Raw genomic sequence first — 44653 nt, 5'->3', positions numbered from 1 at the left:
TCGACTTGCATGTGTAAGGCATCCCGCTAGCGTTCAATCTGAGCCAGGATCAAACTCTTCAGTTTAATCTCTGTATTTGTTTCGTATTCTTGGTCCGAATAAATCCGAACCAGGTCATACGTCGCTACTCAAAGGAAGTGAGGTATGTTCTTAAACTTGACGTCTAAGGTACTTCACTTCTAGTGAGCACTTGATTTCATTGTGCTTGTGACCGAAGTCACGATGCACTCGCATCAAGCGCCCACACTTATCGGTTGTTTAATTGTTAAAGAGCGGTACTGCTAAATTCTTTACTGCTACTTGCTGAACCCGCCAGCGTCGCTGCGGCTTTTGCCTTGCGTCGCTTGCTGTTTTCAACAGCAGAGAAGCGAGATTATGAAGGAGTTTTTATCGCTTGTCAAGTCAGCTTCGTTTCGCCTTTCGGCTCACTCAACCGCCTTGCCTGCAACCCCTTCAGGTCTGCCTCTCTTTAGCAGCTATCGAAATATCAGGGTAAACCCTAAGTTTTCGGCAACTGCCAAGCCTGAAACTATAACACAACTTTTGCAGATTATGCAACCGGCTTTTGCCTAATTTGCATCCTATCTTGCAACCCGCCGCTTTTGCTTTCGCACTAGCTTTGGCCCTGAATTCAGGGGCTGGTTACTGCTCAGGTGGCTAGCAACTTGATTCGGGTAAACCCTAAATCTTCATCACCAGCCAAGCCCAAGACTATAGCACGATTTTTGCAGATTGTGCAACTGGCTTTTGCCTAATTTGCCGCAATCCTTGCAATAACCGCTTAGAGCTCATTTCTGAGTCCTCGCGGCAGGCTTGGCTTGTTTCCCCTTCTGGAGACCCCTGCTTGGCCTGTTGCGCTTGCCTTGTCTTCGCGGTTCAAACTGTCTGAACTGCGAAGGAGCGAGACTATAGCACAAGTTTTTGCGCTGTCATGTCCGTGCAGCAAATATTTCTACTGAACTGTACTGCCGCCAAACGGGGAGACGCCCCTCTATATATATAGAGGCCCCCAACGTGGCACTTCTCCCTATATAGAGAGCCCCTCAACCTGGCACTTCTCTCTATATATATAGAGAGGCGAATTTGGCTCTGGACCGCCGCCCATCGACAATGGCGCCTACCAGCGCATGTAGTCTGCATCCCGCAGGCGGCTAAGCTCGCGATGAAGGGTGGTTTCGTTCACCAGCCAGTCCGGTACCCCGATGTCTTGCATGATATGCGGGTCCATATCGGCGGCCTGGTTACGCATGCGTGTCTTCAGCCGCCATTGCCGGACCGCAGCAATCAGCTTGCCCAGCAGCCCACCCATAGCGCGCGTCTTATGCGGGGCATCCGCCGTCACCGCCACCGAAGCGGGGGCAGCGAACGGCGCAGGCACTTGTTGGGAGGGTTTGGCAGCAGACTCAAAGAGAGAGGAAGAGGCAATGCAAGGTTGGGCGGACATAATCGGCTCCTTGGTTTCCGACGTTTTGGTTAGCGTAATCGCCCAATACCCGGGTGAAAATCGAATTGTTTTTGGGCTATTGGTCAGCTAAGCTAACCGAATCGATTTTTCCCCTGAAAGCCCGCCATGCGCTTGCCTCTGAATACCCTGCCCGCCTTCCGAGCCGTTGCCGAATTGCAAAATTTGCGCGCCGCAGCCGATCGGCTCCACCTGACACACAGTGCCGTGAGCCAGCAGATCAAAGGTCTTGAGGAGCAATTGGGCTTCCCTTTGTTTGAACGCAGCGGGCGCGGGATTGTGCTGAATAGCGCGGGCGCCGCGCTGTTGTGCAGTGTGCAAAGCGCCCTATCGTTGCTGGACGAAGGGGTCATGGCCGCAGCCGCGGCGGCCACCGGCAGCGAACAGCGCCTGCGCGTGTCGGTCCTGCCCTCTTTTGCGCAACGCTGGCTCTTGCCGCGCATGAGCCGGTGGCGCTTGCGGAATCCTGGCGTATCGCTGGAGATTGAAACGTCGCAGCAAGTCGTGGACTTGGTGCGCGATGGTTTTCATGCGGCGCTTCGGTTTGGACGCGGCCCGTGGGCGGGCACCGAATCCGAGCCGCTATTTGATATGCCGTTACCCCTGATTGCGCTGGCCTCGCCGGAAACGGCGGCCGCGCTGGAGGACAACTCGCCCCAAACGCTCGCGCGTCAGCCCTTGCTGGGGGAACGCGAGATGTGGCAGCACTGGTTCAACGCGGCGGGTGTGCGCACGCCGGTCACGCCGGTGGCGACCTTCAACGATGCGGGGATGATGCTGCAAGCCGCCGAACAGGGGCTGGGCATCACGCTGGGGCGCGAACTCCTTGCCGCGGACGCGCTATGCGCAGGCAGATTGGTGCGGATATCGCCGATGAGCGTGCATTACGAACAGGCGCAAACCTATCACCTGGTCTACCCGCCCAGCCTGCGCGACTGGGCGCCGCTGGTGGCGCTCAAGCAATGGCTGCACGAAGAGCTGGAATTGTCCCGCTGCGCGCTTGTCACGACGCAGCCGGAATCCGACGCCTAGACGGCTCCTGGCGGACGCCGAGACGGCGGCGGCAAAAACGTGCGGGTTCAGGCCGCCTTGCGTGCCGTGGGCTTCGCGGGCTGCATGGAATCCGTTTCGTTGAAACGCTGATGCCAGGAAAATGCCTCTTCCAGCAGATGGGGCGTTTGGCCGCCGCGCTGGCAGGCGCGGTCGAAATAGTCTTGCAGCGCCGCGCGATAAGACGGATGCACGCAGTTCTGGATGATGGCGCGGGCGCGTTCGCGCGGCGCCAAGCCACGCAGGTCGGCCAAGCCGCATTCGGTGACCAGCACGTCCACATCGTGCTCGGTGTGATCCACGTGGGACACCATGGGCACCACGCTGGAGATGTCGCCGTTTTTGGCCATGGATTTCGACACGAAGATCGCCAGATGCGCATTGCGCGCAAAGTCGCCCGACCCGCCGATGCCATTCATCATGTGCGTGCCGCCCACGTGCGTGGAATTCACGTTGCCGTAAATATCGAATTCCAACGCCGTGTTGATGGCGATGATGCCCAGACGGCGCACAAGCTCGGGCGCATTGCTGATTTCCTGCGGCCGCAGCACGATGCGTTCGCGGTAGTGCTCCATGTTGGCCAGGATCTTGTCATAAACAGGTTTGGACACCGTGATCGACGAGGCCGACGCGAACGCGAGCTTGCCCTGGTCCAGCAATTCAATCGCGCTGTCTTGCAGCACTTCGGAGTACATCGTCAGGTTATCGAAGTCCGAAGACTCAAAACCATGCAGCACCGCGTTGGCGATCGTGCCGATGCCCGCCTGCAACGGCAGCAGCGCGTTGGTCAGGCGGCCCGCGTCCACTTCGCCCCGCAGGAACGTATTGATGTGCCCGGCGATGGCGTTGGTTTCATCGTCCGGCGGCAAGGCGTTGGACGGGCTATCCGGCTCATGCGTGATGACGATGGCGGCGATCTTGCCGGGGTCCACTTCGATAAACGGCTGGCCAATACGTTGGTCCACCGACACCAAGCCAATCGGCTGGCGCGCGGGGCGGTCGGCCGGCACGTAGATATCGTGCAGGCCTTCGATGGCGGCGGGCACGCCCACGTTCAGTTCGATGATGATTTTGTCCGCCTGCTGCGCGAACGATGCCGAATTGCCGACCGACATCGTCGGCACGATGGCGCCGGTTTCGGTGATGGCGGCCGCCTCGATGATGGCGACGTTGATGCGGCCCAGATGACCCGCGCGCAATTGCTCGACCGTTTCAGACAAGTGCTGGTCAATGAAGGCGATGTCGCCCTGGTTGATCTTGCGGCGCAGCGTAGTGTCGACCTGAAACGGCATGCGGCGCGCCAGGGCATTGGCTTGCGCCAACATCTTGTCGGTGTCGTGGCCCAGCGACGCGCCCGTGATCAGCGTGATCGACAGCGGTTCGCGTTCGGCGCGGCTGGCCAGGGCCGCCGGCACAGACTTACAGTCTCCCGCGCGCGTGAAACCGCTCATGCCGACGGTCATGCCGTCCTGAACCAGCAAGGCCGCCTGCTCGGCGGATGTGATCTTGGCGTGCAGCCCAGGGTGGCGAATACGGTCCAGATGCATGATGTCTCCAAATTTAAAGGCCAACGGCTTGCGGCCGGGCGCGGCGATGCCGCCTGCGAGCCCGGACGCCGTCTGTCGCGGCGTTTCCCGATATCCCGGTGCTGGCGCATGCCCACCCCGGAATGAATTTTCGGCAGTATAGGAACGCCGGCTCAAATCTCGTAATGACTTAAAATCATTCAATCCAGTCGTTTTTTTCATTGATTGATGGTTTTGCGCGCCATGCGCCCAGGAGCCCGGAATGGATGTGCGCGCATTGCGGTACTTCGTCGAAACGGTTCGGCATGCCAGCTTTACGCAGGCGGCGAAGGCCTTGTTCGTTACGCAGTCCACCGTCAGCAAGATGATTCGCCAGCTGGAAGAAGAAGCCGGCACGCCGCTGCTGATCCGCGACGGCCACACCGCCCGCCCGACCGATACCGGGCGCGTCATGTACCAGCGCGGTTTGCAGGTGCTGGAGACCATGCGGCAGTTGTCCGAGGAATTGCGGCAGACCGCCGACTTGCATCGTGGCGCGCTGGAAGTCGGCATTCCGCCGATGATCAATCTGCTGTTCACGCCGGTGGTGAAGCGCTTTCGCGAGCTGCATCCCGGCATCCACCTGACGCTGCGCGAAGGCACGGGCCAGGCGGTTGAAGGCCTGGTGGCCAGCGGCGAACTGGAAGTCGGCGCCACGATTCTGCCCATTGCGGCCGATAGCGGCCTGACGGCGCAGGCGTTCGGCAGTTATCCGATCTGGGTCATCGGCCCGCCCGACGCGCCGTGGGCCGGGAAGACGTCCCTGCCCTTGAGCGCCCTGCGCGACACCCGGCTGCTGATTCCCACCGATGACTTCGCCATCACGCGCCGCTTGCGGCAAGCCTTTGCCGACGCCGGGTTTCAACCCAGCATCGCGGCGCAAAGCGCGCATTGGGACTTTTTGGTGGCGATGGCATCTGCCGGGCTTGGCGTGGCGCTCTTGCCCGAACCGCTGATGCAGCGCATGAAGACGCGGGGCCTAAGCACGGCCAAGCTGGCCAAGTCAGGCATGCAGTGGGAAGTGGGCCATATCTGGCTGCAATCGGGCTATTTGTCGTTTGCCGCCCGTGCGTGGTTGGACGTCTGTGATTCCGTGCTGGGCAAACCCAGGAAGGCTCTGCCCCGAGGCCTCATCGCCTGAGCCCAGTTGAATCCCTGGTAAATGTGGGTTGCCAAGGGCGCCCCCACGGCCCTGCCGCGTCGGCCTTAGCGTCGATCCGGCCCTTTTTCTGCACCCGGCGCATTGAGGCAACACGCCTCCGTACCGATACAAAAAAACAGGGGACAAAGCACTAGTTTTTGTTGCAACGGACGGGGGCCAATGGCGTTATGCTGCCGCCTCGACGCGAGTGCCTCGCCCTTAGAAAATGACCCAGATCAGCCTCCCCTTGTTCTTGCGCGCCCGCCGCATCCGCACGCCCCATTTCGCCGCAATGCTTGCGGCGTTGTTCCTGACGCTCTGTCTATTGCCGGCGTTTGCGGCGCCGCCCGCCACGCCCGCTGAAACGGAAACCGTGCTGGCTGCCGCCCGCAAGCAAATCGACGACATCCGCAAGCGCATTGCGGACGAAACCGACGACGCCACGCTGATGCAGCAACGCAGCGACGCCCTCGATATTCAATCCAAGGCGGACGCGGCCAGCGAAGCGCTGACCCCGCAACTGGCCAGCGTGACCGCCCGGCTCAGTGAATTGGGATCGCCCCCGGAAGGCGCCAAGGAAGCGCCCGATGTCGCCGCCCAGCGCATGCAGCTGGAGAAAAACAGCCGCGCGCTGGATGCGCAGATCAAACTGGCGCGCCTCTTGTCCGTGGATGCCGCGCAGACCGCCGAACAGGTGTCGGCGCAACGCCGCAAGCAATTCCAGGCGCGCCTGGGCGAACGCCGCGATTCATTCCTGTCCGGCCAGTTCTGGAAGGAGTTCCGCGAAGAGTTTCCGAGCGACCTGGAACGGCTGGAAGCCTTGGGCACCGACTTGTCCACCGCCGTTGGCCAGACGCCCAAATGGGGATGGCTGCTGCTGCTGGCCGCAGCCGCGGGCGTGATTGCGCTGCGCGTCTGGATCGGCCGGCTCATCTTGCGTCTGACCGCCACGCGGGTGCCGCCGGGACGGCTGCGCCGCTCGTTCCTGGCGGTGGCGCAAGTGGTGCTGTCAGTGGCCACGCCGGGCCTGGTCGCGCTGCTGATCCAGACTGGCCTGGACTGGAACTCCCAGCTTTCGGACAACACCTCCGCGCTGCTCGTAACGCTGGTGGCTACCGTGTGTTTTGGCGGATATGTGTCCGGGATGGGCAATGCGCTGCTGTCGACGCATCGCCCATCATGGCGCCTGCCGCCCATCAGCGACGCGGTTGCCACGCGGCTGCGCTGGCTGCCTAACTTGCTGGGCACGCTGGTGGTGATGATCTGGCTGGCGGAACGCCTGCCCGTGTTGCTGAATGCGAGCCTGACCACGACCATCACGCTGACGGGCATCGTCGCCGTGCTGATCATGGCGACGATGGGCGTCGTGTTGTCCATCAGCCGCCGCTTGCGCCGCCAGAGCATTCAAGAGAACGACGCGCCGGCGCCCTTCTGGATTTCGCTGCTGCTGGGCGCCGTCTGGACCGTGCTGATCCTGGGGCTGGCCAGCCTGCTGGCGGGCTATGTGGCCTTTGGCGCCTTCCTGGCCAAGCAAGTGTTGTGGGTGCTGATTATTCTGGCCTCCGCCTACCTGCTGTCCACGCTGATCGAAGACGGCTTCAGCACGCTGCTTGGCACGTCGCACCGCGAAGGCGAAAACGAAGGCCCCAGCCTGCGCGATCAGGCGGCCGTGCTGTTGTCCGGGGTGGGCCGTGTGGCCGTGGGCCTGCTGGCAGTCATCCTGCTGCTGGCTCCGTTTGGCGAAGGGCCGATGGATTTGATCCAGCGGTTTGATCAGTTGCGCAAAGGCCTGGCGATTGGTGAAGCGCAGATCCGCCCCGGCGCGGTATTGCAGGCGCTGATCGTGCTGGCCTTGTCGCTGCTGAGCGTGAAGATGCTCAAGCGCTGGTTGTCGAACCGCTACCTGCCCACCACCGAGCTGGACCCGGGCATGCAGTTGTCGGCCGCCACCTTGTTCGGCTATGCCGGTTTTGTTATCGCGTTTGCCTTGTCGCTGTCAGCGGCCGGCATCGGCTTGGAACGCGTGGCGTGGATTGCCAGCGCGCTGTCGGTGGGTATTGGTTTTGGCTTGCAAGCGGTGGTGCAGAACTTCGTGTCGGGCCTGATCCTGCTGGCCGAACGCCCCGTCAAAGTGGGTGACTGGGTATCGCTGGGCGGCGTCGAAGGCGACATTCTGCGCATCAACGTGCGCGCCACGGAAATCCAGATGGGCGACCGCTCGACCGTGATCGTGCCGAACTCCGAGTTCGTGACGAAGACGGTGCGCAACGTGACGCGGTCGAATCCGCTGGGCCTGGTGCAGATCAAGCTGCCGCTGCCGCTATCGACCGATGCCGAGCAAGTGCGTGAACTGATCTTGCAGGCGTTTGGCGATCACGAGGACGTGCTGGACACGCCCGCCCCCAATGTGTTCCTGGACGGCATCGAAAACGGCCATCTGATCTTCAACGCGAAGGGTTATGTGTCGTCGCCGCGCGCCGCTTATGGCGTGCGCAGCGCGTTGCTCTTCACCGTGCTCAAGCGGCTGAACGATGCGGGCCTGGAGGTATCGTCGCCGCCCACCATGTTGCTGGCTTCCGCGCCGCAGGCCGTCGGGCTTGCCCCGGGCGGGGACACCCCAAGCGGGGTTGCCCCTGGCGGGAGTGCGCCCGGCGGGGTCGCGCCGCCGGCCTCCAGCTGATCGAGGGCGTGGCTTAGCCCGGCGAATACAGGTCCGCGAACTTCTGGCGATCCAGACGCGGGTTGCGCAGGGGGGGCGACGCCAGCGCCGTGGCTTGCGCCGTCTGCACCGGATACACCTGCACCGGCGCCACCGTGACGGGCAACTGCGCTTGTGACGGCAATTGCGCTTGCGACTGCAACGGCGGCTGCACCTGGGGCTGAACCTGGGGCTGCAATTGCGACTGCAATTGCACGGGCGCGGCGGGCGCACCAGCGGCGGTCGACGTCGGCGCGGATTGCGCAACCGCCGTGGTGTCAAAGCGATGATCGGCCGTCGTCAGGGCGGGATTCGTACACAGCCCTTGCGCCACCAACGCGGCTTTGGTGCGGTCGTCGGTCTGGCACAGGATATCGATGGCCGCCGTCTCCAGACGGCGTGAACGGTCGGCGTCCTTGGTGGACGCGGCCGCCTGCATCGTGCGTTCGAAGTTGCGCCGCAGGCTGCATTTCTGGTCTTCGATCGGGATGGCGATGTTCATCCCGAACCCGACCACGGAACCGCCACCGCCGGCGGACACCATGCAGCTGTCCGACGAGAACGATCCATAAAAGCTCTGCCCGCCCACCGGCGGCACCGTCTTTACGGTGCTGGACCCGCTGTTGTTGGAGTTCAGCGTAATGCCCTGGTTGTTGCCGGCATTGGTCGAGCCTGACGACGCGGACGTCGTCGAACTGGAATTGCTGGTCTGCGCCATGGCCGTGCAAGCCGCAAGCGACAGAGAGACTGCAAGCACAATGTTCTTCATGATGTCCCCTCGCCCGGACGGCCGAAGCCGTCCGGATAATTGGGTCAGTGATTGAAACCACCGATGTGGCCCATCGAGCCCACACCGCCAATCGCCCCAAACGCGCCAATGTTTGCGGACGCGAATGTGCCCGTGGCCGACGCCTTGGTTTCCGTCTGGCCGAACGAGGCCCCGCCGTTGGCGATGCTATCGCCCACCATGATCGGCGCATTGCCCGACACGTGGCCGTAGGTTTCGCTGGTGGCGTACTGCCGCGTGCTGGTCACGACCGTGGTGCCGTCACGGTTGAACGTCCCGCCCACTTGCGCGACCCCGCCCGTTTCCCCAAACGAAGTCTGGCTGGACGAACCGTAGCCGTTGACCTGGGTAGCCACGACCGAACTGCCCGTGGAGATGGACGAGGCCGTGCCATTGATCGTGCCGGCATGGCCGGTGACAGACACGGACGGACCGCCTGGCCCACTGGCGTAGGCCGACGCGGCAAACAATGACAACGCTGCGACTGCTGCGAGCTTTTTCATTTGAGCTCCTCCTGATCCGTTTGAAGCGGATGCACAGGTGCCGGTGGCCGACCGGCGCGGACCGCTACGTCCTGGCTGCGCGCCTGACAACGACGTTGGGCGTGGGACTTTCGTATTGGTACGGAATGATTGCTCCGTCCTAGGCACGTCGATATCGGCTAAACGGGGGACCGCGTCTTTGTGGACGAGAACCACATGTAAAACATGCAGCGAAAAAGACGAACACGCGCTCGCGGCGCCATGCGTATGGCGGATGAAAGGCGCAGAGGATGCGCCCCGCGCCAACGCGCGGTTCAACTTTATGGATGGGAAGATGGCCCGCGCGCTCGGACAAGGCGGCTAGCGCACACGCCGACGGGCAAGTCGTTGATGACCTTTAGGCTTACTGTCAGCTTTGCTGTGCCGAGGCCACGCGGAAGAACTGCACAGCCTCACGCCGCGCCAGCCACAAGTCGCCCGCCACCAAGAGCAGCAGGAAACCGCATTCGGCCAGATCAAGATCGGCCAGCACGTGATAGCTGGCCAACAACACGATGCCCAATATTGCGGTCAACCAAGCGGGCCACGTTGACGGCAGCCCACGCAAGGGGCCGCGCACGCCTCGGTTCCAGCTCAACCATGCCATCAGCGGCAGGCACAGCATCGACAAGGGAATGTAGATGGCGATGGCCGACAGCACGACCACCACGCTGAACTGTGTGTGCAGCGACAAGGCCAGAAAAGCGATCACGCCAATAGCGGCATACCAGAGCAGGCGAACAGCAATAAGACGAGTCAAGGTTACGGCTCGAGGAGTCATCGGACAGGCTGGATTTGGAATTTTCAGCCATACTACTCCGGCCGGCCAGGACCACCCTGGCCCCAATTAATTGGAGACACCGTCATGATCCAGGAGATTGCCAGCATCCATGTCCGCGAAGGGCAGGAAGCGCTGTTCGAAGCAGGCGTTGCGCAGGCCAAGCCGCTGTTCTTGCGCGCGCGCGGCTGCCACGGCATGGAGCTGTATCGCAGCATTGAACAGCCGCAGCGCTACACGCTGGTCGTTGACTGGGAAACGGTGGAAAACCACATGGTGGATTTCCGTGAATCGGCCGACTTCCAGGAATGGCGCAAGCTGGTGGCGGGCTTTTTCGTAGAGCCGCCGCAAGTTCATCACGAACAGAAAGTGATCTGACGGCTACGCCTCTGCGGGCGGATCGTTGTACTTGCGCGCGCTGCCCGCAAAACGGTCCGCCGGATACTTCTGCGCGTTCTTCACCATCTTGCTCGACACCGCCGCGGCAATATCGATGCCCAACTGATCGGCCAACGCCACCAGATACATCTGCACGTCGGCGATCTCATCGGCCGCATCGGCCAGACGTTCCGGCGTCAAGGTGCGCGACTCCGCCTCGGTCAGCCATTGAAATAGCGATACCAGTTCGCCGGCTTCGCCCGACACCGCCATGGCCAAGTTCTTGGGCGAATGAAACGGCTGCCAATCGCGTTCGGCGGTGAAGGCCCGCAAAGCAAGTTTGATCTGTTCCAGGTCGGACATGAACGCTTCCCGAAAAATCAAAGCAAGCGGCGAAGGGAATCAGCCTTCGCCCGCCGCCAGGCGCGAATGGGCCGCCAGCGCCACCGCTACCGTGGTGCGCACGTCGGCTAACGCGCGGTGAGTCGGATTGGATGCGCCCACATGGCGCGCCAGAATTTCCAGCTTGTGCGACGGCAGTTCCGGCCAGGCATGGCGCGCCAAGGCCAGCGTGCAATGCGTGGGGTTGGCGAACGGCAGGCCGCTGCGGTCCGCCGCTGCGCCCAGGAACCGCCGGTCAAACGACGCGTTGTGGAAAAACACCGGCAGGTCTTCGACGAATTCAAGAAATGATGAAAACGCCTGCACCATCGGCACACCGTGGCGATCGACTTCCGCTTGGGTAATGCCGGTCAGCCGTGTGATGAAAGACGGCACGGGCGACATCGTGCGAACCACCTGGGTGTATTCCCGCGCCAACGTGCCGCACGTTTCGACGCGCACCGCCGCGAACTCCAGGATTTCACAAGTGGCCGTGGACAGGCCGGTGGTTTCCAAGTCGGCCACGATGAACGGGCCGCGCAGGGCTTGCAACGCGGATGCCAAAGCCACCGAGGCTTGGGTTCGGGCGCCCGTGCCGCGGCTGCTGGTTGCGCGCGGACGCGAGACGCCGGGCGCAAGCGTAGCCGTTACGCCGGGCGTGCGCGGACGCCGGTTGTAGAACGTCACGGCGTTACGACGCCGGGTGCAGCGGCGCAAAACGCGCCGAGCCATCCGCCAGCTTGCCGAAGAACAACGTTGCGGGCCGCACCCACAAGCCGCGCTCGTGCGGCCACAGATGTTCATACACCACCATCGATTCTTCGGTTTCGGAATGGCGGGCGGTGCCTACATACAGGTACAGGCCGCCTTTGTAATGGCGGTGCGAGGCAAGAGCCAGGGCTTCGGATTCAGTCATGGACGGGGCGCTACAAATAACGTGGCCCGGGCGGGAAGGTTCCGGCCCAGGCCTGGGATTCAGACAATACCGTCTTTATAGCGCAGTCTTCAATACCGCACGTACTCCAGCACGGGCTTGGGCGGCAGCGGCGTATTGGCCGCCGGCCTGGCGCGCACGGTGGCGGTTACCGGCTTGACGAAGCCGACATGCTGGCGCGCCGCCTGGGCATCCGCGGCCGCTTGCGTGGCCCGCAACGTCTGCGCGGCCTCGGCCGTCATCTGCGTGATGTCTTCGGTAACGTCGCCCAGCTTGGCGGACTGGGCGAGTGACACATTCACCACTTCCGCCATGATCTCCGTGACGCGGCGCGACGAGGCCACGATGTCTTCCATCGTCGCTCCTGCCGACTGCACCTGGCCCGCACCGCTTTCGATTTGCTCAACAGATGTCGTGATCAGCCCTTTGATTTCTTTGGCGGCCGCGGCGCTGTTCTGCGCCAGGCTGCGCACCTCGGCCGCCACCACGGCAAAGCCCTTGCCGTGCGTGCCTGCGCGGGCGGCTTCGACCGCCGCGTTCAGCGCCAGGATGTTCGTCTGAAAGGCGATGCCGTCCATGACGCCGATGATCTCGGAGATGCGGCGCGAGCTTTCGGTAATGGCGCCCATCGTCTGCACCACGCCCTTCACGGTCTTGCCGCCCTGCTCGGCGACCTGGCTCGCGTCCAACGCCAGCGCGTTGGCCTGGCTGGCGCGTTCGGCGTTTTCCGTCAGCCCTTGCACGGCCACCCGCAAGGTCTGCGCCGCGGTGAAGCGTTTGGTGATGTCGGTGGCGTACTTCACAACTTTGAAGGGCCGGCCCTCGGCGTCGAAGATGGGGTTGTAGCTGGCTTCGATCCAGACCTGCCTGCCGCCCTTGCCGATGCGCAGATACTGGCCCGTGTCGTATTCGCCGCTGCGCAGCTTGCGCCAGAATTCCTTGTAGGCCGCGCCGCGCGCTTCTTCCGGCCGCACGAACATACTGTGATGGCGACCTTCGACTTCCTCGGCCTGATACCCCACGGCGTTCAGGAACAGCTCATTGGCGCGGATGATCGTGCCATCGAGTTCAAACTCGATAATCGCCTGCACTTTTGAAATGGCGGCGAGCTGGCCTTCGGTATCTGCCTGCCGCTGCTGTTGTTCAGTGATGTCGGTGGCGTACTTGACCACTTTGAGCGGCCGGCCGCGCTTATCGAAAATAGGGTTATACGAGGCTTGCAGCCATACATCGCGGCCATCGCTGCGAACCCGGCGATATCGCCCCGCATCGTAGGCGCCCTGTCCCAGCTTGTGCCAGAACGCCGCGTACTCAGCGGATTCGCGTTCTTCGGGGTTGACGAACATGCAGTGATGCTGGCCCACAACCTCGTCCAGGGAATAACCCATGGTGTCCAGAAAATTCTGGTTGGCCATCAGCACGTGGCCTTGAAGATCGAATTCAATCACGGCTTGCGCCTTGTGAATCGCTTCGATCTGGCCGTAGAGTTCGGCCTTCGGCAGTTCGCGGTTTCCGCGAAATAGCCGGCTTAGAGTGATCCATTGCATGGTGGCGTCTCCTGCCAAGGATGGGACGACGTGGCTGACAAACCGCTAGCGAAATAGTCAAAACAAAACCGCTGGCGCGTCCCATGCGTAGGCAGTGCATGCCGCGCCGCATGCATAGCACCCTGCTGGTCCGTTGCCTTTGCGGTAACGGCAGGGTGGGAAAAAACATAAGCACTTCTGAATGTATCCGGTCGAAAATATTTAATCCTAAAAACCAGGCTTTCTCAACATCTTCCCGATAGCCATGTCAAAAAAATAATGATTCAGGGATTATTCAACTTGTGCTGAAAGCCCTGGCCCGCGCGGCAATCAGGGTTAATACGAAGCTACCCGGGCAATACTCGGAAAGGTGATTGAGTGGTCACATTTACACGCGGCAAATGACCCTATTATTTAACGCACTGAAAATAATTCGGGCCTTATCCTGCGGTATGTTCGCGCGCCCTCACGCTGCGTCCAGTTCCCGATACTGGCGAAAAATGCCATCGCCAAAGGCCAGCCGCCGGCTGCTGGAAAAATAGGGCTGCAACTCTGGCAACTGCGCCACGCGCGCATGTAGCGCCATCACATTCGGATAATGCGAAGCGACCGTGCCCATGCGCTTGGGAAAGGCGTAGAGCAAACCGTCAACCAGATGAAAGAGCGACAGGTCCACATACGTCCAGCGCTCGCCGCCCGCCAGCCAGGCGTTTGGCCCAGTCAGCACGCGTTCGAAATACCCCAGGAATTTCGGAATACGTTCATCGCGGAAACCTCGCGCACGCTGCGCGGCCGCCTCTTTCTGGTCTTCGTAATAGTCGTCGGCGGAAATGGGGTGATGTGTGTCATGCGCCTCGGTGACCATGTCGGCAATCGTCAATTGCAATTGATTCACCCAAAGCCGGCCTTCCAGGGAATCCGGCGCCAGCCCGTGTTTTTCACCCAGGAAGTAAAGAATGTTGGCCGTCTGGCCCAAGGTCATCTTGCCCGCCACCAGATAAGGCGGCGCAAACGGCGGATGCGCGCGTGGCGCTTGCATGTCGTCGATCAGCGACCTTTCCGATGCGCCCGGCTCGCGCGCCCGTTCGCGATACGCAATGCCGCCAGCCTCCAATGCCAGGCGCACAAATTCACCGCGCCCGGGAATACCGTCCCAATACCAAAGGTCGTAAGTCATGCCGTTCTCCTTGCGTGAGCCGAGGGCTACGCAAGAAACATACCGGCGTCGTCCTCTTGCCCGATAGCGGGTTGTTGGCCACGGGCCTGTTGATACTGCCTGGGAGATAGACCGAAGTGCGCACGAAAGTCGCGTGAAAAATGCGCGCCATCGGCAAAACCGCAATCCAGCGCAATCTGCGTGATGCTGGAAGGATTATTCAACAATAACCAGCTGCCGTATTCCAGCCGCAGTTGCCGCTGAAACGCCATGGGCGACATGCCGGTCGCCAACCGGAAGGCGCGTTCCAGTTGCCGGCGGCCCACGCCGACATAACGCGCAATGGCATCCAGCGGTGGCGGGTTGTCGATGCGCTGCTCGATGAAGTGCGCCGCCTGCCGCACGCGCAAGTCTTGAATGCCCGACAGGTCGGTGCGGAAATGCGCCTGCGGCACACGCCCCGGCCGCACGCCCTGAAGCATCATGTGCCGCATCGCCTGCTGCGCCTTGTCGCGCCCGCAATGCCGCGCCACCAGATACAAGGCCAGGTCGATCGCCGCCGTGGAGCCCGCGCACGAAATCAGGTCGCCTTCATCCACAAACAGCCGGTCGACCACGGCACGCGTCTGCGGGAAGCGTTCGCGAAACGCATCCAGCACATTCCAATGCACGCACACCGTGCGCGGCCCGATCACGTCCGCTTGCGCGAGCGCGAACGTGCCCGTGCAGATGCCCAGCAGCCGCACGCGTTGCGCGGCCGCCAGACGCAGCCAATCGCGCAGCGGTTCGGGCATGCGCCCGCTGATGTAGTCATTGCCGCCGCACACGGCAACGTAATCGAACTCGGCAGGATCGGCGGGCAGGCTATCGGCCACATCAATGGTCAGCCCCGCGCTTGAGCAACGCGGCTTGCCATCCCAGCTCATCACGCGCCACGCGGTATGGATCTGCCGGCTGCGTCCGCCGTGGTCGCCCGCCAGCCGCAACACATCCACCAAACCGGCGAACGCGGCCAGCGTGAATTGATCCATCAGCACGATGCCGACGGTCAGTGCGGGTTTCCCCCGAGGCAAGTCGTCGTCGCCATCTTCATAGGGAGACGTGGGAAAAGCGGGGGGTGCGGCGGCAGTCATGACGCAATTATTCAAGTTTTTGTCCCGTGCCTTCAAGCTCGTTTTCCCGGGGATCACCCAAGATGCAGTTATGGCAACGTCTTGGATCGTTTCGGCCACACGGACGGGCAGGACACGCCAATAAATCGACAAGGGGAATCCGACATGGCAACACCGAACCGCAGCGCACTGGGCGCCGCCTTGCTGGGCGCCGGGCTATTGCTGGCCACGCCAGCGATGGCGCAGCAGCAGAAGATCACCGTCGCCTGGTATGGCGGCAATTGGGGCGACGCCTTCCGCGCCTGCGTCGCCGACCCCTACACCAAGGCCACGGGCGTCACCGTGGTGCCGGAAGTGGGCACGTCGACCACCACGCTGGCCAAGCTGCAACAGCAGAAGAACGCGCCGACGATCGACGTCGCGTGGATGGACGGCGGCATCAGCGAACTGGCCGCGCAGGCAGGCGTGCTGGACACGCTGGAGCCCGCCGCCATTCCGAATCTGAAGAACGTGATTGAGCAGGGCGTGTACCGCAATGGCGATGCCGCCTATGCGGTCAGCACCGGCTATTACTCGCTGGGCATCACCTACAACACCAAGGAAGTGCCGCAAGCGCCGACCAGTTGGAAAGACCTGTGGAAGCCCGAGTACGCGGGCGCGGTCGCCGTGCCCTCGCCCGCGAATTCGTCTGGCGTGCCGTTCATCTTCTTCCTGGCCCGCGTCTTCGCCATCGACCCCTCCAATCTGGCGCCGCTCTACACCAAGCTGGCTTCGCTGGACACGGCCTTGTTCTTCGATAGCTCGGGCGCGGCCAGCAACGCCTATCAAAGCGGCGAAGCCATCATCGGCGCGCATTTCAACGTGGGCGCATGGGACTTGATCGACAAGGGCCTGCCCATCGGCTTTGCCGTGCCCAAGGAAGGCGCGTGGGCCACCGACGCCCGCCTGCATCTGGTCAAGGGTGCGCCCAACGCGGCCGCCGCCAAGCAATTCATCAATACGGCGTTGACGCCTGACGCCGCCGCATGCCTGGCCACGCGCTTGTATCTGGGCCCCGCCGTCAAGGACGTGCAGGTGCCCAAGGACGTGGCCCGCAAGCTGCCGTGGGGCGCGGAAGGCTCGGTCAAGAACTTGAGCCTGTTCGATTGGAACCTCATCAACAGCCGCCGCGCTGAAGTCACCGATGCGTGGAACCGCCAGGTTGCTCGCAAGCGCTAGGCCGGGGTCGAACATGTCTGCTTTGCTCACCATTGAAGGCGTGTCGATGCGCTTTGGCGCCTACCAGGCGCTGGACCATATCGACCTGGACATCCAGCAGGGGGAATTCGTGGCCCTGCTGGGGCCCAGCGGTTGCGGCAAGACCACTTTGCTGCGCTCGATTGCCGGCTTTCTGAAACCGGAATCGGGCCGCATTCTGATCGATGGCCAGGACATCAGCCGCCTGGCCGCGCACCACCGCCCGCTGAACACGGTCTTCCAGAACTACGCGCTGTTTCCCCACATGACCGTGCTGGAAAACGTGGCCTACGGCCCGCGGCGCCAAGGCGCCTCCAAAGCCGAGGCCGCGGAACGCGCGCGCGCAGCGCTGGACATGGTCGGGCTGGCGGACTTCGGCCCACGCTACCCTCGCGAAATGTCCGGCGGCCAACAGCAGCGCGTGGCGCTGGCGCGCGCCATCGTGAATCAGCCCAAGCTGCTGTTGCTGGACGAACCCTTGTCTGCGCTCGATTTGAAATTGCGCAAGCGCATGCAGCTGGAACTCAAGCATCTGCAAGCCAAGCTGGGCATCGCATTCATCTTCGTCACGCACGACCAGGAAGAAGCCATGACCATGGCCGACCGCGTGGTCGTCATGCATGCCGGCCGTATCGAGCAAGTGGGCGCAGGCACCGACATCTACCGTCAGCCCGCCACCCGCTTCGTCGCTGAATTCATCGGCGATGCGAACTTCATGGCGTTCACCGCAGCAGACAGCAACGCGTTGCGGCTGGACGCGCAGGGCCTGCGCGTGCCGCTGGCCGCCGCACCCGCCTTGTCGCGCGGCGTGGCGGTGCTGCGCCCCGAAGACCTGCGTTTGAGCGACGGCAGCGCCGACTGCCAGTTGACAGGCACCGTCACCGACGTCATCAACGTGGGCAGCCAGAGCATGATCCATGTCGACATCGGCGGCCAGACGGTCGTGGCGCGCCATGGCGGCATTGCGCCGTCGGGCTTGCGGACTGGCGCGGCCGTCAGCCTGGCGTTCGCGCCCGGACACCTGCATCTGATTGGTGAGCAGCCATGAACCGGCGCGCCTGGCTCTCACCCGGCCTGCTGCTGGCGGCCCCCGTGCTGTTTTTCGCGGCCTTCTTTCTGGCGCCGCTGGCGGTGGTGGCGTTGGCCAGTATCACGGGCGGCCCTGATGGCGCCACGCTGACCTTGCAGCAGTACACGCGCGTGCTGGCCGATCAATATCACTGGGACGTGATTCTGGTGACCTTCCGGCTGGCGTTCTTCACCACGGTCGTCTGCGTGATCCTGGGTTATCCGTTGGCCTGGTATCTGGTGCGCGTGGTGCGCTGGCAGGCGTGGCGGCGCTTCTGCGTCATCTTGCTGGTCGTGCCGCTGTTCACCAGCAACATCGTGCGCGCCTTTGGCTGGATGGTGCTGCTGGGCCGCAATGGCCTGGTCAATCAGGCGCTGGTGGGCATGGGCGCGGCCGACCGCCCCGTGCGCTTCATCGGCACCGAGCTGGGCATTTTGATAGGCATGGTCTATGTGCTGCTGCCGTTCGTGGTGCTGGCCGTGGGCAATGCGCTGGCCCGCGTGGACCCGGCGTGCGAACACGCGTCTGCCGACTTGGGCGCCAGCCCCGCCGCGACGTTCTTTCATATCACCTGGCCGTTGACGCTGCCCGGGGTCGTGTCCGGCGCCATCATCGTCTTCACGCTAGCCGTCAGCGCGTACGTGACGCCGGCGCTGCTGTCGGGCGGCCGCATCTCGGTGCTGTCCATGCTGATCTTCCAGCAATACAGCTCGGTGTTCGACTTCCATTACGGCGGCGCGCTGAGCATGGTGCTGCTGGTGTTCACCCTGATTCTGGTGGCGCTGGCCAACCGCGCCGCCACCTTGCCCGGAGCCGCACGATGATCGCCCGCCATCTGATCCGCCTGATCGCGCTGGCTGTGCTGGCCTATCTGGCCCTGCCGCTGATCGTGATCCTGGGTTCGTCGTTCACGGCCACGCCGTACCTGGCGTTTCCGCCGCAAGGCTGGACGCTGGAGTGGTATCGCACGCTGCTGGTCGAAGCCGGGTATATGGCGGCGTTCACCGCCAGCACGGTTTTGGCGCTGGCGGCAACGATTGTGGCGGTGCTGCTGACGGTGCCGGCCGCGCTGGCGGTGGCGCGCTACGAATTCCCCGGTAAGGCGGCGTTGACGTCGGTGCTGATGTCGCCGCTGGTGCTGCCGCACATCGTGCTGGGCGCGGCGCTATTGCAGTACGGCGCGTACTTCGGTTTGACGCGCAGCTTCCTGTCGCTGTTGATCGGGCACATCGTCATCATCGCGCCGTTCGTGCTGCGCTCGACGTTGACGTTGTTGACGCCCGAGCAGCGCGCGCTGGAGGAAGCGTCTGCCGACCTGGGCGCCAATCCCTGGACCACGTTCTTCCTGGTGGTGCTGCCGCAGATCCGCCCCGGCATCGTCACCGGTTCCATCTTTGCGTTCATCTCATCATGGATCAACGTGGAGCTTTCCATCTTCAACACAACGGCGGACCTGAACACCATCCCCGTCAAACTTTTCAACTATGTGCAGTACACGATTGATCCGACCATCGCAGCCGTATCGGGCGCCACGATTGTGGTTGCGGTGATCGCTATCGTCATTCTGGATTTGACCGTCGGGTTGGACATGCTGTCCGAACGCGGCAAATAGTCTCCCCCTTCCGCTTTTCCCCTTCATCCTACTTAGTCTGGAGCCACAGTCATGCGCAAGCAAGACGCGTTCGATGTCATCTATACCCATACCGAAGGCGAGCCCCTGTGCATCGTGCATAGCGGCATCCCCTACCCCGCCGGGTCCACCATCCTGGAAAAACGGGCCTTTCTGGAGCAGAACTACGACTGGCTGCGACAAGCGCTGATGCGCGAGCCGCGCGGCCACAAAGACATGTTTGGCGTGTTCCTCACGCCGCCGTCCAGCCCTGAATTCGACGCGGGCCTGATCTACATCGACGGCACCGAGTATTCACACATGTGCGGCCACGGCACCATTGCGGTCAGCATGGCGATGGTGGCCAATGGCCTGGTTGCCCGCGGCAAGGACGGCATCACGAAGATCCGCTTTGAAACCACGGCAGGGCTTGTCGTGTCGGAAGTGGCGTCCGAAGGCGACAACGTATTGTGGACGCGCTTTGAGAACGTGCCGGCTTACGTGGCGGCGCAAGACATCCCGGTAGAACTGCCGGGCTATGGCAAGCTGTCGGCCGACATCGTCTGGGGCGGCAACTACTTCGGCATCGTCGACTTGTCGGGCTGCGATCTGCGGATCTCGCCGGACAACGGCACCGAGCTGTCGCGCATGGGCTTGATCGTGCGAGATCAGTTGAACGCGCGCCACCGCATCCAGCATCCGACCGAGGCGCACATCAACAACCTGAACTTCATCACGTTCTGGCACCAGCCGACGATTGAAGGCGCGTTCTACAAGAACGTGCACGTGTTCAGCGCCGGCCAGTTGGACCGCTCGCCTGGCGGCACCGGCACCAGCGCCATGATGGCCATGTTCGAGGCGCGCGGAAAGATGGGCCTGAACCAGCCGATCAAGTCGGAAGGCCTGTTGGGCAGCGGCACGTTCGAAGGCTGCCTGCTGGGCGAAGTGGACCTGAACGGCACGCGCGCCGTGCGTCCCACGGTGAAAGGCACGGCCAGCATTCTGGGCACGGCACGCTGGGTGATCGACCGCAACGACCCTGTGGGCGCGGGGTTCTTGATTCGCTGACCGGCGCAAAAAAAAGCGCGCACGCCCTGACAGGCGTGCGCGCTTTGCTTTGTGGCCGTCACGCCGCCGCAGCGTCTTCCAGAATCATTTCCGCGCCCCGCTCGGCCACCATCATGACAGCGGCCTGCGTGTTGCCGGACACCATCTTCGGCATCACCGAGGCGTCCACCACGCGCAAGCCCGTCACGCCGTTCACACGCAGCCTGACGTCCGTGACGGCAGCCGCGTCCGACCCCATGCGGCAGGTGCCAATCGGGTGATAGATGGTCTGGCCGTTACGGCGGGCAAACTCCAGCCATTGCTCGTCGCTTTCAACCGCTGCGCCCGGGCTGACTTCGGCTTCAACATAACGTTGCATCGCGGGCTGCCCCACGATGCGGCGCGCGGCTTTCATGCCGCCCACAAGACTATCGCGGTCGATCTGCGCCGACAGGAAGTTCGGGCGGATCGACGGGCCGGTCAACGGGTCCGCCGACTTCAGGTGGATGGAGCCCACCGATTCCGGCCGCAACTGCGCCACCCCGATCGTCATGCCCGGATGGCGGTCCAGGATGCGCTCGGCGGCGTTGGCATAGCTTGCGTGTACAAAGAAAAATTGCACGTCTGGCGTAGGCAGACCCGGCGCGCTTTTGACAAAGCCATGCACGAGCCCGGTGCCTAGCGTCAGGATGCCGGTGTGACGCGTGTAGTAGCGCGCCACCTGTTGCGCCAGCCGCCAGCCGCGCGACATCTCGTTCAAGGTCACCGTGTTTTTCACGCGCCAATTCATGCGCGTGGCGAAGTGGTCGATGTAGTTCTCGCCCACCTGCGGCTGCGCGTGCACCAGCGCAATGTTGAACGATTGCAGCAACGCGGGGTTGCCCACGCCGGACAGCTCAAGCAACTGCGGCGATTGCACGGCCCCCATGCACAGCACCGTTTCGCGGCGCGCGCGCACCGTGTGCTCCTGCCCGTTCTGGCGGTACGTGACGCCCACGCAGCGCTTGCCTTCGAACACCAGCCGCGTCACATGCGCGCCGCATTCGACGCGCAGGTTCTTGCGCCCGGCGGCGGGCTTCATGTAGCCGTCCACCACGCTCCAGCGGCGGCCACGATGTTGCAGCACCTGGTAATAGCCCACGCCTTCCTGGTTGCCGCTGTTGTAGTCGGCGTTAAAGGGCTGGCCGTCTTCCTGCGCGGCGCGCAGAAACGCGTCGGATACGGGAAAGCGCTCGGCCACTTCCTCAAGATGCATGGGGCCGTTCTTGCCGCGCGTGTCACCGCCGGCATCGTAATGTTCGATCTTGCGGAACAGGCGCTCGGCCTGCGCATGCCCCCAGCCGGTCGCGCCCGCCGCTTCCCAGCCGTCGTAATCCTGAGGCTGGCCGCGCACGTAGATCATGCCGTTGATCAGCGTTGATCCGCCCACGCCCTTGCCACGCGGCACGGCGATGGTGCGTCCGTACACGTTGTCTTCCGGCTCGGTGGCGAAGCGCCAGTTGTAGTCGGGGTTCACCAGCAGCTTGGAAAAGCCCGCCGGGATGCCGATCCACATGCTGCGCGCCTCTTGCCCGGCTTCCAGCATCAGCACCCGATGCTTGCCATCGGCGCTGAGCCGGTTGGCCAGAATGCAGCCCGCCGTGCCGCCGCCCGCAATAATGAAGTCGTAATCCGCCATCGCTATTCACCGAATCCTGATGTGGGCTGCATGGCTACTTGGCGGACGTTACGCCCAGCATCTCGGCCATCAGTTCGATCTGGCAGGCCAGCATCGGCGCGCCGTAGTGCACCTTGCAGCCCTTGGCTTGCGCGGCCAGCAGCAGCGCGGTGTCCTTGGGCTGCATGATGACTTCGCACACCAGTTGATCCGGGCTCAGGCGCGCGGTGTCCAGCGGCAGCGCATCGCCTTCCTTCATGCCCAGCGAGGTGCCGTTGACGACGATGTCATGGCCCGACGGGTCGGGCGTGCCTACCGAGATATCGGCATCGGGATGCAGCGACAGAATGCGCGCCTTCAGGTCTTCGGCCTTGGCCGGCGTGCGGTTGGCAATCGTCAGGTGCGACACGCCCGCCTGAACGAGCGCAAAGCCGATGGCGTTGGCCGCACCGCCGGCACCCGCCAGATAGGCGCGCTTGCCTTGCACCGTGACGCCTGCGGTCAACAGGCCGCGCACGAAGCCTTCGCCGTCCAGCATGTGCGCCGTCAGCCGGCCATCGGCATCGCGGCGCACCACATTGGCCGCGCCGATTTTTTGCGCGACGGGCGTCACCTCGTCAACAAGGTCCAGGATGGCCGTCTTGTGCGGCATGGTGACGATGACGCCGCCCAGATTTTCCAGCCGGCGCAGGCCGTTGACGACGTCGGCCAGGTTGTCGGGCCGCGCGTGAAACGGCACGCACACGCCGTCAAAGCCGAGTTTGTCGAACAGCTCATTCAAGCGCTGCGGCGTCTTCACGTGATGGATGGGATCGGCCAGGATGCCGAACAGGCGGGTGTTTCCGCTGATTTCCTTCATGGGGTCTCCGGGATGTTGTGGTCGTATCAGGATTTGATCAGGGCTCGCGCCACGTCGCTAATGCCGGCGGCGTCAAGCTGGTAGTGGGCGTACAAGGTGGTGGGCGGCGCGATCAGGCTGTACTCGTCATAGATGCCGTGGCGGCGCAGACGCGTGCCGGTGCCGGCATCCGTCAACACTTCAGCCACGGCCGAGCCCAGCCCGCCCAACACGTTGTGCTCTTCCACCGTCATCATCAGGCGGGACTGGCCAGCGGCGGCCAGCACGGCGTCGCGGTCCAGCGGCTTGATGGTGGGCATGTCGATGACGCCGACCGACAAGCCTTCTTCTCGCAATTGCTCGGCGGCGGCCAGCGCGGCGTGCAAGGTGATGCCGCAGGCAATGATGTTCAGGTCGCTGCCGCTTGAATGCACGATGGCGCGGCCAAATTCGAAGGGCGCGCCGTCTTCGTACACCTGTGGGTCGCGGCCGCGGCCGATGCGGAAGTAGATCGGTTCAGGCCAGTTGACGGACGCCTTGATGGCCGAGGCCAGTTGCGGGCCGTCGGCGGGCGACACTACCGTCAGGCCCGCCAGCGCGCGCATCGTCGAGATGTCTTCGGTGGCGTGGTGCGACGTGCCGTAAAACCCCAGGCTGATGCCGGTGTGGTGGCCAATGAGCCGCACCGGCAGCTTGGTGTAAGCCACGTCCATGCGGATCTGCTCGCAGCACAACAGGCCCAGGAAGGACGCAAAGGTGGCGACGAACGGCATCATGCCGGTGGTGGCCAGGCCGGCCGCCGCCGACACCATGTTCTGCTCCGAGATGCCGAACTGGATGTAGCGGTCGGGATAGGCCTGCGCGAAACGGTTCAGGCCATTGGAATATTGCAGGTCGGCCGAACCCGCCACAACCGGGTGCCCGGCTTGCGCCAATTCGATCAACGCATCGGAAAGATAGGACAGCCCGGGGTTCACCGCATTCAGGGCGCGGTACTGCCAGGAGTCGGGAGAGAGAACTTGTGCCTGTGCCATTCAGATCTCGCGGGAAAGAATTTCGTCGACGGCGCTCTGCGCATCTTGCGGCGCCAGATAGCCCAAGTGCCAGCCCGGCTCGGTTTCCATATAGGAAACGCCTTTGCCCTTGATGGTCTTGGCGATGACGCAGGCGGGCTTGTCGCGCGTGTCGTCCGCGCGCAGGCGGCGCAGCAAGGCGGTCAGCGCGTGCAGATCATGGCCGTCCACTTCATGCACGTCCCAGCCGAAGGCCTGCCACTTTTCCTTTAGCGATTCCACGCCCATCACGTCATCCACCTTGCCGTCCAGCTGGTAGCCGTTGCGGTCGATGATGGCGATCAGGCGCGACAGCCGGTTGTGCGCGGCAAAGAGCGCCGCTTCCCAAACCTGCCCTTCCTGCATCTCGCCGTCGCCCAGCATGACGAAGACATTGAAGTCGCGCTGGCTCATGCGCCCGCCCACCGCCATGCCGACGCCGTTGGACAGCGCATGCCCGATCGAGCCCGAGCTGAAGTCCACGCCCGGCACCTTGCTCATGTCGGGGTGGTCGCCCAGCGGGCTGCCCAGGCGGGTGTAGCCGTCAAGCAGGTCGCGGCCGATGAAGCCGTGATCGGCCAGCACCGGGAACAGGCCGACCGCAGCGTGCCCTTTGCCCATCAGGAAGCGGTCGCGATCCGGCCACTGCGGCTCGCCCGGGCGCAAGCGCATCACGTCGTAGTACAGCGACGCAAAAATTTCGGCGCACGAGAACACCGAGCTGTAATGCCCGACCTTCGCGATTTCGATCAGTCTGATTGTCTCCAGCCGGATGTAGCGGGCCTTTTCCCGCAGCATCCCGACTTCCCCCTCGGTGGGGGCCTCCTGGTTGTGGCGCATGGCGCGTCCTTTCTTCGTTAGGATATATGATATATAATATACCCATTGTGCTCGGATTGGCTATGGCGGGCTAGAATTCATCCCGGATTCACCCGTTCCCCTCATACAGCAAGCTCCGAAACGTCATGCCCAGCCTCAAACCGGTCAAGAAAGAGAACCTCTCCGTCAGGGTCTACAACGAAATCCGCAATGCCCTGATCAACGGGCAGTACGAACCCGGCGAACGCCTGATCATTGGCGAACTGGCTCAGGAAATGGGCGTGTCGATTACGCCCGTGCGCGAAGCCATCTTCCGTCTCATCAGCGAACAAGGTTTGGAAATGCAGGCGGCCACGGCCGTCTATGTGCCTTACGTCAATTCGGAAAAATTGCGCGAGATCCAGCAGATTCGGTTCCATCTGGAAGGCATGGGCGCGGCCGAAGCCGCGCAGAACATCACGCGCAAGCAGCTGGACAACCTGATCGCGCTGCAAAAGGATTTCATTTCCTGCACGTCGACGGACCCCAAGCGCGCCAGCTACCTGAACCGCAAGTTCCACTTCGGCATTCTGGAAGCCAGCAACAAACCCATCTTGCGCAGCACCGTGGAATCGTTCTGGGTCATTACCGGCCCCATCCTCAAGGTGTTCCACATCAAGACCGCCGGGCTGGACTATTCCGAAAACGAACACCGCCACGAAGCCGTGCTTGAAGCATTGGAAGCGCGCGATTCCGAAGCCGCGCGCAGCGCCATCCAGGCCGATCTGGTCTGGGGCGGCAAGATCATGATCGACTGGTTGGTCGAACGCGAAAAAGAGCTCGACTACCGCCCTCCCGTGCCACGCAAATAGGAAGACTTCATGCTGAAGATTTTTGGCGCTCCCTGCCGCTACATACAGGGGGCGGGCGCCCTGGACTCCCTGGGCCAGTACGCCGCGCTGTTCGGACAACGCGCCGCCCTGGTCATCGACCGCTACGTGCATGGCGTGCTGGGGTCCAGAATCGAAAGCCTGTGCGCCGATCACAACGTGGCGCTGACGCCCCTGATCGTAGATGGCGACCTGACGCCCGAATTGATTGCCGAGCTGCGCGCGCAGGCCGCGCCCGCCGGCATCGACATGGTGATTGCGGTGGGCGGCGGCAAGTCGCTGGACGCGGGCAAGGCGGTGGCGAAGTCGTCGCATTGCCACCTGATCACGGTGCCGACGGTGGCCTCCAACGACGCGCCCACCAGCAAGAACTACGTGCTGTACGACGCCCATCACAATCTCCTGGCGGTGGAACACATGCTGTTCAACCCCACCATCGTGCTGGTGGACACCGCCATCATCGCGACCGCGCCCGTGCACTTCTTCCGAGCCGGCCTGGGTGACGCAATATCGAAAAAATTCGAAGCCGAGCAATGCCAGCGCAACGGCGGCAAGAACATGTATGACGGCGCGCCCCTGCTGTCGGCGCAGCTGATTGCCGACGGCTGCCTGCGCACGCTGCTGGCCGATGGCGTGGACGCCGTGGCCGCGGCCGGCACCGGCGAACCCACGCCCGCATTCGAACGCGTGGTGGAAGCGATGATCCTCATGAGCGGTCTCGGTTTTGAAAGCGGCGGCCTGTCCATTGCGCATGCCCTGACGCGCGGGTTGCCCAAGATCGGCGGCGTGGGAACGGCGCTGCACGGCTTGCAAGTTGCGGTTGGCTTGCTGGTGCAGCTTGACCTGGAGCAACGCAACGACGGCATGCTGGCCGACCTGACGCAGTGGTACGCCCAAGTCGGTCTGCCCACTACGCTGCGTGAACTGGGCGCGGCCGACATGCCCAGCGACGCCGACCTGACGCTGGCGGCCGAACTTACGTTGAACGCCCGCCATGCCGCCAACTTCGATCGCGTGCTGGACGTCGCCACGCTGACCGAGGCGCTGCGCCGCCACACTTGAAATCCCCCGGCAGCCGGCGCCCACGCGCCGGCCCGCCGTCTTCCGATCAGAACGCCACGTGGTCCCGGCCCTTCAGGCCGAGCTTGGCGCGCGCCTCGTCAGGCGTCGCCACTTCCAGGTTCAGCGCTTCCACAATGGTGCGGATGCGTTCCACCTGCGAGCGGTTGGATTCCGCCAACTGGCCCGGCCCGATCCACAACGAATCTTCCAACCCTACGCGCACGTTCGATCCCATGGCCGCGCCAATCGTGGCTAGCGGCATCTGGTTGCGGCCGGCGCCCAGAATCGACCATTCATAGTCGTTGCCGAACAGGCGGTCGGCCGTGCGCTTCATGTGCATCAGGTCTTCGGGGTGCGGGCCAATGCCGCCCAGAATGCCAAACACCGACTGAATGAACGGCGGCGACTTCACCAGCCCACGGTCCACGAAGTGGGCCAGGTTGTACAGGTGGCTGATGTCGTAGCACTCGAACTCAAAGCGCGTGCCGTTGGCGTTGCCCAGGGTCAGAATGGATTCGATGTCCTGATAGGTATTGCGAAAGATCAGCGAGCGGCTGTTCTCCAGATGCTCACGTTCCCAGTCGTGCTTGAAATTCTGAAAGCGGTCCAGCATCGGGAACAGGCCGAAGTTCATCGACCCCATGTTCAGCGACGCCAGCTCGGGCTTGAACGTCGTGGCCGGACGCATGCGTTCTTCCACCGTCATGTGCGGGCTGCCGCCGGTGGTGATGTTGATGATGGCGTCGGTTTCGTTCTTGATGCGTTCCAGGAAAGGCTTGAACAGCGCCGGGTCTTGCGACGGCTTGCCCGTTTCCGGATCGCGCGCATGCAGGTGCAGCACCGCCGCGCCCGCCTTGGCCGCGCCGATGGCGGCTTCCGCGATCTCATCAGCCGTGACCGGCAGATGCGGCGACATGCTGGGCGTGTGGATGGCGCCCGTCACGGCGCAGGTGATGACGACTTTCTGTTTCGGCTTAGCCATGATGGTCTCCGTCCTCTTGTTTGTGGCGCATCAAGCGCATCAGTTTTTCATCGCGCCAGAAGCGGCGCTTGCCCAGGTCTTCCTGCGGCAGCAGGCTGCGGCGTTCTTGTTCCAAGGCATCCACCAGCGCGCCTTCCCACGCGACGCATTCGCGTTGGTCCGCGCCAATCGACTGGTATAGGCCACCGTAACGCGCGCAGTAATCGGCGATACCGCCGGGCGCGTTCAAGTCGATGGTTTCAAACGGCCCCATGAACGACCAGCGTAAGCCCAGGCCGTCTTTCACCGTGGTGTCGATGTCTTCAGCGCTGGCGATGCCTTCCTTGGCCAGCCGGAAGGCTTCGTGCAGCAACGCGCCTTGCAGGCGGTTCAAGATGAAGCCTTCGATTTCGCGGCGCACGCGAACCGGCTTCTGACCGATGTCGGTCATGACCTGGCTTGCGCCCTCAAGCGCCGCCGCATCCGTCCACGGTGCGGGGCAAAGCTCCACCACCGGAATCAGATACGGCGGGTTCACCGGATGCGCGACCAGGCAGCGATGCCGCCCGGCCAGGTGCTCGGTGAATTGGCTGGCGGGAATGCTGGATGTCGAGCTGCCGATGATCGCGTCCGGCTCGGCCACGGCGTCCAGTTCCGAGAACAAGGCGCGCTTCACGTCCAACTTTTCTGGCGAATTCTCTTGGATGTATCGGGCGCCCTTGACCGCGTCGGCCAGGCTTGTGGCGACATGGACCCGTTCAATAATGGCGTCGGCGCCCGTGACCAGGCCTTGCGATTCCAGCTCGCGCAGCTGTTGCAGAATCAGCGCGCGCGCCTCGGCCAGCATGGCTGCGTTGACATCGAACAGACGCACCGACCAACCCATGCGCGCGAAGACGATGGCCCATCCCTGGCCGATCAGGCCCGTGCCGATGATGGCGGCGCAGCGCACCGCGTTCGTGGCGGCCATCAGTAAAGCTTCTGCGTGAAGCCGTCCACCACGATGGCCTGGCCCGTGACGCTGCGGGCGGCCTCGCTGGCGTTGAACAGCACCATGTTGGCGATATCGCGCGCGGTCACCATGCGGCCCAGCACGGCCTGGTTCTCGTACTGCGCGGCGATCTCATCCACCGGACGGCCCAGCGTGTCGGCCTTGGCGGCGATAACGGCGCGGATGCGCGGGCCTTCAACCGCACCCGGCAGGATGGCGTTCACGCGAATGCCGTGGGCGCCAAGCTCGATCGCCAGCGACTTCGTGAACCCAATCACCGCCCACTTGGACGCCGAATACACCGAGCGTCCGGCAAAGCCCAGATGACCGGCGGCGGAAGACAGGTTGATCATCACGCCCGCCTTCGATTCCTTCAGCATGGGAATGGCCTGGCGGGCGCACAGGAACTGGCCCGTGATGTTGACGGCCAGCGTGCGGTCCCAGTCGGCCTTGGACAGGGACTCGACATAGCCCGTAGGCCCCGCTACGCCCGCGTTGTTGATCAGGATGTCCAGCCCGCCCAGTTTCTGCTTGACCGCAGCAAACAGCGCGCCCACGCTGTCTTCGTCGGACACGTCCGCCACGGCGGTATGCACGCCGGGCAGTTCAGCAGGCAGCTCGGCCAGCCGGGCCTGATTCACGTCGCACACGAAAACCGTGGCCCCTGCGTGATGAAACACCTTGGCCATCTCCAGGCCCAGACCATCCGCACCGGCGGTGATCAGGACCCGTTTTCCGGCGAAATCGACTTCCTCGAACATGCTGTTGTCTCCTGGGTTTTATGGAAAATCGCGCGTTTGATCATATACGATATATGATAAAACCCAATTTTTTCTTGTAAGAATTCCACCACGCGGCTCGTCCTAAAGGTGCCGTCCGCCTGGCGGAATATTGCGGTTCATTTCCCATCAAATCGGCCGCTAAGGCTTTATTCACGCGGCTTTAGGGAATTCCCCGATTCGGCCTGAAGCCGCCGACACTAGAATCCACTTCGGGGTTTTTGTACCTGACCGGCGCATATATCATATATTTAAAAAAGACGGACAACACAAAAAACAGTCCGCATCCCAAACCGACAAAGGAGCGAAGACAGTGTTCAAGTTCAACAAGATTATTGTGGCGCTGGGCGTGTGCGGCGCACTGGCAAGCGGCACCGCAGCGGCCGACATGAAAGTGGGCGCCCTCTTCCCGTTCAGCGGCGCGCTTGCGCTCCTGGGACAAGAGAGCTATCGCGGCCTGGAGCTGGCCGTCAACGAGATCAACGCCGCGGGTGGCGTCAACGGAGAGAAGATCGAAATCGTCAAGGCGGACGCGGTGGACCCGACGCAAGCCGTGTCGGAAACCAAGCGCCTGATTTCGGCCAATGTGGTGGGCGTGTTCGGCAGCTACGCATCGGGCATCTCGTACGCGGCTTCGCCTGTGACGGAACTGGCCGGCGTGCCGTACTTCGAACTGGGCGCCACCGCCCACAAGATCACGACGCGCGGCTACAAGTACCTGTTCCGCAGCAACCCCAACACGGCGCTGTATGGCGTGTCGGTGGTCAATGCCCTGCACGACACCATTGCCCCGGGCATGGGGCTGAACCCCAAGGACATCAAGATCGGCATCATCCACGAAGACGGCCCTTATGGCACCGACGTGGCGGCGACCGAAAAGAAGCGCGCGCAGGAACTTGGCTACACGGTTGCCGAAGTGCTGCCCTATTCGGCCAAAACGGTTGACCTGTCGTCACTCATCCTGCGTTTGAAGGGCGCCAAGGTGGATGTGGTGTTGCAAACGGCCTACCAGAACGACGCCATCCTGTTCTTCAGCCAGGCGCGCGCCGCGGGCTTCAAGCCCAAGGTCGTGATTGGCGCCGGCGGCGGCTACTCGCTGGCGGATACCGCCAAGGCGGTGGGCGCCGACATGAATGGCGTGTTCGATCTGGACTTCCCGCAGTCGTCCATCAACCCGGCCGGCGCGCCGGGCCTGGACAAGTTCCTGGAAGCCTACAAGGCCACCTACAAGAGCGATCCGCAATCCGGCCACAGCCTGACCAACTACGTCGGCGCCAAGGCCTTCTTCGAAGCCATCGGCAACGCCAAATCCACCGACAAGGACAAGATCCGCGCCGCGGTCATGGCCTACAAGAAGCCCGCCGGCCAGACGGCCAACGGCTGGGCTTTCGACTTTGGCGAAGACGGGCAGAACAACGCCTCCACGTTCTACGTCATGCAATGGCAAGACGGCAAGCTCGTCACCATCGCGCCCAGCAACCTCGCACTTGGCAAGCCTGTCTTCAAGAAATAAGCGCGACGCCAGTGATCAGGCGCTCGGGGGCGCCTGACGATTCCCGGGTTATGCGCGCCCCGGCGCGGCCGCTATCCAAGCGGCCGCGCCGGGGCGGCATCCCGCTCTAAGAGGTTGCACCATGGATATCTTCATTCAACTGGTCATCAATGGCCTGTTGCTGGGTGGCGCGTACACCATCATCAGCCTGGGGCTGACACTGATCTTCGGCGTCGTGCGCGTCGTGAACTTTGCGCATGGCGAGTTCCTGATGATCGGTATGTACCTGGTTTATCTGATCGCAGCGCAATTCGGCGTACATCCTTATGTGGGACTGGTTCCGGTGGCCGTCATTCTGTTCGCGCTGGGTGCGCTGACGCAGAAGGGCATCATCCAGCCGCTGCTCAACGCCGACCAGCACATACAGATTTTCGCGACAGTGGGCGTGTCGACCATCCTGCTCAATCTGGCGCTGGTGATCTTCGGCGCCAACGTGTATCGCGCACCCGTGGAGCTGGGTACCAACGCCATCGACGTCGGTAACTACTCGATGGTGACGGGCCAGTTGATCACCTTTGTGGTCGGCATCAGCCTGGCCGTGCTGCTGCATCTGTTCATGCATCGCACCTACCTGGGACGCGCGCTGCGCGCCGTGGCTCAACACCGCTATGCCGCCACGCTGATGGGCGTGAACGTGAACAACGTCTACGCCATCGCCTTCGGCCTGGGCACCGCATTCGTCGGCATCGCCGCCGGCCTGCTAGCGCCGCAGTACCCGGTGTTCCCGACCGTTGGCACGTACTTCGTGCTGACCGCCTTTGTGATCGTGGTGCTGGGCGGCCTGGGCAGTTTGTACGGCGCCGTCGCCGGTTCCATGATCATCGGCATCGTCGATACGCTGGCCGGTTATTACATCGCCCCCGACCTGAAAGAGGTCGTGTATTTCGGGATCTTCCTCTTGATCCTTGTCCTGCGTCCGAACGGTTTGTTCGGCGTCGGCACCGAGTGATCAACGCCACAAGGAGCGAGACGTGTTTCCCGACTTTAGAAGCCCCAAAGCCTACGTCAGCCTGATTCTGCTGATCGTGATGTTCATCGTGCCCGCCGTCATGGGCACGCCTTTCTGGACCAATCTTTTCGTTCTGCTGTTCGTGTTCTCGTCGCTGTCGGTGGCGTGGAACATCGTGGGTGGCTACGCGGGACAGCTGTCGCTGGGCCATGCCGTGTTCTACGGCATCGGCGGCTATACCGCGACGCTGCTCACGCAGAACTTCGGCATTTCGCCGTGGTTCGGCATGTTGGCGGGCGCGGCGATTTCGGCCGCCGTCGCCATCCTGATCAGCTACCCCACGCTGCGGCTGCGCGGCCCGTTCTTCGCGCTGGCCACCATCGCCATTCTTGAAGTGGTGCGGCTGCTGGTCATCCACGAAGAAAGCTGGACGGGCGGTTCAAGCGGCATCAGCCTGCCGCTGAACATCGGCTGGGCGTGGATCGTGTTCCGCGAAAAGATTAACTACGTGATCATCGCGTTCGGGCTGTTCCTGTTCGTGACGTGGGTGTCCTGGTACATCCGCAAATCGCGTATCGGCCACTACCTGATCGCCATTCGCGAACGCGAAGACGCAGCGCTTGCCGTGGGCATTCCCACGGTGCGCGTGAAGATCATCGCGGCCGTCGTGTCGGCCATGCTGACCAGCATCATCGGCACGTTCCACATCACCTACCTGACGTTCGTGGACCCGAGCTCTGCGTTCTCGCTGGAGCTGTCGATTCAAGTCGCCATGTTCGCGTTGATTGGCGGCCTGGGCACCGTGGCCGGCCCCATCGCCGGCACCTTCCTGGTGCTGCCCATTGCCGAGCTTGCGCGCGGCTGGCTGTCCAGCGTGGGCAACGGCATGCACGGGCTGATCTACGGCCTGATTCTGGTGGCCGTGGTGCTGACCATTCCGCGCGGTCTGGCCGGCGCGTTCGGCCCGGCTATCGAACGCATGCTGGCGCGTCTGCCTTACCTTGGCACGCCCAAGAAGAAGCTGCACCTGGCGGACGAGCTGCGCATGCATAACGCCACGCGATCTGAGCAGCCCGTGCTGAAGGCCGACAAGCTGTTCAAGAGCTTTGGCGGCCTGCGCGCCACCAACGACGTGTCGCTGACGCTGAACCAGAACGAAATCCTGGGCATGATCGGGCCGAACGGCGCGGGCAAGACCACGGTGTTCAATCTGCTGTCTGGCTTTTTGTCGCCTGACAAGGGCGGCATTTCGATGCGGGATGCGGACGGCAATTGGGTCACGTGCAAGACGCCCGACGAGTTCGCGCACAAGGGGCTGGGCCGCACGTTCCAGATCGCCAAGCCGTTCACGGGCCTGACGGTGCTTGAGAACATCATGCTGGGCGCGTTCATCCGCACATCCAGCCGTGACGAAGCCGAGCAGATTGCGCTGAAGGTGGCCGAGCAGACGGACCTGCTCAAGTATCTGAACACCGAGGCGCGCAGCCTGACCGTCGGCGGCATGAAGCGTCTGGAGATTGCCCGCGCGCTGGCCATCAAGCCGCGCATCCTGCTGCTGGACGAGGTGATGGCGGGGCTGAACCCTACCGACATTGAAAAGTCGATCCAGATGATCCGCCGCATCCGCGATTCGGGCGTGTCGGTGCTGCTGATCGAACACATGATGCAGGCCACGATGGCGCTGTCTGACCGCATCATCGTCCTGAACGAAGGCGCCGTGCTGGTCAGCGGCGCGCCGAAGGACGTGGTCGAGAACCCCGCCGTCATCGAGGCCTATTTGGGCAAGGAGTACCAGGATGCTTAAGGTGTCGAATCTGTCGTCGGGCTATGGCAAGAGCCAGGTGCTCAACGGCCTGAATTTCGAGGTCAACGCGGGCGAAATCGTGACGCTGATCGGCGCCAACGGTGCGGGCAAGACCACGACGCTGAAGACGCTGTGCGGCGTGATTCCCGCCATGCAGGGCAAGGTCGAGTTCGAAGGCCATGACCTCACCAACCGCAACCCCTACGACATCGTGGACGCCGGGATCACCATGATTCCCGAAGGCCGCCAGTTGTTCCCGCACTTCACGGTGCGCGACAACCTGTTGATGGGGTCTTACAAGCGCGCGGCGCGGCCGATCGTGCAGCGCAAGCTGGACGAAGTGCTGCGCATTTTTCCGCGCGTAAAGGAACGCCTGTCGCAATACGCCGGCTCGTTGTCAGGCGGTGAACAGCAAATGGTGGCCATTGCACGCGGCATGATGGCCGACCCCAAGCTGCTGGTGTTCGATGAACCTTCGCTGGGCCTGTCGCCGCTATTGGTGCAGCAGATGTTCGACATCATCCGCAACGTCACGTCCCATGGCGTGACGGTGCTGCTGGTGGAGCAGAACGTGTTTCGCACCTTGCGGCTGGCCGACCGCGGCTATGTGCTGGAGAACGGCGCCATCGTGCGCACCGGCACCGGCGCCGAGCTGCTTAGCGACCCCCACGTAAAGAAGGCCTATCTGGGCCATTGATGATCAGGATTCCCTTATGTCCTTACGCTGCACATTCATCGACCACGGCAAGGGCGGCGCGCCCGACTGCATGCACATCGCCGAACGCGATATGGACGCGCCCACCGGCCGCCAGGTACTGATCGAGGTGGCTTATGCCGGGGTCAACCGCCCCGACGTGCTGCAACGCTCGGGCTCGTACCCGCCTCCCCCGGGCGCATCGCCGTATCTGGGGCTGGAAGTGTCCGGCACCGTGGTCGCCGTGGGCCCCGGCGTGACCGCCTGGAAAGTAGGCGACGCCGTCTGCGCGCTGACGCCGGGCGGCGGTTACGCGCAGTACTGCCTGGCCGACGAACGCCATTGCCTGCCGGTGCCGCGCGGCATGGACTTGCTGTCCGCCGCCGCCATCCCCGAAAACTACTTCACCGTCTGGACCAACGTGTTCGACCGCGCCCGCTTGTCGGCCGGCGAAAAATTCCTGGTGCACGGCGGCTCCAGCGGTATCGGGCTGACGGCCATTCAACTGGCGCGCGCCTTCGGCGCCGAAATCTGGACGACGGTGGGCAATCCTGCCAAGGCCGAGGCCTGCCTGAAAGCGGGCGCGCACCACGCGCTGCTTTACCGCGATGCGGACTTCGAAGCGGAAATCCGCCAAGCCACCAATGGCGCGGGCGTTGACGTCATTCTGGACATGGTGGGCGGCGCCTACATCAACAAGAACATCCGGTCGCTGGCCCTCAACGGCCGGCTGGTGCAGATTGCGTTCCTGGAAGGCAGCAAAGCCGAGATCGATGCGCTGCCCATCATGACCAAGCGGCTGCAATTCACGGGCTCGACCCTGCGCCCCAGATCGGACGACGACAAAGGCGCCATCGCGCAATCACTGGCGGAAAAAGTCGTGCCGCTGATGGAGCAAGGCCAGTGCCTGCCGCTGATTCACGAAGTGTTCCCGCTGGCCGAGGCCGCGCGCGCGCACGCCTTGATGGAAAGCAGCAAGCACATCGGCAAGATCATGTTGAAGGTGCGGGCATGAGCGGACGCTTTCAGGATCAGGTCGCTATCGTGACCGGCGCCGTGGGCGGCATCGGGTCGGCGATTGTCGAGGGCTTTCTGGCCGAAGGCGGCCGCGTGGGCCTGATCGATTTCAACGCGCAAGGCGGACAAGCGTACGAAAAGACATTGCGCCAACACGGCCACGACGCCGTCTTCGTGCCGGCTGACGTGGCGCACTTTGACCAATGCCAGGCCGCGTACGAGCGCATTACGTCAACGCTGGGCGCGGCCACCATTCTGGTCAACAACGTCGGCATCTCGCCCAAGACCGAGGGGCGCGCGCTGAAAGTCTGGGAGATGCCGCCCGGCGAATGGAACAACGTGGTCGCGGTGAACCTGAACAGCGTGTTCTACATGACGCATCTGGCCACGCCGCACATGGTCAAGCAGCGCCAGGGGCGCGTGATCAATATGTCGTCCGTGGCCGGCAAGGCGTATTGCGACATCGTCGCCGCGCATTACGCGGCGACCAAGGCCGGGCTGATCGGCCTGACACGCCACTGGGCGGCCGAGCTGGGCGAGTTCGATGTCACGGTGAACGGGCTCGCGCCGGGGCGCATCAGCACGCCGCTGCTGAAAAGCGTGCCCCAGGAAATCAACGACGCCGTCACGCGCGTGACCGCGTTGCGCCGGCTGGGCACACCTGAAGAAGTGGCCGATGCCTGCCTGTTCTTCGCGTCCGATCAGGCAAGGTTCGTCACCGGCCAGGTGCTGGATGTGGCGGGCGGCTGGTTGATGACGTAAGCGCCCTGCCCATGAAAAAAAGCCCGTTTGCGAAAACGGGCTTTTTCAATGGCGGCGCAACGTTGCTGACGCAACACGTGTCAGGCGTCTTGCACACCCAATCGGTACACGACCGTATCCAGCCGGCTGACGCCCGCGCTCTGGAACTTGGGTTCTTTATCAAGAATGTCGCGGCGGTCGATGATGACCGCGGGCGACACGCCGGTGAAGATCGCCTGCACCTCGCTGTCCAGCACCGCAAACGGCGGCCCCGCCATTTCTTCCTGCGGGTAGTCCAGCGTGATCAGCAGCCCCCGGCTGGCGGGCGACAACTGTCCGTAGACGTGCCGCACGTATTCAGCGCGCATGTCTTCAGGCAAGGCGACAAGCGCGGCGCGGTCATACGCGCCCACGCAGTGCGACAGCAGCTGCGCATCCAGTTTGAAGATGTCGCCGCAGATGATCTCGATGTTGCCCGCCACATAGTGCTTGCCGTAGACGGATTCATGCGTCACGGGCCGCAGCTCGTTCTCGGTGAAGAACTGGTCCACCGCGAGCTGCGAGAGTTCAACCCCCAGCACCGAATGCCCCTGCGCCGCCAGCCAGACCATGTCCAGCGATTTCCCGCACAGCGGCACCAATACCCGTCCACCCTTCGGTACGGCCAACGTGGGCCAATACTTCTGCAAGAGCGGCGTGATTCGGGTTTGATGAAAATGCGTGCGCCCTTCGCGCCAGCGTTCCAACCAGAATTCTGCGTCCATGCTTTGTCTGCTCCTCCTGTGTTTCGGTTGCAAGCTCATCGCTTCTGCCGGGCCGGCCGGGGCCCGGATGCCTGGGCGGAATCCGCGTAGCGGGTATCGCCGCCGGTGCGCGAGATACCGCGCAAAACCGGTCTGGCGCATTGTATGCCCCGTCAGGGATGACGGCGACCACCGCCCCGGGTATGCTCTGGCACAGCACGCCCTTCCCCCCTAGGAACCGATGCCCGACGCCCAGCACCTCCAGGCCCTGCTCCTTCAGTGCGCAGATAAACGCGAATCCGCGCTGGCGGAGATTTATCGCCTTGCGTCCCCGCATCTGTTTGCGCTGGCCAGACGTATGTTGAGAGACCAGGCCGCTGCGGAAGACGTGCTTCAAGAGTGTTTCGTGTCGATCTGGCGCCAGGCCGGGCAGTACCAGGCCGAGCAGAGCCAGCCCATGACATGGATGACCCGTATCGTCCGCAACCGGTGTATCGACCGCTTGCGGCGCCCCGACATCGTGGTGCCCGACCCGGACGATACGCTGACCCTTGCCATGGCCGACGATAGCCCCGGCCCGCTTGCCCGGCTGCAAGACAGTCAGGAAGGCCGGCGGCTGGCCGATTGCATGGGCCAGCTGGAAGGCCCGCAGCGCGTCGCTATCGCCATGGCGTTTTTTGACGACATGGCTCACCCCGACATCGCGGCGCGCCTGGACACGCCGTTGGGAACGATCAAGAGCTGGATACGCCGTGGGTTGCAACGGCTGAAAAGGTGCCTGGAATGAATTACCGCCACCCCGAACTGCAAGACCGCCTGGCCGCCGAGTACGTGCTGGGCGGCCTGCGCGCGGGTGCGCGGCGGCGCTTCCAGCAATTGCTGCGCGACGATGCCGGCCTGCGCCGCGCGGTCACGGAATGGGAAGACCGGCTGCTGCCGCTGGCGCTCGCCCTGCCCCCGGAAACGCCGCCCGCGCATGTGTGGAAAGCCATTGCCGCCCGCATTGCGCCCGCGGCCAGCCCCACGCCTGCCCGCGCCGCGCCGGGCCGCGGTCTTTCATGGTGGCGCACGCTGTCTGCCGGCCTGGCCACGGCCGTGGTGGTGCTGGCCTTCCTGACGCTCAAACCGCCCGCCACGCCGCAAGACGTGCGCACCGTGGCCGTGCTGTCCGGCGAAAAGACGCCGGGCGCGATGGTGGTGAATACCTTGCCTGACCAGCGCTTGTCCGTGCAGCCCATGCAGGATCTCGTTGCCTTGGCCGATGGCCGCGCGCTGGAACTGTGGGCGATCTCGCCCGGCCAGGCGCCGCGTTCGTTGGGCGTGGTGCTGCCCGGCCAGACCACCGTGCTGTCGCCGCGCCTGCCGCCGCGGCAAGGCGATACGGTTGCCATCACGCTGGAACCCGCAGGCGGCGCGCCCAATGGCGTGCCGACCGGTCCTGTCGTGTTAAGCGGCAAGGTGATCTGATCAGGGTTTGTCCCTAGTCAAACGGACGCATCCATTTGCAGGCCAGCCGCGTATCTCCTCATGACGGCCACACAAAAGGAGATCGTCATGAAATTGCTAGCCTCGATTGCCATCGCTTGCTCCGCCCTGACCCTGTCGCCCGTGTACGCAGCCGACGTCATGGTGGGCGGCCAGCCGATGATGCCCGCCAAGAACATCGTGGCGAACGCAGTGAATTCCGCGGACCACACCACATTGGTTGCAGCCGTGAAAGCGGCGGGCCTGGTCGATACGCTGCAAGGCAAGGGTCCGTTCACGGTGTTCGCACCCACCAATGCCGCCTTCGGCAAGCTGCCTGCCGGCACGGTGGACACACTGGTCAAGCCTGAAAACAAAGCGACGCTGACCAAGATCCTGACTTACCACGTGGTGCCTGGAAAGCTGGACTTCGACGCGCTGGCCGCCAAGATCAAGAAGGGGGGCGGCAAGACCGAACTGACCACCGCCAGCGGCGGCAAGCTGTGGGTGATGATGAACGGCAAGCACAACCTGACGTTGAAGGACGAAAAGGGCGGCGTGTCGACCATCAGCACGTATGACGTCTACCAGTCCAACGGCGTGATCCACGTCATTGATACGGTGCTGATGCCGCAGTGATCAACGCGGCCCTGGCGCCGCCACGTGTCACGCAGCGCCCGGCCTTTGTGCCGGGCTTTTTCGCAGCCGGCCGGGCTTACGGTATCGTAGGGACCCAATTTGCCTCACGCTCCCTACCTGGAACCGCCGACCCCATGCTTGCGATCCTGCGCCGCCGTCTGCTGTCCGTTCTGCTGTCCTTTTTGCTGCCCTTTTTGTTGCCCTTGCTGCTGTGCTCGCCGCTGCTGATCCTGGCGCCGCCCGCCGCCCACGCGCAAAGTGCGGCGCAGCTGGACCACGCGTATCAATCGGAACTTCAGGCGGACAACGACGCCCTGCGTGCGCGCATCCAGCAGTTGCCGCCCGCGATGCAGAAATTGAACTCGCAGATCTCGGCCGCGTTGCGCGCCGGCAATCGTCCGGAGGCGCAGCGTGTCGCCGAAGAGATGGCGCGACAAGATCCCGGCAATGCGGATGTCCGGCTGTTCCTGGGCAAGCTGCACGCCCAGCAAGGCGACCTGCCCGCCGCGCAAGACCTGTTCGAGCAGGCCATCAAGCTGAACCCGGACAACAAATGGGCCTACGTCAACAAGGCCGGCACGCAGGCTGAACGGTCTGACCTGCCCAACGCGCTGGCCACTACCCGTGAACTGACCGCTCGCTTTCCCGGCTGGAGCATCGGCTACAACTTGCAGGCATCGTTGCTGGAGGCCATGGACCGCAAAAGCGACGCGCTGGACGCTTATCAAAAAGCCGTGCGCGCCCAACCCGCCAGTGCGCTGATCCTGACGAATCAAGGCAATCTGCTGCGCCGCATGGGGCGCTTGCCCGATGCGCGCCTGTCCTATGAAGATGCATTGCGGATTCAGCCGGGCTATGCGCTGGCCGAATCGGCACTGGCTGATTTGCCGAACTCACCGGGGAAACCATGATGAAGCGCCGTCCACTGCTTGTGGGGCTGAGTTTGGGCTGGCTATTGACTGCCCCGTTGCGCGCCTTGGCCGCAACTGACCGCAAGCCGATCATCCGGCAGGTGTTCGCGATGCCGGCCGACGCCATTTCGATGTCTTCCCAGCACGCGGCTCTGATACGCCTGCTGCGCGTGCTATGGATGCCTATTGAATCCGGTGCACCCGGCATCGATTTCGAACAACCGCTGCTAGGCGGCGCCGACACGCTGGCCATCGCGCGCCAGGCATTGAAGACGTCGGATGATGCGCTCGCCATCCGGCGCATGGCCGAGGTGTGCCGCCTGGTGCCCGGCTTTGTGGCATCGGGGGGAACACTTGCGCCGGGTCATTACCCGCTGCCGGCCGAGATGAAAGAAGCGTTCGACTTTCCCGAAAGCGGTGTCGATGCGCAAGGCCGCTTCACGCTGCGCGCCGAACACCTGACGGTGTTGCGCGCGGCCGCCTGGCGCGAAGCGAATCCGCAGCAGCTGGAAGCGGTGCTGCGCGAAGGGGATCGGTACTGGCCCGCGCCGCTGATCGACGGCAAACGGCCCTATGGCGACGCCAGCTACTACCAAATCGACATGGCGCGCCTGCTGGGTGATCCCTATCCGCTGAACGCCAACGGCTACGCCATCACCGAACCGGCCAAGGATGCCCGGCTGAAACAGCTGCACTACGAGACCTTCGCCGCGCTACAGGTTTTTCTGGGCCACGCCACGATGCGCAAAGCAAAGCGATGACGTTGGGGTTGCCGCTGTCGTTGCCACTGAAATTGCCGTTGCGGTTGCGGGTGCCGCAGACGTTGCCGCCGCTACTGCCACGCTAAGCGCGGCGCAGGAAGCTGCGGATGTCGTCCGTAATCGGCACCGCCGCCAGCAGCATCAGCAACAGCGCCAGCGGCCAGGTCGAACCGAAGCCGAAATGGTAGAACGAATACGCGCCCGTCACGCCGCCCACGAAGAACAGCGACACCATCAGGCTCAGCACGACGAGTTTGCCGCGATCGGCCCGTACGTGCGGCGTGGTCTGCGCATCGCTCTTGGCGACGTTCCAGTAAAACAGCTTGCCCAGTTCAATGCCGATGTCGGTCACCATGCCGGTGACGTGCGTGGTGCGGATCTCGGAGCGCGACACCTTGGTGATCATCGCGTTTTGCAGGCCCATGATGTAGCACAGCAGCATCACGGTGCCCGGCACATAGAACCAGCGCAGCGTTTCCAGGTTGGCGCCCAGCAGGCCGAAGATCAGCAGCAGCACGGCTTCCAGCAGGAGCGGCAGCGCGTATTCGCTGGCCAGATGCGAGCGCCGGCCGAAGTTGATCAGGAACGCGGAGCTGGCCGCGCCCGCCAGAAACGACAGCAGCGCCGCCACGCCCTGCAACACCACCACCACGCCGCCCAGCGCCATGTGGTCGGCCATCATCGAGACGATGCCCGACATGTGAGAGGTGTATTGCTGGACGGCCAAAAAGCCGCCCGCGTTGACCGCGCCGGCGGTAAAGGTCAGGAAGTAGGCAAGATGCCTGTTGGCTTGCGGGCTACGGCTAACCGCCGTCAGTCGGCGCAGATACGGAATGGCCACGCGGTTCCCTTGTCATTGCGACGCGACAGACATTCTAGTCGGGGAAGGCGGCGGGCGGCCGGCCGGCGCCGAGCACCGTCACAACGAAAACGCCCGCAGGTTGGCCACGCGTTCGGCAAGGCCCTCTGCGCCAAGGTAATGGCCCAGCTTGCCCGCGCGCACGCGGCGCAGGTCTTCCTCGTAGCTGTTGGCCATGGCATCCCGCACCTCGGCAAATGCGGCGGCGATACCGTCACCGCAGGCGGCTGCAACAAGGCGCGCGGCCTCGGGCGATCCGCAGGCCGCGCATCGGGCCACGCCCAAGGCATCGGCTTGGGCGCCCTGCGCCAGCAGCCGCTCGACGAGCGCCGCCGAAGGCTTGTCATCAAAGCGATGAATGGCCGTGGGGCTGACCGTTGCGCCGGCTTGCAGCAAGGCGTCGGCGGCGGCGTACGCGTGCTGCATCAACGCCACTTCCACCGGCTTGGCGCTGCCGCGCAAGGGCTGGTCAAAACGCATGCCCTGGTCAGCCAGTTGCCGCACCAGCGCCGCGTCATCGTTGCTTAATGCATGCTGCAAGGCCAGGCCGGCCAAACGCGGCGATTCCATCAACGTGCCGGCTGCCAGCGGGCCACGCCAATCCACCAATGCGCGCCGGTAATAGGCGATGAGCGCATCGGCCAGCGCTTGCGGCATGCCGTGGTCCGACACCCGTTCGTCCACATATTCCAGCACGCGCACACCGGGACTATCCACGTCGTCTTCGGGGTCTGTCTCCAGGCACAGCGCGGCGAAGGCGGCGAGCAGATCCGGTGCAATGGTGGCTATGCCATCCTGTTGCAGCGCATGCGTCCAGCCGGGCAGGCCTTGCTTCCAGGCGACGATGCTGCCCGCGCGAGGGCCGGGTTCCGTCGCCACATAGATGCGGTCGCAGTATTCAAAACCGCCAATCGGCAGATAGCGCAGCGTGCCGTTCCAGGTCTCGCCGTCCTCGGTGGCGGCTTCTTCCGCGCACTCTTGTTCGTGTTCGATCCAGCCTTGCAGATCGCGATAGTGGTCGCTGCCGTCATAGAACAGTTCGGACCAGCTCAACGCCTCTTCATTGCCGTCCATCTGCGCGCGCAAGTCGTAGGCGAGTTCGCCGCCGGCCGTCAGGCGCCAGAGGTCGCGCAGGGCTTGAGGCAAGGGGCCGGCGCAGGCGGCTTCAATTTCAGCGATGCGCGCGTCTGCCATCGGCGGCTGCACCGCAATCAGCACGCGGCCGGCAAACAGCGCAATGCCGTGTTCGCGCAAAACGCGCACATCATCGGGGGAAAACGGGTCGGTCATCGGGCGTCGTCTATCGTGAAAACTGCCCTGGATTCTACTAGCCGGCCATCCCAACAGGATGGCCGGCCGCAGCGTCCAGATGACGCCGCCGGTTGCGTGTTACGCGGTGCCCGATTCCAGCAGTTGCTTGCGGCGGAACTCGCCCTGGCGCACGTGCATCCAGCCGGGATACTCCGGCGGCAGCGCGCTGACCTTGTCCAGCGCGGCCAGTTCGTCTTGCGTCAGCTTGATGCCGGTAGCGGCCAGGTTGTCGTCCAGCTGATCCACGCGCTTGGCGCCGATGATGACGCTGGTGACCACTTGCTGATGCAGCAGCCAGGCCAGCGCCACTTGCGCCACCGACACGCCGCGCGCATCGGCCACGGATTTCAGCACGTCGATGCTGTCGTAGGCGCGGTCGCGGTCCACGGGCGGGAAGTCGAAGGCGGCGCGGCGGCTGCCGGCTTCGGCCGAACCATCGCGGCCATACTTGCCGCTGAGCAGGCCGCCCGCAAGCGGGCTCCACACCATCAGGCCGACGCCTTCGCTTTGCAGCATGGGCACGAGTTCGCGCTCCAGGTCGCGGCCCGCGATCGTGTAGTAGGCCTGTAGCGATTCAAAGCGCGCCAGCCCCAGGCGCTCGGCAATACCCAGCGCCTTCATGATTTGCCACGCCGCCCAGTTCGACACGCCCACATACCGCACATGGCCGTGCTGCACCAGCGTGTCCAGCGCGCGCACCGTTTCCTCGACGGGCGTGGCGGGGTCAAAGCCGTGGATCTGATAGAGGTCGATGTGGTCCAGCTGCAAGCGCGACAGGCTCTTCTTCACGCTGTCCAGAATATGAAAGCGCGAGTTGCCGCGCGCGTTCACTCCGGCGCCGGTCTGGCCGAACACCTTGGTGGCGATGACCACGTCGTCACGCGCCACCTTCAGATCGCGCAGCGCCTGGCCGGTGATGATTTCCGAGCGGCCTTCGGAATACACATCCGCCGTGTCGATGAAGTTGACGCCCGCATCCAGGGCGCGTCCGACCAGACGGTTGGCGTCTTCTTGTTGCAGGCTGCCGATCTTGCTCCACAGCTCGCCTTCGCCGCCGAAGGTCATGGTGCCCAGGCACAGTTCCGAGACGAACAGACCGGTACTGCCAAATTTCTTGTATCGCATGAGGGGACTCCTTCAGGGGCGTCGCCGGGCCGCGCGCCCCGGGATGGGACGCCGGGCGCCTGCTTGCCGGGGTGTTGACAGTATGCGTCGCCGCCCTGCTGATTGCGCTGCTTGATCCTGCCCTTTTTTTGCCTGATTCTCTGGCGGCTGCCGTGCAGGATCAGGCATGCGCCCGATCCTCCAAACTTTTTGCCCATTTCTCCACACCCGGAAAAAGGCGCTGTGCAGCGCGGCCGGGCCGCGCATACACTTGAGCGCATTCCCCCCTTGTTGCGCCGCCGGCCCGCCCGCGCGGGCGACGCGCCCTTCGGAGCCCACATGCCTATTACTACCGAACGACCGGGAGACTCCGTCAGCGCCGCCGCCTTGGATATCGCCGTCGAACCGGCCCGCCGGGAACTGTTGTGCACGCTGGACCGGATGACGGGCCACCTGGAAGGGTCATTGGAGACGCCCATCGAGGGGCTGTATCTGCACCGTTTGTCGCAGCCGACCGGCGCCAAACCCGGCTTGCAGAAAGCCGCGTTGGCGGTCATCGCCCAAGGGTCCAAGCGCCTGCTGATCGGCGACGAGAGCTTTGAGTACGACCCCTTCCACTATCTGAT

The 44653-nt window shown here is 63.5% G+C and carries 44 protein-coding genes, 1 rRNA gene and 1 pseudogene (1 of these 46 only partly in view); 23 read left to right on the top strand and 23 right to left on the bottom strand.

Annotated elements, in window-relative coordinates; genetic code table 11:
• Positions 1 to 65: ribosomal RNA gene (locus ACFZAI_RS07130) — 16S ribosomal RNA — on the bottom strand; the annotation flags it as partial.
• Positions 66 to 1117: 1052 nt separating this feature from the next.
• On the bottom strand, positions 1118 to 1444 hold the full coding sequence (locus tag ACFZAI_RS07125) for a hypothetical protein (protein WP_391566238.1): 327 nt from the start codon (positions 1442 to 1444) through the stop codon (positions 1118 to 1120).
• A 126-nt stretch (positions 1445 to 1570) separates the two neighbouring features.
• Between ACFZAI_RS07125 and ACFZAI_RS07120 the strand changes: the two genes are divergently transcribed.
• A complete protein-coding gene (locus ACFZAI_RS07120; protein ID WP_391566237.1) occupies positions 1571 to 2494 on the top strand; it encodes a LysR substrate-binding domain-containing protein in 924 nt (307 codons plus the stop codon).
• A 47-nt stretch (positions 2495 to 2541) separates the two neighbouring features.
• On the opposite strand, the gene ACFZAI_RS07115 is transcribed toward ACFZAI_RS07120, so the two are convergent.
• On the bottom strand, positions 2542 to 4059 hold the full coding sequence (locus ACFZAI_RS07115) for an acetyl-CoA hydrolase/transferase family protein (RefSeq protein WP_391566236.1): 1518 nt from the start codon (positions 4057 to 4059) through the stop codon (positions 2542 to 2544).
• A 241-nt stretch (positions 4060 to 4300) separates the two neighbouring features.
• On the opposite strand from ACFZAI_RS07115, the gene ACFZAI_RS07110 reads away from it, so the two are divergent.
• Positions 4301 to 5218 (top strand): LysR family transcriptional regulator, encoded by a 918-nt coding sequence (locus tag ACFZAI_RS07110; RefSeq protein ID WP_391566235.1) that lies wholly within the window; start codon positions 4301 to 4303, stop codon positions 5216 to 5218.
• A 226-nt stretch (positions 5219 to 5444) separates the two neighbouring features.
• Entirely contained in the window at positions 5445 to 7898 is a 2454-nt protein-coding gene (locus ACFZAI_RS07105) for a DUF3772 domain-containing protein (protein ID WP_391566234.1), read from the top strand.
• 13 nt (positions 7899 to 7911) lie between these two features.
• Here the strand turns inward: ACFZAI_RS07105 and ACFZAI_RS07100 are convergent, their stop codons facing one another.
• From ACFZAI_RS07100 to ACFZAI_RS07090, 3 genes are all read right to left on the bottom strand, one after another.
• Positions 7912 to 8685: a hypothetical protein gene (locus tag ACFZAI_RS07100; protein ID WP_391566233.1), complete on the bottom strand. Its 774-nt coding sequence runs from the start codon at positions 8683 to 8685 to the stop codon at positions 7912 to 7914.
• 44 nt (positions 8686 to 8729) lie between these two features.
• Entirely contained in the window at positions 8730 to 9206 is a 477-nt protein-coding gene (locus tag ACFZAI_RS07095; protein WP_391566232.1) for a hypothetical protein, read from the bottom strand.
• A gap of 388 nt (positions 9207 to 9594) precedes the next feature.
• Positions 9595 to 9984 carry a hypothetical protein gene (locus tag ACFZAI_RS07090; protein ID WP_391566231.1) on the bottom strand — a complete coding sequence of 130 codons (390 nt, stop codon included), beginning with the start codon at positions 9982 to 9984 and terminating at the stop codon, positions 9595 to 9597.
• 105 nt (positions 9985 to 10089) lie between these two features.
• On the opposite strand from ACFZAI_RS07090, the gene ACFZAI_RS07085 reads away from it, so the two are divergent.
• Positions 10090 to 10380 carry an antibiotic biosynthesis monooxygenase gene (locus ACFZAI_RS07085; RefSeq protein WP_020926874.1) on the top strand — a complete coding sequence of 97 codons (291 nt, stop codon included), beginning with the start codon at positions 10090 to 10092 and terminating at the stop codon, positions 10378 to 10380.
• 3 nt (positions 10381 to 10383) lie between these two features.
• On the opposite strand, the gene ACFZAI_RS07080 is transcribed toward ACFZAI_RS07085, so the two are convergent.
• The 6 genes from ACFZAI_RS07080 to ACFZAI_RS07055 all read right to left on the bottom strand — a co-directional run bounded on the left by ACFZAI_RS07080 (position 10384) and on the right by ACFZAI_RS07055 (position 15510).
• On the bottom strand, positions 10384 to 10743 hold the full coding sequence (locus tag ACFZAI_RS07080) for a nucleotide pyrophosphohydrolase (protein WP_391566230.1): 360 nt from the start codon (positions 10741 to 10743) through the stop codon (positions 10384 to 10386).
• A gap of 39 nt (positions 10744 to 10782) precedes the next feature.
• Positions 10783 to 11448 carry a PolC-type DNA polymerase III gene (locus tag ACFZAI_RS07075; protein WP_391566229.1) on the bottom strand — a complete coding sequence of 222 codons (666 nt, stop codon included), beginning with the start codon at positions 11446 to 11448 and terminating at the stop codon, positions 10783 to 10785.
• 4 nt (positions 11449 to 11452) lie between these two features.
• Positions 11453 to 11677 carry a DUF1653 domain-containing protein gene (locus ACFZAI_RS07070; protein ID WP_391566228.1) on the bottom strand — a complete coding sequence of 75 codons (225 nt, stop codon included), beginning with the start codon at positions 11675 to 11677 and terminating at the stop codon, positions 11453 to 11455.
• A gap of 89 nt (positions 11678 to 11766) precedes the next feature.
• The gene (locus ACFZAI_RS07065; RefSeq protein WP_391566227.1) at positions 11767 to 13242 is read right to left on the bottom strand and encodes a methyl-accepting chemotaxis protein; all 1476 of its coding nucleotides are present in this window, start codon (positions 13240 to 13242) and stop codon (positions 11767 to 11769) included.
• Positions 13243 to 13687: 445 nt separating this feature from the next.
• Positions 13688 to 14398 carry a glutathione S-transferase gene (locus ACFZAI_RS07060; protein WP_391566226.1) on the bottom strand — a complete coding sequence of 237 codons (711 nt, stop codon included), beginning with the start codon at positions 14396 to 14398 and terminating at the stop codon, positions 13688 to 13690.
• Between the two features lie 26 nt (positions 14399 to 14424).
• Positions 14425 to 15510, bottom strand: coding sequence for a GlxA family transcriptional regulator (locus ACFZAI_RS07055; protein ID WP_391566225.1), 1086 nt, complete (start codon positions 15508 to 15510; stop codon positions 14425 to 14427).
• Positions 15511 to 15654: 144 nt separating this feature from the next.
• On the opposite strand from ACFZAI_RS07055, the gene ACFZAI_RS07050 reads away from it, so the two are divergent.
• The 5 genes from ACFZAI_RS07050 to ACFZAI_RS07030 are packed head-to-tail and all read left to right on the top strand — an operon-like array spanning position 15655 to position 20471.
• Positions 15655 to 16707 carry an ABC transporter substrate-binding protein gene (locus ACFZAI_RS07050; protein ID WP_391566224.1) on the top strand — a complete coding sequence of 351 codons (1053 nt, stop codon included), beginning with the start codon at positions 15655 to 15657 and terminating at the stop codon, positions 16705 to 16707.
• Positions 16708 to 16720: 13 nt separating this feature from the next.
• On the top strand, positions 16721 to 17773 hold the full coding sequence (locus ACFZAI_RS07045; protein ID WP_391566223.1) for an ABC transporter ATP-binding protein: 1053 nt from the start codon (positions 16721 to 16723) through the stop codon (positions 17771 to 17773).
• The gene (locus ACFZAI_RS07040) at positions 17770 to 18618 is read left to right on the top strand and encodes an ABC transporter permease (RefSeq protein ID WP_391566222.1); all 849 of its coding nucleotides are present in this window, start codon (positions 17770 to 17772) and stop codon (positions 18616 to 18618) included. The genes ACFZAI_RS07045 and ACFZAI_RS07040 overlap by 4 nt, the downstream gene beginning before the upstream one ends.
• The gene (locus tag ACFZAI_RS07035) at positions 18615 to 19406 is read left to right on the top strand and encodes an ABC transporter permease (RefSeq protein WP_391566221.1); all 792 of its coding nucleotides are present in this window, start codon (positions 18615 to 18617) and stop codon (positions 19404 to 19406) included. The genes ACFZAI_RS07040 and ACFZAI_RS07035 overlap by 4 nt, the downstream gene beginning before the upstream one ends.
• Before the next feature lie 51 nt (positions 19407 to 19457).
• Positions 19458 to 20471: a proline racemase family protein gene (locus ACFZAI_RS07030; RefSeq protein WP_006227860.1), complete on the top strand. Its 1014-nt coding sequence runs from the start codon at positions 19458 to 19460 to the stop codon at positions 20469 to 20471.
• Between the two features lie 58 nt (positions 20472 to 20529).
• Here ACFZAI_RS07030 and ACFZAI_RS07025 read toward each other — a convergent pair whose 3' ends face one another.
• Genes ACFZAI_RS07025 through ACFZAI_RS07010 form a run of 4 tightly spaced genes read right to left on the bottom strand, consistent with a single transcriptional unit; the run spans position 20530 to position 24837 of the window.
• A complete protein-coding gene (locus ACFZAI_RS07025; RefSeq protein ID WP_391566220.1) occupies positions 20530 to 22128 on the bottom strand; it encodes a GMC family oxidoreductase in 1599 nt (532 codons plus the stop codon).
• Positions 22129 to 22162: 34 nt separating this feature from the next.
• On the bottom strand, positions 22163 to 22966 hold the full coding sequence (locus tag ACFZAI_RS07020) for a shikimate dehydrogenase family protein (RefSeq protein WP_391566219.1): 804 nt from the start codon (positions 22964 to 22966) through the stop codon (positions 22163 to 22165).
• A gap of 26 nt (positions 22967 to 22992) precedes the next feature.
• Positions 22993 to 23979 carry a transketolase family protein gene (locus ACFZAI_RS07015; RefSeq protein ID WP_391566218.1) on the bottom strand — a complete coding sequence of 329 codons (987 nt, stop codon included), beginning with the start codon at positions 23977 to 23979 and terminating at the stop codon, positions 22993 to 22995.
• Positions 23980 to 24837 carry a transketolase gene (locus tag ACFZAI_RS07010; RefSeq protein ID WP_391566217.1) on the bottom strand — a complete coding sequence of 286 codons (858 nt, stop codon included), beginning with the start codon at positions 24835 to 24837 and terminating at the stop codon, positions 23980 to 23982.
• 125 nt (positions 24838 to 24962) lie between these two features.
• Here ACFZAI_RS07010 and ACFZAI_RS07005 point away from each other — a divergent pair, with 125 nt between their 5' ends.
• Positions 24963 to 25667: a GntR family transcriptional regulator gene (locus ACFZAI_RS07005; protein WP_054427898.1), complete on the top strand. Its 705-nt coding sequence runs from the start codon at positions 24963 to 24965 to the stop codon at positions 25665 to 25667.
• Positions 25668 to 25676: 9 nt separating this feature from the next.
• Positions 25677 to 26747, top strand: a complete 1071-nt coding sequence (locus ACFZAI_RS07000; RefSeq protein ID WP_391566216.1) for a glycerol dehydrogenase — start codon at positions 25677 to 25679, stop codon at positions 26745 to 26747.
• Between the two features lie 46 nt (positions 26748 to 26793).
• On the opposite strand, the gene ACFZAI_RS06995 is transcribed toward ACFZAI_RS07000, so the two are convergent.
• Genes ACFZAI_RS06995 through ACFZAI_RS06985 form a run of 3 tightly spaced genes read right to left on the bottom strand, consistent with a single transcriptional unit; the run spans position 26794 to position 29460 of the window.
• The gene (locus ACFZAI_RS06995; protein WP_391566215.1) at positions 26794 to 27729 is read right to left on the bottom strand and encodes a 3-keto-5-aminohexanoate cleavage protein; all 936 of its coding nucleotides are present in this window, start codon (positions 27727 to 27729) and stop codon (positions 26794 to 26796) included.
• Positions 27722 to 28678 (bottom strand): 3-hydroxyacyl-CoA dehydrogenase, encoded by a 957-nt coding sequence (locus ACFZAI_RS06990; protein WP_391566214.1) that lies wholly within the window; start codon positions 28676 to 28678, stop codon positions 27722 to 27724. The genes ACFZAI_RS06995 and ACFZAI_RS06990 overlap by 8 nt, the downstream gene beginning before the upstream one ends.
• Positions 28678 to 29460, bottom strand: coding sequence for an SDR family oxidoreductase (locus ACFZAI_RS06985; RefSeq protein ID WP_391566213.1), 783 nt, complete (start codon positions 29458 to 29460; stop codon positions 28678 to 28680). The genes ACFZAI_RS06990 and ACFZAI_RS06985 overlap by 1 nt, the downstream gene beginning before the upstream one ends.
• A 331-nt stretch (positions 29461 to 29791) precedes the next feature.
• Here ACFZAI_RS06985 and ACFZAI_RS06980 point away from each other — a divergent pair, with 331 nt between their 5' ends.
• The 6 genes from ACFZAI_RS06980 (at position 29792) to ACFZAI_RS06955 (ending at position 36256) form a co-directional block, all read left to right on the top strand.
• Positions 29792 to 30991 carry an ABC transporter substrate-binding protein gene (locus ACFZAI_RS06980; RefSeq protein ID WP_391566212.1) on the top strand — a complete coding sequence of 400 codons (1200 nt, stop codon included), beginning with the start codon at positions 29792 to 29794 and terminating at the stop codon, positions 30989 to 30991.
• Positions 30992 to 31112: 121 nt separating this feature from the next.
• Entirely contained in the window at positions 31113 to 31979 is an 867-nt protein-coding gene (locus ACFZAI_RS06975; protein WP_006227849.1) for a branched-chain amino acid ABC transporter permease, read from the top strand.
• Between the two features lie 22 nt (positions 31980 to 32001).
• Positions 32002 to 33783, top strand: coding sequence for an ATP-binding cassette domain-containing protein (locus ACFZAI_RS06970; protein ID WP_391566211.1), 1782 nt, complete (start codon positions 32002 to 32004; stop codon positions 33781 to 33783).
• Positions 33776 to 34480: an ABC transporter ATP-binding protein gene (locus ACFZAI_RS06965; RefSeq protein ID WP_391566210.1), complete on the top strand. Its 705-nt coding sequence runs from the start codon at positions 33776 to 33778 to the stop codon at positions 34478 to 34480. The genes ACFZAI_RS06970 and ACFZAI_RS06965 overlap by 8 nt, the downstream gene beginning before the upstream one ends.
• A 16-nt stretch (positions 34481 to 34496) precedes the next feature.
• Positions 34497 to 35492, top strand: coding sequence for an NAD(P)H-quinone oxidoreductase (locus ACFZAI_RS06960; protein WP_391566209.1), 996 nt, complete (start codon positions 34497 to 34499; stop codon positions 35490 to 35492).
• Positions 35489 to 36256 carry an SDR family oxidoreductase gene (locus ACFZAI_RS06955; protein WP_391566208.1) on the top strand — a complete coding sequence of 256 codons (768 nt, stop codon included), beginning with the start codon at positions 35489 to 35491 and terminating at the stop codon, positions 36254 to 36256. The genes ACFZAI_RS06960 and ACFZAI_RS06955 overlap by 4 nt, the downstream gene beginning before the upstream one ends.
• 80 nt (positions 36257 to 36336) lie before the next feature.
• On the opposite strand, the gene ACFZAI_RS06950 is transcribed toward ACFZAI_RS06955, so the two are convergent.
• Positions 36337 to 36999 (bottom strand): thiopurine S-methyltransferase, encoded by a 663-nt coding sequence (locus ACFZAI_RS06950; protein WP_391566207.1) that lies wholly within the window; start codon positions 36997 to 36999, stop codon positions 36337 to 36339.
• A 220-nt stretch (positions 37000 to 37219) separates the two neighbouring features.
• Between ACFZAI_RS06950 and ACFZAI_RS06945 the strand changes: the two genes are divergently transcribed.
• The 5 genes from ACFZAI_RS06945 to ACFZAI_RS06925 all read left to right on the top strand — a co-directional run bounded on the left by ACFZAI_RS06945 (position 37220) and on the right by ACFZAI_RS06925 (position 40753).
• The gene (locus tag ACFZAI_RS06945) at positions 37220 to 37765 is read left to right on the top strand and encodes a sigma-70 family RNA polymerase sigma factor (RefSeq protein ID WP_391566206.1); all 546 of its coding nucleotides are present in this window, start codon (positions 37220 to 37222) and stop codon (positions 37763 to 37765) included.
• Positions 37762 to 38445 carry an anti-sigma factor domain-containing protein gene (locus tag ACFZAI_RS06940; protein WP_391566205.1) on the top strand — a complete coding sequence of 228 codons (684 nt, stop codon included), beginning with the start codon at positions 37762 to 37764 and terminating at the stop codon, positions 38443 to 38445. The genes ACFZAI_RS06945 and ACFZAI_RS06940 overlap by 4 nt, the downstream gene beginning before the upstream one ends.
• 87 nt (positions 38446 to 38532) lie before the next feature.
• Positions 38533 to 39081, top strand: coding sequence for a fasciclin domain-containing protein (locus ACFZAI_RS06935; RefSeq protein WP_054427911.1), 549 nt, complete (start codon positions 38533 to 38535; stop codon positions 39079 to 39081).
• Positions 39082 to 39215: 134 nt separating this feature from the next.
• Positions 39216 to 39992, top strand: coding sequence for a tetratricopeptide repeat protein (locus ACFZAI_RS06930; RefSeq protein WP_391566204.1), 777 nt, complete (start codon positions 39216 to 39218; stop codon positions 39990 to 39992).
• Positions 39989 to 40753 carry a hypothetical protein gene (locus tag ACFZAI_RS06925; RefSeq protein ID WP_391566203.1) on the top strand — a complete coding sequence of 255 codons (765 nt, stop codon included), beginning with the start codon at positions 39989 to 39991 and terminating at the stop codon, positions 40751 to 40753. The genes ACFZAI_RS06930 and ACFZAI_RS06925 overlap by 4 nt, the downstream gene beginning before the upstream one ends.
• Before the next feature lie 103 nt (positions 40754 to 40856).
• Here the strand turns inward: ACFZAI_RS06925 and ACFZAI_RS06920 are convergent.
• The 3 genes and pseudogenes from ACFZAI_RS06920 to ACFZAI_RS06910 all read right to left on the bottom strand — a co-directional run.
• A pseudogene (locus tag ACFZAI_RS06920) lies at positions 40857 to 41594 on the bottom strand (YoaK family protein); the annotation flags it as partial.
• Positions 41595 to 41672: 78 nt separating this feature from the next.
• Complete coding sequence (locus ACFZAI_RS06915) at positions 41673 to 42902, bottom strand: SMI1/KNR4 family protein (protein ID WP_391566202.1); 1230 nt, start codon at positions 42900 to 42902, stop codon at positions 41673 to 41675.
• Between the two features lie 99 nt (positions 42903 to 43001).
• A complete protein-coding gene (locus ACFZAI_RS06910; protein ID WP_391566201.1) occupies positions 43002 to 44048 on the bottom strand; it encodes an aldo/keto reductase in 1047 nt (348 codons plus the stop codon).
• A gap of 318 nt (positions 44049 to 44366) precedes the next feature.
• On the opposite strand from ACFZAI_RS06910, the gene ACFZAI_RS06905 reads away from it, so the two are divergent.
• Positions 44367 to 44653: the 5' end (the start) of an AraC family transcriptional regulator N-terminal domain-containing protein gene (locus ACFZAI_RS06905; RefSeq protein ID WP_391566200.1), read on the top strand. The gene runs 679 nt beyond the window's last position; 287 of the gene's 966 nt are visible here — the first part of the coding sequence; the start codon lies at positions 44367 to 44369; its stop codon lies beyond the right edge, outside the window.

The sequence above is a fragment of the Achromobacter sp. NPDC008082 genome (assembly GCF_042957345.1).
Classification (GTDB): domain Bacteria; phylum Pseudomonadota; class Gammaproteobacteria; order Burkholderiales; family Burkholderiaceae_B; genus Achromobacter; species Achromobacter kerstersii_A.
Note: the sequence above shows the minus strand (reverse complement) of the source record. Positions and strands in the feature narration are given on the sequence as shown.

Excerpts from the sequence above, each read along its gene's own strand:
- ACFZAI_RS07125 (WP_391566238.1), bottom strand. The coding sequence starts at position 1,444 with ATGTCCGCCCAACCTTGCATTGCCTCTTCCTCTCTCTTTGAGTCTGCT.
- ACFZAI_RS07120 (WP_391566237.1), top strand. The coding sequence starts at position 1,571 with ATGCGCTTGCCTCTGAATACCCTGCCCGCCTTCCGAGCCGTTGCCGAA.
- ACFZAI_RS07115 (WP_391566236.1), bottom strand. The coding sequence starts at position 4,059 with ATGCATCTGGACCGTATTCGCCACCCTGGGCTGCACGCCAAGATCACA.
- ACFZAI_RS07110 (WP_391566235.1), top strand. The coding sequence starts at position 4,301 with ATGGATGTGCGCGCATTGCGGTACTTCGTCGAAACGGTTCGGCATGCC.
- ACFZAI_RS07105 (WP_391566234.1), top strand. The coding sequence starts at position 5,445 with ATGACCCAGATCAGCCTCCCCTTGTTCTTGCGCGCCCGCCGCATCCGC.
- ACFZAI_RS07100 (WP_391566233.1), bottom strand. The coding sequence starts at position 8,685 with ATGAAGAACATTGTGCTTGCAGTCTCTCTGTCGCTTGCGGCTTGCACG.
- ACFZAI_RS07095 (WP_391566232.1), bottom strand. The coding sequence starts at position 9,206 with ATGAAAAAGCTCGCAGCAGTCGCAGCGTTGTCATTGTTTGCCGCGTCG.
- ACFZAI_RS07085 (WP_020926874.1), top strand. The coding sequence starts at position 10,090 with ATGATCCAGGAGATTGCCAGCATCCATGTCCGCGAAGGGCAGGAAGCG.
- ACFZAI_RS07080 (WP_391566230.1), bottom strand. The coding sequence starts at position 10,743 with ATGTCCGACCTGGAACAGATCAAACTTGCTTTGCGGGCCTTCACCGCC.
- ACFZAI_RS07070 (WP_391566228.1), bottom strand. The coding sequence starts at position 11,677 with ATGACTGAATCCGAAGCCCTGGCTCTTGCCTCGCACCGCCATTACAAA.
- ACFZAI_RS07065 (WP_391566227.1), bottom strand. The coding sequence starts at position 13,242 with ATGCAATGGATCACTCTAAGCCGGCTATTTCGCGGAAACCGCGAACTG.
- ACFZAI_RS07060 (WP_391566226.1), bottom strand. The coding sequence starts at position 14,398 with ATGACTTACGACCTTTGGTATTGGGACGGTATTCCCGGGCGCGGTGAA.
- ACFZAI_RS07055 (WP_391566225.1), bottom strand. The coding sequence starts at position 15,510 with ATGACTGCCGCCGCACCCCCCGCTTTTCCCACGTCTCCCTATGAAGAT.
- ACFZAI_RS07050 (WP_391566224.1), top strand. The coding sequence starts at position 15,655 with ATGGCAACACCGAACCGCAGCGCACTGGGCGCCGCCTTGCTGGGCGCC.
- ACFZAI_RS07045 (WP_391566223.1), top strand. The coding sequence starts at position 16,721 with ATGTCTGCTTTGCTCACCATTGAAGGCGTGTCGATGCGCTTTGGCGCC.
- ACFZAI_RS07040 (WP_391566222.1), top strand. The coding sequence starts at position 17,770 with ATGAACCGGCGCGCCTGGCTCTCACCCGGCCTGCTGCTGGCGGCCCCC.
- ACFZAI_RS07035 (WP_391566221.1), top strand. The coding sequence starts at position 18,615 with ATGATCGCCCGCCATCTGATCCGCCTGATCGCGCTGGCTGTGCTGGCC.
- ACFZAI_RS07030 (WP_006227860.1), top strand. The coding sequence starts at position 19,458 with ATGCGCAAGCAAGACGCGTTCGATGTCATCTATACCCATACCGAAGGC.
- ACFZAI_RS07025 (WP_391566220.1), bottom strand. The coding sequence starts at position 22,128 with ATGGCGGATTACGACTTCATTATTGCGGGCGGCGGCACGGCGGGCTGC.
- ACFZAI_RS07020 (WP_391566219.1), bottom strand. The coding sequence starts at position 22,966 with ATGAAGGAAATCAGCGGAAACACCCGCCTGTTCGGCATCCTGGCCGAT.
- ACFZAI_RS07015 (WP_391566218.1), bottom strand. The coding sequence starts at position 23,979 with ATGGCACAGGCACAAGTTCTCTCTCCCGACTCCTGGCAGTACCGCGCC.
- ACFZAI_RS07010 (WP_391566217.1), bottom strand. The coding sequence starts at position 24,837 with ATGCGCCACAACCAGGAGGCCCCCACCGAGGGGGAAGTCGGGATGCTG.
- ACFZAI_RS07005 (WP_054427898.1), top strand. The coding sequence starts at position 24,963 with ATGCCCAGCCTCAAACCGGTCAAGAAAGAGAACCTCTCCGTCAGGGTC.
- ACFZAI_RS07000 (WP_391566216.1), top strand. The coding sequence starts at position 25,677 with ATGCTGAAGATTTTTGGCGCTCCCTGCCGCTACATACAGGGGGCGGGC.
- ACFZAI_RS06995 (WP_391566215.1), bottom strand. The coding sequence starts at position 27,729 with ATGGCTAAGCCGAAACAGAAAGTCGTCATCACCTGCGCCGTGACGGGC.
- ACFZAI_RS06990 (WP_391566214.1), bottom strand. The coding sequence starts at position 28,678 with ATGGCCGCCACGAACGCGGTGCGCTGCGCCGCCATCATCGGCACGGGC.
- ACFZAI_RS06985 (WP_391566213.1), bottom strand. The coding sequence starts at position 29,460 with ATGTTCGAGGAAGTCGATTTCGCCGGAAAACGGGTCCTGATCACCGCC.
- ACFZAI_RS06975 (WP_006227849.1), top strand. The coding sequence starts at position 31,113 with ATGGATATCTTCATTCAACTGGTCATCAATGGCCTGTTGCTGGGTGGC.
- ACFZAI_RS06965 (WP_391566210.1), top strand. The coding sequence starts at position 33,776 with ATGCTTAAGGTGTCGAATCTGTCGTCGGGCTATGGCAAGAGCCAGGTG.
- ACFZAI_RS06960 (WP_391566209.1), top strand. The coding sequence starts at position 34,497 with ATGTCCTTACGCTGCACATTCATCGACCACGGCAAGGGCGGCGCGCCC.
- ACFZAI_RS06955 (WP_391566208.1), top strand. The coding sequence starts at position 35,489 with ATGAGCGGACGCTTTCAGGATCAGGTCGCTATCGTGACCGGCGCCGTG.
- ACFZAI_RS06950 (WP_391566207.1), bottom strand. The coding sequence starts at position 36,999 with ATGGACGCAGAATTCTGGTTGGAACGCTGGCGCGAAGGGCGCACGCAT.
- ACFZAI_RS06945 (WP_391566206.1), top strand. The coding sequence starts at position 37,220 with ATGCCCGACGCCCAGCACCTCCAGGCCCTGCTCCTTCAGTGCGCAGAT.
- ACFZAI_RS06940 (WP_391566205.1), top strand. The coding sequence starts at position 37,762 with ATGAATTACCGCCACCCCGAACTGCAAGACCGCCTGGCCGCCGAGTAC.
- ACFZAI_RS06935 (WP_054427911.1), top strand. The coding sequence starts at position 38,533 with ATGAAATTGCTAGCCTCGATTGCCATCGCTTGCTCCGCCCTGACCCTG.
- ACFZAI_RS06930 (WP_391566204.1), top strand. The coding sequence starts at position 39,216 with ATGCTTGCGATCCTGCGCCGCCGTCTGCTGTCCGTTCTGCTGTCCTTT.
- ACFZAI_RS06925 (WP_391566203.1), top strand. The coding sequence starts at position 39,989 with ATGATGAAGCGCCGTCCACTGCTTGTGGGGCTGAGTTTGGGCTGGCTA.
- ACFZAI_RS06915 (WP_391566202.1), bottom strand. The coding sequence starts at position 42,902 with ATGACCGACCCGTTTTCCCCCGATGATGTGCGCGTTTTGCGCGAACAC.
- ACFZAI_RS06910 (WP_391566201.1), bottom strand. The coding sequence starts at position 44,048 with ATGCGATACAAGAAATTTGGCAGTACCGGTCTGTTCGTCTCGGAACTG.